General features: G+C 69.5%; 40 protein-coding genes and 1 riboswitch (1 of these 41 cut by a window edge). Of the genes, 22 read left to right on the forward strand and 18 right to left on the reverse strand.

What is annotated here, in order from left to right; translation table 11 throughout:
* A protein-coding gene (serS, locus tag AB0I66_RS25545) for a serine--tRNA ligase (protein WP_363210270.1) crosses the window boundary here: on the forward strand, positions 1–334 show its 3' end. It extends 956 nt beyond the left edge of the window; the window shows 334 of its 1,290 coding nt (coding positions 957–1,290); its start codon lies beyond the left edge, outside the window; its stop codon occupies positions 332–334.
* The gene (locus AB0I66_RS25550) at positions 331–1,158 is read left to right on the forward strand and encodes an HAD family hydrolase (protein WP_363210271.1); all 828 of its coding nucleotides are present in this window, start codon (positions 331–333) and stop codon (positions 1,156–1,158) included. Before serS ends, AB0I66_RS25550 begins: the two co-directional genes overlap by 4 nt.
* Positions 1,159–1,471: 313 nt before the next feature.
* Here the strand turns inward: AB0I66_RS25550 and AB0I66_RS25555 are convergent, their stop codons facing one another.
* Genes AB0I66_RS25555 through AB0I66_RS25570 form a run of 4 tightly spaced genes read right to left on the reverse strand, consistent with a single transcriptional unit; the run spans position 1,472 to position 5,007 of the window.
* The gene (locus tag AB0I66_RS25555) at positions 1,472–2,191 is read right to left on the reverse strand and encodes an ABC transporter permease (protein WP_363210272.1); all 720 of its coding nucleotides are present in this window, start codon (positions 2,189–2,191) and stop codon (positions 1,472–1,474) included.
* Positions 2,192–2,202: 11 nt separating this feature from the next.
* Complete coding sequence (locus AB0I66_RS25560; protein WP_363210273.1) at positions 2,203–3,114, reverse strand: ABC transporter ATP-binding protein; 912 nt, start codon at positions 3,112–3,114, stop codon at positions 2,203–2,205.
* The gene (locus tag AB0I66_RS25565; protein WP_363210274.1) at positions 3,111–4,016 is read right to left on the reverse strand and encodes an ABC transporter permease subunit; all 906 of its coding nucleotides are present in this window, start codon (positions 4,014–4,016) and stop codon (positions 3,111–3,113) included. The genes AB0I66_RS25560 and AB0I66_RS25565 overlap by 4 nt, the downstream gene beginning before the upstream one ends.
* Complete coding sequence (locus AB0I66_RS25570) at positions 4,006–5,007, reverse strand: ABC transporter ATP-binding protein (RefSeq protein WP_363210665.1); 1,002 nt, start codon at positions 5,005–5,007, stop codon at positions 4,006–4,008. The genes AB0I66_RS25565 and AB0I66_RS25570 overlap by 11 nt, the downstream gene beginning before the upstream one ends.
* A gap of 253 nt (positions 5,008–5,260) precedes the next feature.
* Between AB0I66_RS25570 and AB0I66_RS25575 the strand changes: the two genes are divergently transcribed.
* From AB0I66_RS25575 to AB0I66_RS25605, 7 genes are all read left to right on the forward strand, one after another.
* Complete coding sequence (locus AB0I66_RS25575) at positions 5,261–6,112, forward strand: M24 family metallopeptidase (RefSeq protein WP_363210275.1); 852 nt, start codon at positions 5,261–5,263, stop codon at positions 6,110–6,112.
* A complete protein-coding gene (locus tag AB0I66_RS25580; protein ID WP_363210276.1) occupies positions 6,109–7,890 on the forward strand; it encodes an SDR family oxidoreductase in 1,782 nt (593 codons plus the stop codon). The genes AB0I66_RS25575 and AB0I66_RS25580 overlap by 4 nt, the downstream gene beginning before the upstream one ends.
* A complete protein-coding gene (locus tag AB0I66_RS25585) occupies positions 7,887–8,819 on the forward strand; it encodes a metal-dependent hydrolase (RefSeq protein ID WP_363210277.1) in 933 nt (310 codons plus the stop codon). The genes AB0I66_RS25580 and AB0I66_RS25585 overlap by 4 nt, the downstream gene beginning before the upstream one ends.
* A 25-nt stretch (positions 8,820–8,844) precedes the next feature.
* Positions 8,845–9,828, forward strand: coding sequence for a MerR family transcriptional regulator (locus AB0I66_RS25590; RefSeq protein WP_363210278.1), 984 nt, complete (start codon positions 8,845–8,847; stop codon positions 9,826–9,828).
* A 150-nt stretch (positions 9,829–9,978) separates the two neighbouring features.
* Positions 9,979–10,557: an RNA 2'-phosphotransferase gene (locus AB0I66_RS25595; protein ID WP_363210279.1), complete on the forward strand. Its 579-nt coding sequence runs from the start codon at positions 9,979–9,981 to the stop codon at positions 10,555–10,557.
* A gap of 72 nt (positions 10,558–10,629) precedes the next feature.
* Positions 10,630–11,553: an LLM class flavin-dependent oxidoreductase gene (locus AB0I66_RS25600; RefSeq protein WP_363210280.1), complete on the forward strand. Its 924-nt coding sequence runs from the start codon at positions 10,630–10,632 to the stop codon at positions 11,551–11,553.
* 61 nt (positions 11,554–11,614) lie between these two features.
* The gene (locus AB0I66_RS25605; protein ID WP_363210281.1) at positions 11,615–12,502 is read left to right on the forward strand and encodes a Cof-type HAD-IIB family hydrolase; all 888 of its coding nucleotides are present in this window, start codon (positions 11,615–11,617) and stop codon (positions 12,500–12,502) included.
* 36 nt (positions 12,503–12,538) lie between these two features.
* Here AB0I66_RS25605 and AB0I66_RS25610 read toward each other — a convergent pair whose 3' ends face one another.
* The 5 genes from AB0I66_RS25610 to hisC all read right to left on the reverse strand — a co-directional run bounded on the left by AB0I66_RS25610 (position 12,539) and on the right by hisC (position 21,852).
* Positions 12,539–14,275 (reverse strand): GAF domain-containing protein, encoded by a 1,737-nt coding sequence (locus AB0I66_RS25610; protein WP_363210282.1) that lies wholly within the window; start codon positions 14,273–14,275, stop codon positions 12,539–12,541.
* 66 nt (positions 14,276–14,341) lie between these two features.
* Entirely contained in the window at positions 14,342–17,869 is a 3,528-nt protein-coding gene (gene cydD, locus AB0I66_RS25615) for a thiol reductant ABC exporter subunit CydD (protein ID WP_363210283.1), read from the reverse strand.
* Between the two features lie 88 nt (positions 17,870–17,957).
* Complete coding sequence (gene cydB, locus AB0I66_RS25620; protein WP_363210284.1) at positions 17,958–18,962, reverse strand: cytochrome d ubiquinol oxidase subunit II; 1,005 nt, start codon at positions 18,960–18,962, stop codon at positions 17,958–17,960.
* A gap of 14 nt (positions 18,963–18,976) precedes the next feature.
* On the reverse strand, positions 18,977–20,515 hold the full coding sequence (locus AB0I66_RS25625) for a cytochrome ubiquinol oxidase subunit I (RefSeq protein ID WP_363210285.1): 1,539 nt from the start codon (positions 20,513–20,515) through the stop codon (positions 18,977–18,979).
* 257 nt (positions 20,516–20,772) lie between these two features.
* Entirely contained in the window at positions 20,773–21,852 is a 1,080-nt protein-coding gene (gene hisC, locus AB0I66_RS25630; RefSeq protein WP_363210286.1) for a histidinol-phosphate transaminase, read from the reverse strand.
* 377 nt (positions 21,853–22,229) lie between these two features.
* Here hisC and AB0I66_RS25635 point away from each other — a divergent pair, with 377 nt between their 5' ends.
* From AB0I66_RS25635 to AB0I66_RS25645, 3 genes are all read left to right on the forward strand, one after another.
* Complete coding sequence (locus AB0I66_RS25635; RefSeq protein WP_190082941.1) at positions 22,230–23,351, forward strand: LacI family DNA-binding transcriptional regulator; 1,122 nt, start codon at positions 22,230–22,232, stop codon at positions 23,349–23,351.
* 273 nt (positions 23,352–23,624) lie between these two features.
* Entirely contained in the window at positions 23,625–24,710 is a 1,086-nt protein-coding gene (locus AB0I66_RS25640) for a metallophosphoesterase (RefSeq protein WP_363210287.1), read from the forward strand.
* Between the two features lie 181 nt (positions 24,711–24,891).
* Entirely contained in the window at positions 24,892–25,767 is an 876-nt protein-coding gene (locus AB0I66_RS25645; protein ID WP_363210288.1) for a hypothetical protein, read from the forward strand.
* Positions 25,768–25,838: 71 nt separating this feature from the next.
* Here AB0I66_RS25645 and thiC read toward each other — a convergent pair whose 3' ends face one another.
* Entirely contained in the window at positions 25,839–27,620 is a 1,782-nt protein-coding gene (thiC, locus tag AB0I66_RS25650) for a phosphomethylpyrimidine synthase ThiC (protein ID WP_363210289.1), read from the reverse strand.
* A riboswitch (TPP riboswitch) is annotated at positions 27,613–27,766 on the reverse strand. It overlaps the preceding gene by 8 nt.
* Positions 27,767–27,837: 71 nt before the next feature.
* Between thiC and AB0I66_RS25655 the strand changes: the two genes are divergently transcribed.
* Positions 27,838–29,217 (forward strand): YibE/F family protein, encoded by a 1,380-nt coding sequence (locus AB0I66_RS25655; protein ID WP_363210290.1) that lies wholly within the window; start codon positions 27,838–27,840, stop codon positions 29,215–29,217.
* Positions 29,218–29,312: 95 nt separating this feature from the next.
* Here AB0I66_RS25655 and AB0I66_RS25660 read toward each other — a convergent pair whose 3' ends face one another.
* The 4 genes from AB0I66_RS25660 to AB0I66_RS25675 all read right to left on the reverse strand — a co-directional run bounded on the left by AB0I66_RS25660 (position 29,313) and on the right by AB0I66_RS25675 (position 31,599).
* A complete protein-coding gene (locus tag AB0I66_RS25660; RefSeq protein ID WP_363210291.1) occupies positions 29,313–29,750 on the reverse strand; it encodes an SsgA family sporulation/cell division regulator in 438 nt (145 codons plus the stop codon).
* 103 nt (positions 29,751–29,853) lie between these two features.
* Positions 29,854–30,579 carry an IclR family transcriptional regulator C-terminal domain-containing protein gene (locus AB0I66_RS25665; protein WP_363210666.1) on the reverse strand — a complete coding sequence of 242 codons (726 nt, stop codon included), beginning with the start codon at positions 30,577–30,579 and terminating at the stop codon, positions 29,854–29,856.
* A 289-nt stretch (positions 30,580–30,868) separates the two neighbouring features.
* A complete protein-coding gene (locus tag AB0I66_RS25670) occupies positions 30,869–31,090 on the reverse strand; it encodes a DUF5326 family protein (protein WP_363210292.1) in 222 nt (73 codons plus the stop codon).
* A gap of 191 nt (positions 31,091–31,281) precedes the next feature.
* Positions 31,282–31,599, reverse strand: a complete 318-nt coding sequence (locus AB0I66_RS25675) for a cupin domain-containing protein (protein ID WP_363210293.1) — start codon at positions 31,597–31,599, stop codon at positions 31,282–31,284.
* 71 nt (positions 31,600–31,670) lie between these two features.
* On the opposite strand from AB0I66_RS25675, the gene AB0I66_RS25680 reads away from it, so the two are divergent.
* The 5 genes from AB0I66_RS25680 (at position 31,671) to AB0I66_RS25700 (ending at position 35,423) form a co-directional block, all read left to right on the forward strand.
* On the forward strand, positions 31,671–32,051 hold the full coding sequence (locus tag AB0I66_RS25680) for a phage holin family protein (RefSeq protein WP_363210294.1): 381 nt from the start codon (positions 31,671–31,673) through the stop codon (positions 32,049–32,051).
* Positions 32,052–32,060: 9 nt separating this feature from the next.
* Positions 32,061–32,558, forward strand: coding sequence for a low molecular weight protein-tyrosine-phosphatase (locus AB0I66_RS25685; protein ID WP_363210295.1), 498 nt, complete (start codon positions 32,061–32,063; stop codon positions 32,556–32,558).
* Positions 32,555–33,748: a cystathionine gamma-lyase gene (locus AB0I66_RS25690; protein WP_363210296.1), complete on the forward strand. Its 1,194-nt coding sequence runs from the start codon at positions 32,555–32,557 to the stop codon at positions 33,746–33,748. Before AB0I66_RS25685 ends, AB0I66_RS25690 begins: the two co-directional genes overlap by 4 nt.
* Before the next feature lie 227 nt (positions 33,749–33,975).
* Positions 33,976–34,881, forward strand: a complete 906-nt coding sequence (locus tag AB0I66_RS25695) for a LysR family transcriptional regulator (protein ID WP_363210297.1) — start codon at positions 33,976–33,978, stop codon at positions 34,879–34,881.
* 59 nt (positions 34,882–34,940) lie between these two features.
* Positions 34,941–35,423 carry an NUDIX hydrolase gene (locus tag AB0I66_RS25700; RefSeq protein WP_363210298.1) on the forward strand — a complete coding sequence of 161 codons (483 nt, stop codon included), beginning with the start codon at positions 34,941–34,943 and terminating at the stop codon, positions 35,421–35,423.
* Here the strand turns inward: AB0I66_RS25700 and AB0I66_RS25705 are convergent.
* Entirely contained in the window at positions 35,420–36,937 is a 1,518-nt protein-coding gene (locus tag AB0I66_RS25705; protein WP_363210299.1) for a globin domain-containing protein, read from the reverse strand. The two genes, AB0I66_RS25700 and AB0I66_RS25705, sit on opposite strands and share 4 nt — an antisense overlap.
* A gap of 394 nt (positions 36,938–37,331) precedes the next feature.
* Complete coding sequence (locus AB0I66_RS25710) at positions 37,332–37,964, reverse strand: HAD-IB family phosphatase (RefSeq protein WP_363210300.1); 633 nt, start codon at positions 37,962–37,964, stop codon at positions 37,332–37,334.
* Positions 37,965–38,040: 76 nt separating this feature from the next.
* Here AB0I66_RS25710 and AB0I66_RS25715 point away from each other — a divergent pair, with 76 nt between their 5' ends.
* A complete protein-coding gene (locus AB0I66_RS25715; protein WP_363210301.1) occupies positions 38,041–38,592 on the forward strand; it encodes a DUF2269 domain-containing protein in 552 nt (183 codons plus the stop codon).
* A gap of 5 nt (positions 38,593–38,597) precedes the next feature.
* Entirely contained in the window at positions 38,598–39,467 is an 870-nt protein-coding gene (locus AB0I66_RS25720) for a GNAT family N-acetyltransferase (protein WP_363210302.1), read from the forward strand.
* Positions 39,468–39,544: 77 nt separating this feature from the next.
* Here AB0I66_RS25720 and AB0I66_RS25725 read toward each other — a convergent pair whose 3' ends face one another.
* Positions 39,545–39,970 (reverse strand): heme-binding protein, encoded by a 426-nt coding sequence (locus AB0I66_RS25725; RefSeq protein ID WP_363210303.1) that lies wholly within the window; start codon positions 39,968–39,970, stop codon positions 39,545–39,547.
* Positions 39,971–40,014: 44 nt separating this feature from the next.
* Entirely contained in the window at positions 40,015–41,223 is a 1,209-nt protein-coding gene (locus tag AB0I66_RS25730) for an MFS transporter (RefSeq protein ID WP_363210304.1), read from the reverse strand.
* A gap of 140 nt (positions 41,224–41,363) precedes the next feature.
* On the opposite strand from AB0I66_RS25730, the gene AB0I66_RS25735 reads away from it, so the two are divergent.
* Together AB0I66_RS25735 and AB0I66_RS25740 are read left to right on the forward strand one after the other, a co-directional pair.
* Complete coding sequence (locus AB0I66_RS25735) at positions 41,364–41,822, forward strand: MarR family transcriptional regulator (RefSeq protein WP_363210305.1); 459 nt, start codon at positions 41,364–41,366, stop codon at positions 41,820–41,822.
* A 142-nt stretch (positions 41,823–41,964) separates the two neighbouring features.
* Positions 41,965–42,417 carry a GNAT family N-acetyltransferase gene (locus tag AB0I66_RS25740; protein WP_363210306.1) on the forward strand — a complete coding sequence of 151 codons (453 nt, stop codon included), beginning with the start codon at positions 41,965–41,967 and terminating at the stop codon, positions 42,415–42,417.
* Positions 42,418–42,475: the final 58 nt, after the last annotated feature.

Below are 42,475 nucleotides of genomic sequence, written 5' to 3' on the forward strand. Positions count from 1 at the left end.
CGACGTGGCCACGGGTGACCTGGGCGCCTCGGCCTCGCGCAAGTTCGACTGCGAGGCGTGGATCCCGACGCAGGGCAAGTACCGCGAGCTGACCTCCGCGTCGAACTGCGACAGCTTCCAGTCGCGCCGTCTGTCGATCCGGATGCGCGACGAGAGCGACGGCAAGAAGGTGACGCAGCCGCTCGCGACGCTGAACGGCACGCTCTGCGCCGTCCCGCGCACGATCGTCGCCCTTCTGGAGAACCACCAGCAGGCCGACGGCTCCGTGTGGGTGCCCGAGGTGCTGCGTCCGTACCTGGGGGGACGAGAGATCTTGGAGCCCATCAACAAGTGAGCCACCCTGCTCCCGCCACACCGTCCTTCCCGTACAAGCTCGTCGCGACCGATCTCGACGGAACGCTCCTGCGCTCCGACGACACGGTCTCGGCGCGTACGCGCGACGCGCTCACCGCGGCCACCGCGGCGGGCGCCGCGCACATCATCGTCACCGGCCGTGCCGTGCCCTGGACCCGGCACATCCTCGACGACCTGGGCTACGACGGCCTGGCGGTGTGCGGGCAGGGCGCGCAGGTCTATCACGCGGGCGAGCACCGGCTTCTCACGTCGGTCACGCTCGACCGGCAGCTCGCCGGTATCGCCCTCGCAAAGATAGAGGCGGAGATCGGTCCGCTGGCGCTTGCCGCGAGCCGTGACGGCCTCGACGGCGAAGTGATCGTCGGTCCTGGGTACGCGGTGCAGGACGGCCCGCTGCCCGCCGTGCCGTTCACGGATGTCGCCGAGCTGTGGGCCGCTCCGCTGAACAAGGTGTACGTCCAGCACCCGGGGCTGAGCGACGACGAGCTCGCCTCGGTGGCGCGTCAGGTGGCGGGGGGCCTGGTCGGCGTGACGATGGCGGGCGAAGGCATCGTCGAGTTGCTTCCCCTCGGCCTCTCCAAGGCGACGGGCCTGTCCCTCGCGGCACGCCGCCTCGGCGCGAAGGCCGCGGACACGATCGCTTTTGGGGACATGCCCAACGACATACCGATGTTCGGCTGGGCGGCCCATGGCGTGGCGATGGCCAACGCCCATGAGGAGCTCAAGACGGTTGCCGACGAGGTGACGACGTCGAACGAGGACGACGGCATCGCGGCGGTCCTTGAGAAGCTTCTCGTCCAGTAGTTCCGGGCGGTACGCAGCAGACAGTACGCAGTGAGCCGGGCACCGCATGGCGGTGCCCGGCTCACTGCGTGGTCGGGTGGGCGGCCCGCGCAGCGAAGTGCGCGCTCGAAGCGGCCGCCCCGGACAGCTCCCCCGTGGGCGGGGCTCTACGGAGCGAGTGACTACTCCGAAGCCTGCCGCGGGCTGCCCTGCCGGGAACTCGACGGACTGGTGAAGGACACGTCGGCTCCTCTCCCGGTGCGCGGGCGCCAGGGTCCTGGCGCGGTGACACAACTACTGTGCCCGCGCCCCCATTTGTCCGCCACCGAATTAATCACTCCTCCCCGGCCAGGGTCAGCGACCGCAGCTTCTGCCCGGCGTACCAGGTGGCGAGGACCGTGACGCCGACAAGGAGCGCCGTGGCGACCGGCAGTCCGACGTCCGAGGTGACCAGGTCGCCGCCCGCCGTCTTCTGGGCGACGGCGAGCGACCACTGCTGGACGCTGAGCGTGCGCGCGCCAGGGACCAGCGACCCGAAGAGGGTCTCCCACACGAGGGCGTAGACGAGCCCGAAGACGACCGCGTGCCGGGTGATGGTGCCAAGGAGCAGGAAGATCGCCGCGTACGCGATGGAGGCGACCAGGGCGGCGATCGTGTACGCCACGGCGATCTGCTGGCCGTTGCCGTTCAGGATCATGCCCGCGATGAACGTCGGGACCGCGGAGAAGGCCATGGTGACGGCGATGGCGATGGTGAGCTTGGTGGTGATGATCGTGGGCCGCTTGACCGGCTTGGAGAGGAGATAGACGACGGAGCCGTCGTCGATCTCCGGGCCGATGGCTCCGGTGCCCGCGATGACTCCGATGATCGGCACCATCGTGGCGAGGGCGAAGCCGCCGAGGAGGTCGGCGGCGACCTGGTCGTCGGCGCCGTTGAATCCGCGGACCGCGGCGGCGATGACGATCAGCAGGACGGGCAGGGCGAGGAGGATCAGTGCCCGGCGGCGGCCGAGCAGGGCCCGGTAGGTGAGCCGGGCGACAGTGGGGTCGTACACGATGGCTCCCTTCAGGCCGCGACGAGATAGGAGAAGACCGACTCGAGGGACTCGTCCGAGGGCGAGACCGTGAGGAGCCGGATGTCGTGATCGCGGGCGATGCGTGGCAACAGGGCGGTGAAGCGACCGAAGTCGATGGCTTGGATGCGCAGGGCGCCTTCCTTGAGGTCGACTTCGATTCCCGCCGTCGACGGGTCCGCGATCAGGGCGGCGGCCAGGGCACGGTCGTCGCTCGAACGCACGAGGTAGCGGTGGGGGCGGTCGGTCATCAGGCGCCGGATCTTGCGGAAGTCACCGCTCGCCGCGTGCCGGCCGGCCACGATCACCTCGATGTGCGAGGCCAGTTGCTCGACCTCTTCGAGGATGTGTGAGGAGAACAGGACCGTCCGGCCCTCGTCCCCCATGCGCCGCAGCAGGTCCATCAGCTGCATGCGCTGGCGGGGGTCCATGCCGTTGAACGGTTCGTCGAGCAGGAGCACGGAGGGTTCGTGGACGAGGGCGGACGCCATCTTCACGCGCTGGCGCATGCCCTTGCTGTACGTCGAGATCTTGCGGTCCTGCGCGTACTCCATCTCGACCGTGGCGAGGGCCTTGTGCGCGGCCCGCTTGTCCAGGCCGTGCAACTCGGCGTTGGCGACGACGAATTCGCGCCCGGTGAGGAAGTCGTACATCCCCTCGCGCTCGGGGACGATGCCGATGTCCTTGTAGATCTGTTCGTTGCGCCAGATCGGCTTGGCGTCGAGGGTGACGCTGCCGGTGGAGGGGGCGAGGAATCCGCCCATCATGTTGATGAGGGTGGACTTCCCCGCGCCGTTCGGACCGAGGAGGCCGGTGACGCCCGGGCCGACGTTCATCGTGATGTCGTTGACCGCCACCACGTTGCCGAACCAGCGGCTGGTGTGGTCAATGTTGATCGTGCTCACAGCCCGACCTTTCGGTAGCGGCGCAGCAGTGCGCCGTAGCAGCCCGCGATGAGGGCGAGGACGACGATCACGTAGACCGCGCCCGTGCCGGACGAGGGGCCTTCCCCTCCGGGGAAGGCGGAGGTCGCGCCGAGGAAGGCGGACTGTACGCCGTCGATCAGGGTGATCGGGGAGAAGAGGCCGAGCCAGGCGAGGGCGTCGGTGCTGCCCTGTTCGTGGGCGATGGCCTGGACCGTGGACACCGCTCCGTAGCTGATGGTCAGTACGGCGATGACGGCGGCGATCCCGAAGCCGCGGCGGGGTGTGACGGCCGAGACGACGAGGGCGATGCCGGAGAAGAGGAGCGAGAGGAGTGCCACGGAGACGAGCCCCTGGCCGAAGCCCTTGGTCTGGTCGGCGAAGTCGAGCTTGGCGAGCAGCGCCCCCACGTAGAGGACGAGCAGCGGTGCGGCCGTGAGGACGAAGAGGGCCGAGGCCATCGCCGCGAACTTGGCGCGGACGTAGTCGCTGTGCTCGATGGGGCGGGAGAAGTAGAGGGGGACGGTCTTGAAGCGCAGGTCGCGGGAGACCGTCTGGGGGGCCTGGGCGGCGAGGTAGAGACTGATCACGGCCTGCAGCAGGATCGCGTATCGGGTGTATTCGACGGGGAGTTCGTTCGCCTTGGTGGTCACGGCGACCGCCACCATGATCGCGGCGGGGACGCACATCACCGCGAAGAGGATCATGGGCAGAACCTTGGACTTGGCCGAGCGGCCGAGTCCGTACGCCCCGCGCAGGCTCTGCGAGAAGAGCGAGCGGCGGGCGTAGGCGCGGCCCAGGCGCGGGCCGTCGTAGTTGCGATAGCCGATGTTATGGATCTGGGTCTGTTCACCGGCGTGTGCCGGGGGCCGCTCAACCGCCATGGCGGACCGCCTCCTTCCGCGCATCCGTCTGCTCGGGTTGTTCGGGCTGCTCGGGTTGCTCGGTTTGTTCGGACTGGAAGACCTCGGCGATGTGGTGCCTGCGCTGTTCCATCCGGACCAGGCCGAGGCCGAGGTCCGCCACGAGGTCGCGGACCAGGTCGTACGTCTCGTCGCCGGTCGCTTCGAGCAGCACGGTGTGCCCGGCGCCGGGCAGGCCGCTGCCCTCGTGGGTGGCGACCCCCAGGCCCTGCAGCGCGTCGCGGAACACCTTGGTGCCGTCGGGGTGTTCGTCGGTGTCCGTCACCTCGACGGCGAGCGTCGTGGTGGTCTGGGTGAAGTCGGTGGTGGAGCTGGACCGCAGGAGCTTGCCGCCGTCGATGACGACGACGTGGTCGCAGGTGCGCTCCAGCTCGCCGAGCAGGTGCGAGGTGACCAGGACGGAGATGCCGAAGTCCGTGTGGACGCGCCGGATGAGGTCGAGCATCTCGTCGCGGCCCACGGGGTCGAGGCCGTTGGTCGGTTCGTCCAGGAAGACCAGGTCGGGGTCGTGGACGAGGGCCTGCGCGAGCTTCACGCGCTGTTTCATGCCCGTCGAGTAGCCCCCGATGGGGCGGTAGCGCTCCTCGTACAGACCGACGTGCCGCAGCGTGTCCGCGGTGCGCTCGCGGGCCGCCGTGGGCGGCAGCCCGGACATGCGCGCCATGTGGACGACGAACTCGGTGGCCGAGACGTCCGGCGGCAGGCAGTCGTGCTCGGGCATATAGCCGACGCGCTCACGGATCTGGCCGCCACTGGTGGCGACGTCGAGGCCGAGCACGGCGGCGGTGCCCTCCGTGGCGGGGGACAGACCCAGCAGGATCTTGATCAGTGTGGACTTGCCGGCTCCGTTGGCTCCGACGAGTCCGGTCACACCGGGCCCGATATCCATGGAGAGCCGGTCAAGCGCGGTCACCCTCGGGAACCGCTTGCTCAGGCTTTCGGTCGCGATCACAGTCACGATTCGAAGGTAGTGGCGCAGGCCACATCAGGCGTCAGACCAGGGTCTTGTCCTCGCCTCACTCTCCGGTATTACGGGCCCGTAAGGGTCCTCCTGAGGTCGACCCCTGGGGGACAACCCGCAGCCGACCCTGGGTTCGAGCCCGGCTCGTGCACAGCTATTGACGTAGCCGCCGAGCATTGTCACATTCATCAGTGTCAAGTTACGGACGCGTACTGCGATGGACCGGACACGGACGGACGGTGGCATGACCTCAGCAGTGGCAGGTGAACTCTCCGCGGAGCTGCGGGGGTTCAGGGAAGTTCAGACCCTCGCGTATGAATGCGCGGAGGCGGTCGCGGCGCAGCTCCGGCCAGGGGTGACCGAGCGCGAGGCGGCTCGGATGCAGCGTGACTGGCTGCGTGAGCGGGGTGTGCGGGACTGGTTCCACCTGCCCTTCGCCTGGTTCGGGGACCGCACGGCGTTCGTGAACTTCCGGATACCGCTGCAGTTCTTCCCCACCAACCGCCGGCTCGAGCCGGGGATGCCCTTCATCCTCGACATGGCGCCGGTCTACAAGGGATATACGGCGGACATCGGCTACTCGGGCTGCCTCGGTCTCAACCCCGTGCACGACAAGCTGCTCGCCGACCTGGAGGCACACCGCGAGCTGCTCCTGCGCGAGGTGCGTGAGCGCCGCCCGCTGCGCGAGATCTACGAGAACGTGGACCGGCTCATGGTGCGCCAGGGCTATGCCAATCGTCATCGCGCGTATCCCTTCGGCGTCATCGCGCACAAGGTCGACCGGGTCAAGGAGCGCCGGCTGTCGCCGAACGTCTTCGGCTTCGGCACGCAGTCCCTGAAGGGCCTCGCGAGCGATGCGATCCACGGTCACCGGGACGGCTGGTCGCCGCTCTGGTCACCGTACAAATTCTCCGACCACCCTCCCCAGAAGGGGCTATGGGCGGTCGAACCGCACCTCGGATTCAGGGGTACGGGCGCGAAGTTCGAGGAAATCCTGGTCGTCACCGACTCCAGGGACCCCGAGCAGAGCGCGTTCTGGCTGGACGACGATCTGCCGCATGTGCGGCGCTGGGCTGAAGAGAGGGCCGCCGCATGACCACGGGAGGAATCACCAAGGGGATCGAGGGCGCCCGCGAGCGCTGGGTGCGCACGGGCGGGGTGGAGCTGTGCGTCGCCGAGCTCGGCGACCCGACGCAGCCCACGGTGCTGCTCGTGCACGGCTACCCGGACTCCAAGGAGGTCTGGTCGGAGGTGGCCGGGCGTCTCGCCGACCGCTTCCACGTCGTGCTCTACGACGTGCGGGGCCACGGCAGGTCGACGGCCCCGCAGCCGTTGCGCGGCGGCTTCACGCTGGAGAAGCTGACCGACGACTTCGTGGCCGTCGCCGACGCGGTGAGCCCGGACAAGCCGGTGCATCTGGTCGGTCATGACTGGGGTTCGGTGCAGGCCTGGGAGTTCGTCACGGTCAAGCGCACCGAGGGGCGCATCGCGTCCTTCACCTCGATGTCGGGGCCCTCGCTCGACCACTTCGGGCACTGGATCAAGAAGCGGATGACCCGGCCCACCCCCCGCAAGGTCGGCCAGCTCCTCGGCCAGGGCGCCAAGTCCTGGTACGTGTACATGCTGCACACCCCCGTGCTCCCCGAGCTCGCATGGCGCGGGCCGCTCGGCAAGCAGTGGCCGAAGATCCTCCAGCGCATGGAGAAGGTCCCCGCGGGCGACTACCCGACGTCGTCGCTGCCGTCGGACGCCGCCCACGGAGCATGGCTATACCGCGACAACGTCCGCGCCCGGATGCGCAGGCCCCGCGCCGACGCGTACGCGCACGCCCCCGTCCAGCTCATCACGCCGTCCGGCGACATCTTCCTGTCGGAGCGGCTCTACGACGAGCTGGAGTTGTGGGCCCCGGAGTTGGTGCGCCGCAGCATCCCGGCCAAGCACTGGGTGCCCCGCACGCGCCCCGACCAACTGGCGGCCTGGATCACCGACTTCGTGACGTCGAACGAGGACGGCGTGCCCGCGAACGACAGTGTGGCCACGGGAAAGCACGCCGATCGCTTCGGCGGCCAGCTGGTCCTGGTCACCGGGGCGGGCAGCGGCATCGGCCGCGCCACCGCCTTCGCGTTCGCCGAGGCGGGCGCACGCGTCGTGGCCGTCGACCGGGACGCGGAGAGCGCGGCCCGTACGGCGGAGATGTCGCGCCTGATCGGTGCCCCCGAGGCGTGGGGCGAGACGGTCGACGTCGCCGACGAGCAGGCCATGGAGAAGCTCGCCGAGAAGGTCGCCGGGGAGTACGGCATCGTCGACGTCCTGGTGAACAACGCGGGGATCGGGCTCTCCGGCTCGTTCCTCGACACGAGCGCCGAGGACTGGAAGAAGGTCCTCGACGTCAATCTGTGGGGTGTGATCCACGGCTGCCGGCTCTTCGGCAAGCAGATGGCCGAGCGCGGCCAGGGCGGCCACATCGTGAACACCGCTTCCGCGGCGGCGTATCAGCCGTCCAAGGCCCTGCCCGCCTACAGCACCTCCAAGGCCGCGGTCCTGATGCTCAGCGAGTGCCTGCGCGCCGAGTTGGCGGGGCAGGGCATCGGGGTCTCCGCGATATGCCCGGGCTTCGTGAACACGAACATCACGGCGACCACGCACTTCGCCGGCGTCGACGCCGAGGAGGAGAAGCGCCGCCAGAAGAAGACCTCGCGCCTGTACGGCCTGCGGAACTACCCGCCGGAGAAGGTCGCGGACGCGATCCTGCGCGCGGTCGTCAAGAACCAGGCCGTGGTCCCGGTCACCCCGGAGGCCCGTGGCGCCCACCTCATGTCCCGCTTCACGCCCAGGGCCCTGCGTGCGATAGCCCGATTGGAGCCGCCGCTGTGAGCACGGAGAAGAGCACCGGCACGAACACCGAGGAGCACTACACGATCGTTCCGCGCCGGGTCTCGTTCGACTGGGAGCGGACCCCGCTGCACTGGATACCGGACGAACCCACCGCCACCCACGTGATCAACGTGCTGCATCTGCTTCTCCCCGCGGGGGAGCGGTGGTTCGTGAAGGTCTTCAAGGAGGGCCTGCCCCTGGTCACCGACCCGGTGCTGCTGAAGGACGTCAAGGGCTTCATGGGCCAGGAGGCCACGCACAGCGTGCAGCACGCGCACGTGCTCGACCACCTGACGGCGCAGCGCCTCGACACCGCCGCGTTCACCAGGTACGTCGACTTCCTCTTCGAGAAACTCCTCGGCGAGACACCGCCGTTGGGCGCTCCGATAGCGACGCAGGAGTGGCTTCGGTTCCGTCTTGCGGTCGTCGCGGCGATCGAGCAGTTCACGGCGGTCCTGGGGAACTGGGTGCTGCACGCCGAGGGCCTGGACCGCGCGGACGCCGACGAGGTCATGCTCGACCTGTTGCGCTGGCACGGCGCGGAGGAGGTCGAGCACCGCTCGGTCGCCTTCGACATGTACCAGCACTGCGGCGGCGAAGGCCTGCCCCGCTATGCCCGCCGCATCGCGGGCATGACGGTCACGGCGCCCGTGATGCTCTACCTGTGGGTCTGGGGCACCGCCTATCTGATGCGCCGGGACCCCCGGCTCGCGGGGCGCCTCCGCTACTCCCTGGCGGAACACAACAAGGCCGTCAGGAAGGGACTGCTGCCCACTTGGCGGGAGATCGGCACGGCCATACCCCGCTACCTGCGGCGGTCGTACCATCCCTCGCAGGAAGGCTCGCTGCGCAAGGCCGTCGACTATCTGACGGAGTCACCCGCGGCTCGGGCCGCGGCCGCTGCGGTCGGCCGAGCGGCCATCGCCTAGCACGAGGGTTACGGAGGCGGGGAGCGTGGACGAGCAGTCTGACGCCGGGCAGGGACTCGTGGATCACGGCACCGGGCCCAGGCCGGCGGAGTACCGCATCGAGGACCTGGCGCACCACAGCGGCGCCACGGTCCGCACGATCCGCGCCTATCAGGACCGCGGCCTGCTCCCCCGGCCCGAGCGGCGCGGCCGGGCCAACGTGTACGGCGACACTCATCTGGCCCGGTTGAGACAGATAGCCGACCTGCTCGACAGGGGGTACACCCTGGCCTCCATCAAGGAACTGCTGGAGGCCTGGGACGCGGGCCGGGGGCTCGGTGGCGTCCTGGGGCTCGTGGCCGAGGTCGGCGGCCCGTGGACGGACGAGAAGGCCGACCGGATGACCCGGGCGGAGCTGGACGCGGCGTTCGGCGGAGAGCCGGACGAGGCCGCGGTGGCCGACGCGATCGCCCTCGGCGTGCTTGAGCCCGTGCCGGGCCGGGACGATGAATTCCTGGTGCCGAGCCCTCAAGAGCTGGCGGTGGCGGTGGAGTTGCATGCTGCCGGAGTCCCGTTGTCCGCGATCTCGGGCCATTTGCGGGAGTTGAGGGGGCAGGTCGAGCACATAGCCGCCCGTTTCCTGGAGTTCACCACCGAGCACGTTTTCGCGCGCTATCTCGGTCAGCACCCGCCGAGCGAGGCGGATGCGGCGGAAGCGGCCGCTCTCGTCCGGCGTCTGAGGCCGCTGGCCCAGCAATCGGTCGACGCCGAACTGGCGCGGGCCATGCGCCTGTTCGCCACGCGTCACCTCCAGCACCACCTCGCTTCGGGGCACCCGGCCCAACCTACGAATGAGCCGCTTCCGGTGGCACTGCCCGCGGCAACAATGCAGGCCGTGGAGGCGCTGGTTGGGCGGGAGAACGCGGCGGCGTTCGTCACCGCGGCGACTGAACGCGAAGTGCAGGCCAGGACATTGGACGCGCTTGCCACAAGTCAGGCAGATAAGCGCATTGTTGATCAAAGGGCTTAATACAAGCGTGTGTTGTCCACAGGAATGCCAAATCCCCTGTGGATAACCGGACTTGGTTGTGGATCAAACCTGTGGACGAAAAGTGTCGGATGAAAAGTCGGTGGACGAAAATCAAGTGCGGGGAGAACGGTTCGGAGCGAGGCTGAACGGATGAATGGAGAAGCCCCCTCCGCGGACGCGGCGGACGAACGTCGCACCGTGAAGGTGTCGAAATACCTTTCCAGGCACCTGCGCCATCAGCCGGAGAGAATCGGGCTCACGCTCGACGAGAACGGCTGGGTGGAGATCGACGCCCTTGTCGCGGCGGCCGCGGCCCATGGTTTCCGCTTCACCCGCGCCGAGCTCGAACACGTGGTGGCCACGAACGACAAGCAGCGCTTCGCCGTCGAGGGCGGCCGGATCCGCGCCAGCCAGGGCCACTCCGTCGACATCGACCTGGATCTGCCTCCGGCCACCCCGCCCGCGTATCTCTTCCACGGCACGGTGGGCCGCAGCATCGCCGCGATCCGCGTCGAAGGCCTGCGGCCCATGAACCGGCACGCCGTGCACCTGTCGCCCGACCGCGAGACCGCCACCCGCGTCGGCGCCCGGCGCGGACGGCCCGTCGTTCTCTCCGTCGACACGGGCGCGATGCACCGCGACGGGCACGTCTTTCAGGTGAGCGCCAACGGTGTCTGGCTCACCGCCGCCGTGCCCCCTGAATATCTCCGCTTCCCGACCGGACACTGACCTGCCCCCGCACACCGGCCCGCCCGGGGCGAGCTGCGAGGACGCGCCTTCCAGGGGCATACGCTCTGATACATGAGTTTGCGTCTGAGCACCGTGATCCTGCCCGTCCGCCGCTGGCACGAGGGGGGCAAGGAGCGCTGGCAGCGGGCGGAGGAGCTGGGGTTCCACACCGCGTACACCTATGACCACCTGTCCTGGCGGACCTTCCGCGACGGGCCCTGGTTCGGCGCGGTGCCGACCCTGACCGCCGCCGCGGCCGCCACCGACAGGCTGCGCCTCGGCACCCTGGTCACCTCGCCGAACTTCCGGCACCCGGTGACCCTCGCCAAGGACCTGATCACGCTGGACGACGTGTCCGACGGCCGGATCACCCTCGGCATCGGCGCGGGCGGCAACGGCTTCGATGCCACCGCGCTGCTCAAGGCGGGCGAGGAGCCCTGGACCCCGCGCGCACGGGCCGATCACTTCGGCGAGTTCCTGCCGCTGCTCGACCGCCTGCTCACCGAGGACATCGTCTCGTACGAGGGCGAGTACTACTCCGCGTCCGAGGTGCGCAACATCCCGGGCTGCGTCCAGCGCCCCCGGCTGCCGTTCGCGGTCGCCGCCACCGGACCGCGCGGCCTGAAGCTCGCCGCGCGCCACGGGCAGGCGTGGGTGACCACGGGTGACCCGAAACTCTTCGAGAACGGCACCCCGGAGCAATCACTTCAAGCCATCCGCGGACAGGCCGACAAGCTGGCCGCGGCCTGCGACACGATCGGCCGGGACGTGGCCGAGCTCGACAAGATCCTGCTCACCGGGTTCACCCCGGACCGCCCCCTCGACTCCTTCGACGCCTTCGTCGACTTCGCCGGCAACCACGCTGAGCTGGGCTTCAACGAGATCGTGCTGCACTGGCCGCTGCCGGGAACGGATTTCGCGGCCGACGAGAAGATCTTCGAGCGGATCGCCACGGAGGCGCTCGTACAGCTGGGAGGCAGTACAGCAGGGGCATAAAGGCACTCAGATGTGCGCCCCAGCGCACGCCCGTGCAGTTAGGTGCGGGACAATCGATGGCGTGACCTCAGCTACCCCGCGGCCCAAGACCCCGGCCGCCTCCGCCCCCCATCGGCCCAAGGCCCGGCTGATCGCCACGGACCTGGACGGCACCCTCCTACGTGACGACAAGTCCGTGTCCGACCGCACCGTCGCCGCACTCGCCGCCGCCGAGCGGGCCGGGATCGAGGTCTTCTTCGTGACCGGCCGCCCGGCGCGCTGGATGGACGTCGTCAGCTCTCATGTGCACGGCCACGGCCTCGCCATCTGCGGCAACGGCGCAGCCGTGGTCGACCTGCACGACGGGTCGGGCGGCCATCGCTTCGTGAAGGTGCGGGAACTGCGGCGCGAGGACGCGCTCGACGTCGTACGGCTGCTGCGTGCGGCCGCCCCCGGCACGTCCTTCGCGGTCGAGCGGACCGGCGGACTGCACCACGAGCCGACGTACCCGCCCCTGCACCTGGAGCCCGGCGAGAGCGTCGCCCCCGCGGAGAAGCTGCTCGCCGAGGACTCCGAGAACGCGACCCAGCCCATCCTGAAGGTGCTCGCCTTCCACCCCGAGATCGCGCCCGACGACTTCCTGGTCGTGGCCCGCGAGGCCGTGCGCGGCCAGGTGGAGATCACCCGGTCGAGCCCGAGCGCCCTGCTCGAGATCAGCGGCCCGGGAGTGTCCAAGGCCAGCACGCTGGAGCTGTGCTGCGCCGAGCGCGGCATCACGCCCGCGGAGGTCGTCGCCTTCGGGGACATGCCGAACGACATCGAGATGCTCACCTGGGCGGGCACGTCGTTCGCGATGGGCAACGCGCACCCGGACGTGCTCGCCGCCGCTTCGGGCCGCACGGTCGCCAACAACGAGGACGGCGTGGCGGTCGTCATCGAACGAATCCTGAGCGAGCAGCAGGACCTGTAGCGAGAGCGAGACCCACGAGTGCTCCTGGTAGGGCCCCTAGTAAGGCGCCTGCCACACCACGGCCGTGCCCCCGGCATCCTCGCCGATGCCGGGCCCGTACCAACTGTCCCCGCCGAGCGACTCCGCGCGCCTCTTGAGGTTCTTCAGGCCGCTGCGCCGGCCGCCCTCCGCGATGCCGACCCCGTCGTCCGAGACCGTCAGGCGTACGCCCTGCTGTCCGTCGGGCAGGATCACCTTCGCGTCGACGACGACGTCGATGCGATCGGCCCGCGCGTGCCGGAACGCGTTGGACAGCGCCTCGCGCAGGGCCGCGATGAGGTTCTTCCCGGTGAGCTCGCCGACCACGGTGTCGACGGGGCCCACGAAGTGGTGCGAGGGCTTGAAGCCGAGCGGCACCGCGGCCATGTTGATCTCGCGAAGGACCCGCGTACGCAGCCCCGAAGGAGCCTCGGCCGGACCCTGCTGCAAGGCGAAGATCGCCGTGCGGATCTCCTGGATCGTCACGTCCAGCTCGTCGACGGCCTTGCCCACCCCCGTCTGCACCTCGGGCACGACGGACCTGCGCTGCGCGCTCTCCAGCATCATCCCGGTGGCGAACAGGCGCTGGATCACGAGGTCGTGCAGGTCCCGAGCGATCCGGTCGCGGTCCTCGTACACCGCGAGCCGCTCGCGGTCGCGTTGCGCCTCGGCCATCATCAGCGCGAGCGCGGCCTGCGAGGCGAACTGGGTGGCGAGGGTCCGCTCGGTCTCGCTGAACGGCCGGGCGCCACGCGCGCGTGGCGTGACGAGCGTCCCCATGACGCGGCCGTCGCTCTGCAACGGAAGCATCATGACGGGCCCGTAGCCGCGGGCCAGGTCGGTCATGACGCGCGGGTCCGTGGCCGCGTCGTCGAGGAACACGGCGTCCCCTGCGAGCAGATCGGTGATGATGCGGCTCTCCGGGGGGACGACCACGCCGAGCACCCCGGAGGGTTCGTCCGAGGAGACGGCGACGATCTCCATGCCGCCCTCCTCGTCGGGCAGGAGCACGATCCCGGCGGCCGAGTCGGCGAGATGGCGGGCCTGTTCGGCCACGACGGCGAGCGCCTCCTCCGCGTCGCTGCCCGAGAGCAGCGCCGTGGTGACCGCCACGGAACCGTCGATCCAGCGTTCGCGCTGCATGGCCGCTTCGTAGAGGCGTGCGTTGCCGATGGCGATGCCCGCCTCCGTCGCGAGGACGCGGACCATGTGCACGTCGTACTCGTTGAAGTCGGCGCCGTTTCGCTTCTCGGTCAGGTAGAGGTTGCCGAAGATCTCGCCCTGTACGCGGATGGGGACACCGAGGAAGGTGCGCATGGGCGGGTGGTGGGCCGGAAAGCCGCACGAGCGCGGGTCGGCGGAGAGGTCCGCGAGGCGCAGCGTCTCCGGCTGGTGGATGAGGGCGCCGAGCAGCCCTTTGTGCCCGTCGGGCAGCCGCCCGATCCGCTCGGCGGCCTCCTCGCCGATACCGACGTGGACGAAGTCGGAGAGCCCCTTGCCGTCTTCGGAGACGACGCCGATCGCCGCGTAGTGGGCGTCCGCGAGCTCGGCCGCCGTCTCGCAGATGCGGTCGAGCGTGGTGTGCAGTTCGAGCCCTGCCCCGACGGAGCGCATCGCCTCCAGGAGCTGCGGCACGCGCGCGGTGAGCTCGGGGGAGAGCCCCTGCAGGCTGCGGGTCGCCTTCTTCGCGGCCTCTATGGCGTCCGATGAGCCGTCGGGTTGCGGAGAGGCGGCGGAGGCCGAAGGCGCTGACATGCCTTTGAGAGTAGTTAGTCCTATTTGGCGAGGAAAGTCGGGGCCTGCCCCGAGCCGCCCCGACCCCTACCCGGCGGCCGTCATCAGCAGGTCGGCCGCCCGCTCCCGCTCCAGCATGCGCCGCAGCGGCCCGTCCACAAGGACGAGATCCGCGTACGCCCCGCGCTGCACCACCTGACCCGCGTCCAGGACGATCACCTCGTCCACCGCGTCGAGCCCGGCGAGCCGGTGTGTGATGAGCAGTGTCGTACGGCCCTCGGTGGCGGCCAGGAGATCGTCGGTCAGGGCGTCGGCGGTCGGCAGGTCGAGATGTTCGGCCGGCTCGTCGAGGACGAGCACGGGGAAGTCCGCGAGCAGCGCGCGGGCCAGGGCAACGCGCTGGCGCTGGCCCCCGGACAGACGCGCCCCGTGCTCGCCGACCAGGGTGTCGAGCCCCTCCGGAAGCGAGTCGGTCCACTCCCGCAGCCGGGCCCGCGCCAGAGCGCCGTGCAGTTCGTCGTCGGAGGCACCCTTTCGCGCGATGAGCAGGTTCTCGCGCACGGAGCTGTCGAAGATGTGCGCGTCCTGCGCGCACAGCCCGACCATTTCACGCACTGTGTCGCCGTCGAGGGTGGCCGCGTCCGTGCCGCCCAGGCTGTACGTCCCCTCGCTCGCCCCGAGGAAGCGCAGCAGCACCTGGGCGAGCGTCGTCTTGCCGGAACCCGAAGGACCGACCACCGCGATGCGCCGCCCGCGCTCCAGGGTCAGGCCGACGCCCGCGAGCGCGTCCCGGTCCTGCCCCTCGTAGCGGGCGTGCAGACCCTCCACACGGAGCGGGAAGGGCGCCTGCGGGCGCTGTGCGGGCTCGGCGGGCTCGGGTACGGGTTCGGGGGCGTCGAGGACCTCGTAGACGCGCTCGGCGCTCTTCCTGACGCGCTGGCGGTACTGCACGGCGAGCGGCAGCCCCAGGACGGCCTCGAAGGCGGCGAGCGGGGTGAGGACGACCACGGCGAGCGCGACACCGCTGAGCCGGCCGTCGTGCAGCGCCTGTACGCCGACGACAGCGGCGGCGGTCACGGTGAGTCCGGTGGCGAGCGCGCCGAGCCCGTCGCCGAGCGCGGTGGCCGTGGCGGTCCGTGCCGCGATCCGGGTCAGCTCGGCGTCGGCCTCCTTCGCCTTGGCCGTACGCCGGTTCAGGGCGCCCGCGACCGTCAACTCGGCGGTGCCGGTGAGCAGATCGGCCACGCGGGTGGCCAGCGCCCCGCGCGCGGGGGCGAGCTTGCGCTCCGCCCGGCGGGCGACGGCTCCGGAGAGCAGCGGTACGCCCACTCCGGCGAGGAGCAGACCGACGGCGAGGACAGCGCCGGCCTCGGGCAGCAGCCAGGCGGTGAAGCCGACCGCTCCGGCGCCGACCACCGCGGCGGCCGATGCGGGCAGGAGCCAGCGCAGCCAGTAGTCCTGCAGGGCGTCCACGTCGGCGACCAGGCGGGAGAGCAGGTCGCCGCGGCGGGTCTTCCGCAGCCCGGCCGGGGCGAGGCGCTCGAGGCGCCGGTAGACGGCCACGCGGGTGTCGGCCAGCATCCGCAGGACGGCGTCGTGCGAGACGAGGCGCTCCGCGTAGCGGAAGACCGCACGGCCCATGCCGAAGGCGCGGGTCGCCGTCACGGCGATCATCAGGTACATCACGGGCGGCTGCTCCGACGCCCGGCTGATCAGGTACCCGGAGGTGGCCACCAGCCCCACGGAGCTGCCGATCGCCAGGGCGCCCAGGAGCAGGGCGAGCGCGAGCTTGCCCTTGCGTGCCTGCGCGGCCCCCCGCACCCGGGCGAGGACGTCGCCCTTCGGCCGGGGACTCTCGTACGCATCCACCGGCGCGGCCTGCGGCTCCGGGTGCTCCAAGGAGGCCTCCGGATGCCCGAAGGACCCGTCGCCCGCCCCCGCGTCCACCGCCGCCTGCGAAAGCGCCGTTCCAGACGCACGCTGCCGGGCAGCGTCGAGCCGTACGACCCGGTCCGCCACCGCCAGCAACGCCGGCCGGTGCACGACAAGCAGCACGGTCCGCCCCACGGCCAGCCGCCGTACCGCCTCGACGACCCCGGCCTCGGTCTCCCCGTCCAGGGCGGCCGTCGGCTCATCCAGCAGGACCACAGGACGGTCGGCCAGGAACGCCCGCGCCAGGGCCAGCCGCTGCCGCTGCCCGGCGGACAGACCCGCACCGTCCTCCCCGAGCGACGTCTCCACGCCCCCCGGCAGCGCGGACACGAACTCCCAGGCCCCCGCCGACTCCAACGCCTCCCGCACAGAAGCCTCGTCCGCATCCGGCCGCGCGAGGCGTACGTTCTCCGCGATGGACCCGGCGAACAGGTGCGGCCGCTGCGGGACCCAGGCGATCCGCTCCCGCCACCGCTCCGGCGCGACCTCGGCCAGGTCGACGCCCCCGACGCGCACCCGCCCCTCGGCAGGCTCGACGAACCCGAGGATCACGTCGAGCAGCGTCGACTTGCCCACCCCGCTGGGCCCGACCAGAGCCACGGTCTCACCGGGCTCCACCGCGAACGACACCCCGGAGACCGCGTCCGAGGACCGCCCCGGATACCGGACCGTCACCCCCTCCACGCTCAGCGTCCCCGAAGGCGCGGCGGCTTCCCCCGCGACCCGTACGGGAGCCTCCAGAACCTCGAAGATCTCCTCGGCTGCGGAGAGTCCCTCAGCCGCCGCGTGGTACTGCGCCCCGACCTGGCGCAGCGGCAGATAGGCCTCGGGCGCGAGGATCAGGATGACAAGACCCACGTACAGATCCATGTCGCCGTGGACGAGCCGCATCCCGATGGTCACCGCGACCAGCGCCACCGACAGGGTCGCGAGGAGTTCGAGCGCGAAGGACGACAGGAAGGCGATGCGCAGCGTACGCATCGTCGCCTGCCGGTACTCACCCGTGATCTGCCGGATCGACTCGGCCTGCGCCTTCGCGCGCCCGAAGACCTTCAGGGTCGGCAGTCCCGCCACCACGTCCAGGAAATGCCCCGCCAGGCGCGAGAGGAGCCGCCACTGACGGTCCATCCGGTTCTGGGTCGCCATGCCGATCAGGATCATGAAGACCGGGATCAGCGGCAGCGTCACGACGATGATCGCCGCCGACACCCAGTCCTCGGTGACGATCCGCGCGAGCACTGCCACCGGGACCACCACCGCGAGCCCCAACTGCGGCAGATAGCGCGAGAAGTAGTCGTCGAGCGCGTCCACGCCTCGCGTGGCCAGCGACACCAGCGAACCCGTCCGCTGGCTGCTCAGCCAGCCGGGACCCAGTTGCCCCGCACGGTCGAGCAGCCGCCCCCGCAGTTCCGACTTCACCGCGGCGCTCGCCCGGTGAGCGGCGAGCTCGGTCAGCCAGGCGACGAACGCCCGGCCCACCGCGACGACCACGAGCAGGACGATCGGCGTCCGTAGGTCACCGAGGGCGAGCCCCTTCTGGAAGGCCCCGACCACGATCTCGGCGATGAGCATCGCCTGGGCGACGACCAGGCCCGCCCCGGCGACGCCGAGGGCCACCACCGCGGCCAGGAAGAACCGAGTGGCGCGGGCGTACCGGAGCAGACGCGGGTCGATTGGTTTCACGTGAAACACACCCTCCGAGGAATCGGAAGAAGACTGCCAGGAACCGGAAGAAGACTGGCGAAGAACTCAGGGATCACGGAACGAGCACTCAGTGCGCGGCGTCCGCGATGTGCTGCGTACCGATCCGCTTGCGGAACACCCAGTAGGTCCACGACTGGTAGAGCAGCACGATCGGCGTCGCGATGCCGGCGCACCAGGTCATGATCTTCAGGGTGTAGGGGCTCGACGAGGCGTTGGTGACCGTGAGGTTCCACTCCTCGTTCAGCGACGACGGCATGACGTTCGGGAAGAGCGTCATGAAGAGCATCGCCACGGCAGCCGCGATCGTGATGCCCGACAGCGCGAACGACCAGCCCTCGCGCCCCATCTTGATCGCCCCGATGGCACCGATCAGCGCGACCACGGCCACGACCATCGCGACCAGGCTCTTGCCGTCGCCGTTGTCCGCCTGCGTCCAGAGCAGGAATCCGAGCGCCAGGACAGCGGTCACCAGGCCGAGCCCGAGCGCCAGCTTCCGCGCCCGCATCCGGATGTCCCCCACCGTCTTGAGCGAGGCGAAGACCGCGCCGTGGAAGGTGAACAGCGTCAGGGTGACCAGGCCGCCCAAGATGCCGTACGGGTTCAGCAGGTCCCAGAAGTTGCCCACGTACTCCTTGTGGGCGTCGATCTTCACGCCGCGCGTGATGTTGGCGAAGGCCACACCCCACATCACCGCCGGGATCAGCGAGGTCCAGAAGATGGCCTGCTCCCAGTTGCGCTGCCACTTCTCCTCGGGCCGCTTGGCCCGGTACTCGAAGGCGACACCCCGCACGATCAGGCAGAGCAGGATGATCAGGAGCGGCAGATAGAAGCCCGAGAAGAGCGTCGCGTACCACTCGGGGAAGGCGGCGAAGGTCGCGCCGCCCGCCGTGAGCAGCCACACCTCGTTGCCGTCCCAGACGGGGCCGATGGTGTTGATGAGAACCCGCTTCTCGGTCCGGTCACGGGCGAGGAGCTTGGTGAGGATGCCGATCCCGAAGTCGAAGCCCTCCAGGAAGAAGTAGCCGATCCACAGGACTGCGATCAGCACGAACCAGACGTCGTGAAGTTCCATGTCGATCAACTCCCTCAGTACGAGAAGGCCATGGGCCGGTCGGCGTCGGCGTCGTCATCGGAACCCGATCCCGCGCCGGGGCCGCCGATCTTGGTGGGCGGGTTGAGGTCGGCCTCGGTGAGCTCGGGCGGACCCGCCTTGATGTACTTGAGCAGCAGCTTCACCTCGATCACCGCGAGGATCGCGTAGATCCCGGTGAAGACGACCAGCGAGGTGATCACCTCACCCTGCGAGACCCCCGGCGAGACCGCGTCCTGCGTCTTCAGGACGCCGTAGACCACCCAGGGCTGCCGCCCGGTCTCGGTGAAGATCCAGCCCCAGGCCGTGCCGATGAGGGGGAAGATCAGCGTCCACTGCGAGAGCCGCCACCACCAGTTGCCGAGCTTGGGCGCCAGCTCCCTGTTCTTGGTGAGCATCAGCTTCGGCACGTCGTCGGCGCCCGTACGGTGCTCCGGAGCGAGCCAGAACTTCTTCCGCGTGAGCCAGAGGCCTGCGGTGCACAGGGCCATCGAGACCCCGCCGAAGCCGATCATCCAGCGGTAGGACCAGTAGGCGGTGGGGATGTTGGGCCGGTAGTCGCCGGGCCCGTACTTCTCCTGCGCCTCCCTGTTGAGGTCGTTGATGCCGGGGATCTCGGCGCTGAAGTTGTTCTTGGCGAGGAAGGACAGCACCCCGGGGACCTCGATGGCGACCTTGTTGTGGCCCTCGGAGACATCGCCGTAGGCGAAGAGCGAGAACGGCGCCGGCTTCTCCGACTCCCACAGTGCCTCGGCGGCCGACATCTTCATCGGCTGCTGCTCGTACATGACCTTGCCGAGGGTGTCGGCGCTGACCACGGTGAGCAGGGTGCCGACGAACGCGGTGACCAGGCCGAGCCGCATCGACATCCGCATGGTGCGGATGTGCTGCTTCTTACGGAGGTGGAAGATCGCGATGCCGGTCATGAAGGCGCCGCCGACCAGGATGGCCGCCGAGATGACGTGGAAGAAGTTGACCAGCGTCGTCTCCTGGAAGAGCACCTTCGCGAAGTCCGTGAGCTCCGCGCGCTTGGTGCCGTCCCGCTCCACGATCTTGTAGCCGACCGGGTGCTGCATAAAGGCGTTGGCCGCGATGATGAAGTAGGCCGACGCGATGGTTCCGGCGGAGACGATCCAGATCGTGGCGCAGTGCAGCTTCTTCGGGAGCTTGTCCCAGCCGAAGATCCACAGGCCGATGAAGGTCGACTCGAAGAAGAACGCGATCAGGGCCTCGAAGGCGAGCGGCGCCCCGAAGACGTCACCGACGAAGCGCGAGTAGTCGGACCAGTTCATGCCGAACTGGAACTCCTGGACGATGCCGGTGACGACGCCCATCGCGATGTTGATCAGGAACAGCTTTCCCCAGAACTTGGTCGCCCTGAGGTAGTGCTCCTTGCCCGTGCGCACCCAGGCCGTCTCCAGGATCGCCGTGAGGGCGGCCAGAGAGATCGTCAGCGGGACGAACAGGAAGTGGTAGACGGTGGTGATGCCGAACTGCCATCGCGCCAGGGTCTCCGGCGCCAGAGCCAGGTCCACGTCGACTTCTCCTTACGGCCGTGCTCACCTCGGCGGTTTGCCCCTTAAATCCCTCTGATCTTCGGAGGAACCGGGACACGCTTGTGAACGCGTTCACATTCACAAGCAATTATGACCTACTGCTTGTCGGCACGGAAAGGGGGGTCCCCTTACTCGGGGACCCCTGCTGGGGCTTACTCGGCGGCCCTCACTCGGGGGAACGCGAGAAGGCCCCGGGGCACACGCCCCGGGGCCTTCTCGTCCACAGCGCCCGGAGGCTACAGCTCCTTGCGGAACGCCTCTGCGGCCTGCAGGAAAATGTCGTTGGCCTCGGTCTCCCCGATCGTGACCCGCACTCCCTCGCCCGCGAACGGCCGTACGACCACGCCGGCCTTCTCACACGCCGCGGCGAAGTCGAGCGTCCGCTCCCCGAGCCGCAGCCACACGAAGTTCGCCTGCGTCTCGGGCACCGTCCAACCCTGCCCGCGCAGCGTCTCGACCACCCGCGTGCGCTCCGCGACGAGCGACCCGACGCGGCCCATCAGCTCGTCCTCGGCCCGCAGCGAGGCCACCGCCGCGTCCTGCGCGAGCTGGCTCACCCCGAAGGGCACCGCCGTCTTGCGCAGGGCGGCCGCCACCGGCTCATGGGCGATCGCGAAGCCGACCCGCAGCCCCGCGAGCCCGTACGCCTTGGAGAACGTGCGCAGCACGGCGACATTCGGACGCTCGCGGTAGATCTCGACGCCGTCCGGCACCTCGGGGTCGCGGATGAACTCGCGGTAGGCCTCGTCGAGGACGACGAGGACATCGCTGGGCACCCGGTCGAGGAATCGTTCCAGCTCGGCCCCGCGGACCACGGTGCCGGTCGGGTTGTTCGGGTTGCAGACGAAGATCAGCCGCGTCCGGTCGGTGATGGCGGCGGCCATCGCGTCCAGGTCGTGGACGTCTCCCGGCGTCAGCGGCACCTTGACCGACGTGGCACCGCTCACCTGCGTGATGATCGGGTACGCCTCGAAGGACCGCCAGGCGTAGATGACCTCGTCCCCCGGGCCGGACGTGGCCTGGATGAGCTGCTGCGCGACGCCGACGGAACCGGTGCCCGTCGCCACATGGGACACGGGCACCCCGAAGCGCTCGGCGAGCTCGCTCATCAGGCTCGTGCACGCCATGTCGGGGTAGCGGTTGAACGCGCCCGCGGCGGCCAGCGCGCTCTCCATGACGCCCGGCAGGGGCGGGTAAGGGTTCTCGTTCGAGGACAGCTTGTAGGCCACCGGACCATCGGCCGCGGCGGGCTTCCCCGGCTTGTAGGTGGGGATACCCTCCAGCTCGGCACGCAGCCTCGGGCTCGTCTCGCTCACCGCAGTCCTCCTCTTGAACACCTGAACACCCTGACTTCAATACTCCTCACCTTATGAGGATTCAGCTCTGCTGCGAATGGGTCAGCGGTATCCGCTCCGGCGGGCGCGCAACGAGGGGGGAGCGCTCCCTGCTCCAGCGCGCGCCCGTGGCTCACTCCGTGGCGCGCATCACCCGTGAAGGTGAGTTGAGACCTCTTCGAGACATCGCTCATTTGGCAGGCCTGTGCGCGGCGACAAGGGACCGTCCACCCAAAGTGGAGCCAACTCCCATGCAATCCAAGGCTGTTGACCCGTTTCGACCTTGCAGAAACGTGCCTGTCAACGAGTGAATATGCGTCCGCACTACCCACCCTCATGAGCCCTACTATCGGCTCGCCATGACAGCAGCAGGGAACCACCAGGTGAGCCGAGCGGAGACCGCCCGCCGGGGCAACCGGCAGAGCCGAGCGGGCATCAGAGACGTCGCCGCAGCAGCCGGTGTCTCCATCACGACTGTCTCCGACGCTCTCAACGGCAAGGGCCGGCTCCCGGACGCCACCCGACGCCATGTCCGCGAGGTCGCCGAACGGCTGGGCTATCGCCCTTCCGCGGCGGCCCGAACGCTCCGTACCGGCAAGTCGGGCCTCATCGGCCTGACCGTGACGACCTACGGGGATGAACCTTTCACCTTCACCGAATTCGCGTACTTCGCGGAGATGGCCAGAGCCGCGACCTCGGCCGCGCTGGCCCGCGGCTACGCCCTTGTCATCCTTCCCGCCACCTCCCGGCGCAGCCCGGTCGACGTGTGGTCGAACGTCGCGCTCGACGGCACCGTCGTCGTCGATCCGTCCGACCACGATCCCGTCGTCAGCGAACTGGTGCGCCAGGGCCTACCCGTCGTGTCCGACGGACGTCCTGCCGGGTCCCTCCCGGTCACCGCCTGGGTCGACAACGACCACGAAGCGGCGGTCCTTGAGATTCTCGACCACCTCGCGGCGGCCGGAGCCCGCCGGATCGGGTTGCTCACGGGGACCACCACGGACACGTACACCCACCTGTCCACCACCGCCTATCTGCGCTGGTGCGAGCGCGTCGGACAGGACCCGGTCTACGAGTCCTACCCGGCCCACGACCCGTGTGCCGGCGCGGTCGCGGCCGACCGGCTGCTCGCCCGGCCCGACCGCCCCGACGCCGTGTACGGCCTCTTCGACCCGAACGGCACCGATCTCCTCGCGGCCGCCCGCCGGTACGGACTGCGCGTCCCGGACGACCTGCTGCTCGTGTGCTGCAGCGAGTCCACGGTCTACGCCACCACGGAACCGCCCATCACCACGCTCTCGCTCAAACCCCGGCGCATCGGCACGGCCGTCGTCCAGCTCCTCATCGACGCCATCGAAGGTCTGGATTCGGGCCGGCCCGTCGAGCAGGTGATACCGACGGAGCTGATCGTGCGCACCTCGTCCGAGCGCCGTCCACCGCGCACGACGGTCAGCCCACCCCGCTCACCGGGACCCGGTTGAGCGGGCCGCACCGCGGGGAGAACCCCGTCAACCGGCCAATCATCCGGCCGTCAATCAACACTGCCTGGCGCATCCCGGCCGTGGCCTGGGGGGAAACCCCTACCCAATTCGGGAGAAAACCTCGGTGAACTGGGGTTCAGCACTGATTCACCACCCCTGGTGCACCACACAGCGCGAGCCGCATTCCTATGATGGGCGGACGACACCGCGGGCCGCTGCGACCAGGCAGTCCGATCTCGGTGCAGATGCGGCGCAATGGTGGTGGAGGGGTCGATGACTCAGGGGGCCGGTCAGGGACCCGATGTGCGGACGGCGACGTTGCGCGACTTCCGCGTTCCGGCGTACGTCCACGAGACCGGTCCGGTCCAGGGGGACCCGGCGGGCGTGGCGGTTCCGGGCGCCCCCGGGGAGGTGCCCGGATCGCTGGATGACGGGTACACCCCCACCCAGCGCGACCTGCCCGTCATCAACCGCACAGACACCGTGCAAGTGGAGGTGCAGGCCATGCCCGAGCCTCCGCAGGCGCCGGCGTCCGACGAGCACGGCCCGCTGTTCGTGGTGGGCGATGTGCACGGCTATCTGGACGAGCTGCTCGCGGCGCTCCAGGAGCAGGGCCTCATCGACGCCGAGGGCGACTGGGCCGCGGGCAACGCGCGCCTGTGGTTCCTCGGCGACTTCACCGACCGCGGCCCGGACGGCATCGGCGTCATCGACCTCGTGATGCGGCTGTCGGCGCAGGCGGCGGCCGCGGGCGGCTACTGCAAGGCGCTCATGGGCAACCACGAGCTGCTCCTGCTCGGCGCGAAGCGGTTCGGCGACACCCCGGTCAACTCGGGGGCGGGTACGGCCACCTTCCAGGCCGCCTGGCTCCTGAACGGCGGCCAGAAGACCGACATGGAGCGCCTCGAGGACCACCATCTGCAGTGGATGGCCCGCCTCGACGCGATCGAGTCGGAGGACGGGCATCTCCTGATGCACTCCGACACGACCGCCTATCTGGATTACGGCGACTCGATCGAAGCCGTGAACGACACGGTCCGCGAGACCCTCACGCGCAACGACGCCGACGAGTGCTGGGACCTCTTCCGGAAGTTCACCAAGCGCTTCGCCTTCCGCGACGAGTCGGGCCCCTCTGCCGTACGCGAACTCCTCGACATGTACGGCGGTCACCGCATCGTGCATGGCCACAGCCCCATCCCGTATCTGCTCGGCGATGTCGGCTCCGAGGATGACTCGGACGGCGGCGGTCCGGTCATCGAGGGACCACACATCTACGCAGGCGGACTGGCCATCGCCATGGACGGTGGCGTGACCATGGCCGGAAAACTGCTGGTCTGCCAACTGCCCCTGGATAACTGAGCGTTCGCCGGGCAGGCGCAGCACTACAGGATCACGCTGGCCAGGGGGTCTATTTCTGGAAACCCCCTGTCACCGCGTGCCTTCACGGCTCTACCATCGGCTTATCCGTAGCAGGCTCCCCTCCGTTTCTGCCCGACGGCTCGCACCCATGCGAGCCCCAAGCCCTACGGAGCATCGGGGGATGCACATGAACAGCGCTCCACACCTGCTCAATGAGGACCGCCCCGAGTACGAGCGGATCCTCGATGAGGCGCTGCGCACGGCACCAAGTCGTCCTGATCTCGCCGCAGTGGGCGAGCGGCTCAATCCCGAGCAGCTGCGCACCATGGCCCTGAACGCCACTGCGCTGATCACTGCCGCCGCCACGACCGAGTACACGCACTATGTGAAGGTCCGCGAGGAACTGCGCGAAAGCGGATCTGCCGCACCATCCATGCGGGAGCGGAGCACCGAGGGTCCGGCGGAAGCCGGCTCCGGAGGCCTCGGTCTCGCCACCACGATGGGGGAGGTCACCACCCAGGCATCGGGGGCGGGGGCCATCGCCGTCGTCGCGGTGCTCGCACCGGTCCTCGCCGGGGCGGCCGCCGCGATCTTCCTGCTCGTCGGCTACATCCTGAAGATGCTCAACCCCGAGCCCGCCTTCGCGGAAACCCTGCTCACCGCGGGGTGGCTGTTCGGCGCGCTCACCGCAGGGGGCATCCTGATCGCCGCGATCGGCCTGCTCCTGACCGCCCTGCGCAACGGCGCCACGTCGCTCCAGGCCGGTTCGCACGGAGAATGGAACGAGGAGGTGGTTCGCGCCAGGGAAGCCTGGGGCGAGGCACTGATGGAGCGCGGCGTCCTGCCGTTCCTGCGGGAGGCGCTCGCGGACCCGGGGGCGGCGCACGCGGCGCGTACACCGTCGTCGGACCCGGGCAGCCGCATGCCCCAACTCGGCTACAACAGGCCGGGGTTCAGCAGCCCGGAGGGCGGCCCGGCGGCGGGACCGCGCCCGAGCTTCTCGAGTCCGGATTTCTCGAGCCCGGACTTCGGCGGTCCCGACCACAAGCCGGAGTAGTACGCGACGCTGCTTCGGGCGGGCGCGATGCCCGCCCGAAGCGCGGCGCGAACCACTGTTCAGTCGGCTGCTCAGTCGGCGATGGGCAGGTACACGCGGTTTCCCGCTGCCGCGAACTCCTTGGACTTCTGGTCCATGCCCGCCTCGATCTCGTCCTGCGTGCCGCCGTGCTCACGCCGGATGTCGTGCGAGATCTTCATGGAGCAGAACTTCGGCCCGCACATCGAGCAGAAATGCGCCGTCTTCGCGGGCTCCGCCGGCAGCGTCTCGTCGTGGAACTCCCGTGCCGTGACCGGGTCGAGGGCCAGGTTGAACTGGTCCTCCCAGCGGAACTCGAAGCGGGCGTCCGAGAGCGCGTCGTCCCAGTCCTGCGCGCCCGGGTGTCCCTTGGCGAGGTCCGCCGCGTGGGCCGCGATCTTGTACGTGATGACACCGGTCTTCACGTCGTCCCGGTTGGGCAGGCCCAGGTGCTCCTTGGGCGTGACGTAGCAGAGCATCGCCGTGCCCCACCAGCCGATCATCGCGGCGCCGATGCCGGAGGTGATGTGGTCGTACGCGGGTGCGATGTCGGTGGTCAGCGGTCCGAGCGTGTAGAACGGCGCCTCCTCGCAGATCTCCTGCTGAAGGTCGATGTTCTCCTTGATCTTGTGCATCGGGACGTGTCCCGGGCCCTCGATCATGGTCTGTACGTTATGACGCTTGGCGATCGTGTTGAGTTCCCCGAGGGTGCGCAACTCGGCGAACTGCGCCTCGTCGTTGGCGTCCGCGATCGATCCCGGCCGCAGCCCGTCGCCGAGGGAGTACGTCACGTCGTACGAGGCGAGGATCTCGCAGAGCTCCTCGAAGTTCTCGTAGAGGAAGCTCTCCTTGTGGTGCGCGAGACACCAGGCTGCCATGATCGAGCCGCCGCGCGAGACGATGCCGGTCTTCCGGTTGGCGGTCAGCGGGACGTACGGAAGGCGCACGCCCGCGTGCACCGTCATGTAGTCCACGCCCTGTTCGGCCTGCTCGATGACCGTGTCCTTGTAGATCTCCCAGGTCAGCGCCTCGGCCTGGCCGTCGACCTTCTCCAGGGCCTGGTAGAGCGGCACGGTGCCGATGGGCACGGGGGAGTTGCGCAGGACCCACTCGCGGGTGGTGTGGATGTTGCGGCCGGTGGACAGGTCCATGACCGTGTCGGCGCCCCACTTCGTCGCCCAGGTCATCTTGTCCACCTCCTCCTCGATGGAGGAGGTGACCGCGGAGTTGCCGATGTTGGCGTTCACCTTCACCAGGAACTTCTTGCCGATGATCATCGGCTCGATCTCCGGGTGGTTGACGTTGGCGGGGATCACCGCGCGGCCCGCGGCGACCTCCACGCGCACGACCTCGGGGTCGAGGTTCTCGCGGATCCCGATGAACTCCATCTCGGGCGTGATCTCGCCGCGGCGGGCGTACGCGAGCTGCGTCACCGCCTGGCCGCCGCGCCCCCTGCGCGGCTGGCGCGGGCGGCCGGGGAAGACCGCGTCGAGGTTCTTCAGGCCTCCGCGCGGCGAGGTGTGCTTGATGCCGTCGTCCTCGGGGCGGGGCGGGCGGCCCACGTACTCCTCGGTGTCGCCGCGGGCGATGATCCAGTTCTCCCGGAGGGGCGCGAGGCCCCTGCGGACGTCGGTGTCGACGGATTCGTCGGTGTACGGCCCCGAAGTGTCGTACAGGGTCACGGCCTTGCCGTTGGTGAGGTGCACCTGGCGGACCGGCACCCGCAGATCGGGGCGCGAGCCCTCGACATACGCCTTGTGCCAGCCGATGGACTTCCCGGCCTCGTCGCCCTGGTTCTGCGTCGAGGCAGGCGTGCGTGCGTCCGATGTGGTCATGAGACCTACTCCCTACGCCGGCATTACCCGGTAACAGGTTCGGCGGTCGACGCAGCGGATTCCGTACCTCGTGCACTTCTTGTGCCGATTCGTACGGAGGTCAGCGCCCTCTCAGCCCGGTGCTCCGAGCTCCCGCGATTGCAAAGGTGGCTCCACGCTAGCGTCATGTCGGGCGCGCTGAACAGAGGGCCCCGTCCGTTCTTGCGATGATCGGGCAGTGACCACCACACAGCCGCCGTCTCAGCCGCCCGTCCCGAACCGCCCTCCGGACCCGCACGGGCACTCCCACAGCCATGGTCCGGCCGCACCGGTCTCGAAGCATCTGCGCAAGGTCATCGCCGCCGTGCTGATTCCTTTCGCCACGGCGGTGGCGGTGGGCCTCGTGGTGCTGTGGCCCGGTGGCGCGCCGGGCCATGAGCGCACCGGAGTCGGCTTCGACCGGCAGACGCAGTCGGCCGACGTGACCAAGGTGCAGGAGCTGCCCTGCAAGGACGTGAACGCCTCGCAGACCCCGCCCAACGGCGACACCTCCACCGCCGAGGGGCAGTCCGCCGAGTCGCGCGCGAAGGGCGTCTGCAAGAAGGCGACGATCGAGGTGACCAGCGGCAAGGACAAGGGCCGCACCTTCACCGAGATCGTCCAGCCGGACTCACCGCGGCAGTTGCGCCAGGGCCAGCAGGTGGTGGTCGCCTATGAGCCCACGGCCCCCGAGGCGTTGCAGTACTCGGTCACCGACGTGAACCGGAAGTTCCCCATGGCGCTGCTCGCCGGGATCTTCGCGCTCGTCGTCGTGGCGGTGGGACGGCTGCGCGGCGTCATGGCCCTGGTCGCGCTGGCGTTGAGCTTCCTGGTCCTGACGTTCTTCATCCTGCCCGCGATCCTGCAGGGCTCGAACCCGCTGGTCGTGGCGGTGATCGGGGCCAGCGCCATCATGCTGATCGCGCTCTATCTGTGCCACGGCCTGACGGCGCGTACATCGGTCGCGGTTCTCGGCACGCTGATCTCCCTGCTCCTGATCGGACTGCTCGGCTCGCTCTTCATCGGCTGGGCCTCGCTGACCGGCAACACGGACGACAACACCGGCCTGATCCACGGTCTGTACCCGTCCATCGACATGAGCGGCCTGCTGCTCGCGGGCGTCATCATCGGCTCCCTCGGCGTGCTCGACGACGTGACGGTGACGCAGACATCCGCGGTCTGGGAGCTGCATCAGGCCAATCCCACGATGGGCTGGCGCGGTCTGTACGGCGCCGCCATCCGCATCGGCCGCGACCACATCGCCTCGGTCGTCAACACCCTGGTCCTGGCCTACGCGGGCGCCGCGCTGCCCCTGCTGCTGCTCTTCTCCATCGCGCAGAGCAGCGTGGGCACGGTGGCCACCAGCGAGCTGGTCGCCGAGGAGATCGTGCGCACCCTGATCGGCTCGATCGGCCTGGTCGCCTCGGTGCCGGTGACGACGGCGCTCGCGGCCCTGGTGGTCTCCGCGGACCGCACGGCCCCCATGAGCCGGCCGGTGACCACGGCCGGACCCGGGAGCGGCGCCGCCCCCGCCCCCAAGCAGAGCCGCGGCGGAAAGGGCCGCCGGCGCAAGGCCTGAGCGGCGAGGCCTGGTCGGCGATGCCCCGGGTCGCACCGGCCGATGCCACGAAATGCATCAATCTGCCGTACGGCTGCGTCTCTTGGCCTCGGAGGTCAGCCCGCGCTCTGCTCCTCGGCGAGGATCCGGTCCAGTGCCTCGTCCAGGTGTGTCTCGAAGTCGGCGAGCGCCCGCTCCTGCCCCAGCGGAACCAGCTTGTCCGTACGGTCGAGGAAGGCGAGCAGGGGCGGAATCCCCACCCGGAACAGCGCCTGGTCCACGCCGACCTGGAGCCGGATGAGCACCTCGTCGAGCAGCTCGGGATCGGTGGGAACGATGTGCACGTCCCCGTCTCCGCACGCCTCGCCCACCCCGTCGACCAGCAGCTCGCGGCCGAAGGCCCAGGTGACGGGTGCGTCTCCGGGGAGGTGGAAGGTCAACCGGACGGCGTAAGGATCGCCGGTCTCATAACGCAGCTCCACCGGGATGCGGAACGACAGCTCCTCGGAAACTAGGAAGCTCATCATGACCTCTGCCTGGACCGACTCGCGCATCGCCCGCCTACCCCGTCGCTAAAGCTCGACTGGCCAGGAACCAACTCCCTGACACTCATGGCATCTTGCTTAACGTACACATCAGATCACAAGGAGTGAGTTTTCAGATGCTGATAGAGAAAGCAAGTGTCCTTAGCAGCCTTCCGATCTCGCCCTGCAAACGCTCGGCCGCAGGTAGCAGACGGTCCGCCTGATAGGCCGGAACTGAAATCGCCATCGTCGCGGCCGTGTTACCCGCAGTGATCGGAATCGCGGCGCAGACCGTCCCCAACGCGTACTCCTGGCGCTCCACCACGGGCCGCATCCGGTCCATCGCGTCCAGGCGGCGGATGAAAGCGCGGTTGTCGCGGACCGAGTATCGAGTGAGCGACTGCACCGGATAGCGGGAGAGGTGGTCCTGGCGCTGTTCGTCGTCGAGTTGGGCGAGCAGACATTGCCCGATCGCATGGGCGTGTCCGGTCTCGCGGAAGTCGGCCCATTCCTCCACCGCCGGATTCCCCGGCGTGTCCGCGACGGCCACGACCTCGATCTCGCCCTCGCGGTAGACGGCGAAGTACACCGGCACGCCGATGGCGTCCCGCCAGTGCTCCAGGGCCTCACCGATCATGCCGCGACGATTCTGCTGTGCTCCGCTCGCACTCAGCCGCTCGGCCGCCTCGCCGAGCACGAACACGCCCTTCTCGCGGCTCAGATAGCCCTCGTGGGTCAGGGTCCTCAGCAGGTGATACGCCGTGGGGAGGGCGAGCCCGGCCTCGCGCGCCAACTGCTTGGCGGGCGCCCCCTCCTGGTGCGCGGACGCGGCCTCCAGGAGGCGCATCGCCCGCTGCACCGAGCCAATGAGGGTCGGCGCGGCCGTGGTTGAGGCCGGACCGGACGGCGACGCCGCGTACGAGGGGTCGTCGGACGGGATGTCGGCGGGTGTGGCGTCAACCGTGGCCAAGGTTCACTCCCGAAAACGGCTGGGGGTTCCGCCCGTGCCCGGGGCTACACGGGTGGGAGCGCAGTGCGCCCGCACGCGGGGCTCACCCCGCGTCGGTTTTCGGACTCTAACCGCTGGCCGCCGGACCAAGGCGCCGCACCAGGAAACTTCCCCCACCCGAGCGAACTGTTGCGGCAAGTCACCAATCGCTGCGCGAAGAGGTCGAGCCGGATATGAACTTCCGTACGACGTAGATGAGTCCACCCACCAAGGCGACGAAAAGCAGCGCCTTGAACAGCAGGCCGACCACGAAACCCACGATGCTCGCTATCAGGCCGCCGAACACGACCAGGGCGATGACAGGCACCGCGATCCACTTCACCCACCACGGCAATCCCGAGAAGATCTCCTGCGCAGCCATCGTCCTTACCTCTCTCCGCATACGTCCTGCTTCTTGCATTCGATGCTAGGGCGGCGGGGGGCCCGACGGGGGCCTCGCATCCCTTGTCCTCCCCTGATCCGCCCCCTAGGGAACCCCGAGGTCGCAGCCCCGAGAAGTCAGCCCTGCGGCGTACAGGACCAGCCTTCCGCAGGGCTGCCGGCAGGGGAGGATCAGCCCTCCGGCGGCGAGAAGACGACGAGCACCCGCAGGTCCTCGCTGATGTGATGGAACTTGTGGGCCACCCCGGCAGGCACGTAGACCACGCTGCCGCGGGCGACCTGGGTGGTCTCCATGCCGACCGTGATCGACGCCCGGCCGCTGACGATCATGTACACCTCGTCCTGCTGATGAGGCTGCTGCGGGTCCGACTCCCCGGCGTCGAGCGCGTACAGCCCGACCGACATGTTCCGCTCGTGCAGAAACTGCAGATACGCGCCGTCGTTCGCGGCGCGCTCCGTCTCCAGTTCATCCAGCCGGAATGCCTTCATCGTCCTCGTACACCCCTTGCCCCAGCCCGCGAACCGGCCGTTCTGGCCGTCCGTCTGCAACGATCACACACATGAAGAATTTCGTAGTCAAGACGATCGCCAACGCGGCGGCCCTGGCCGTCGCCGTGTGGCTCCTCGACAAGATCACGCTGACCGGCGACAGCACGGGCAAGAAGACGCTCACGCTGATCGTCGTCGCCCTGCTCTTCGGCCTGGTGAACTTCCTGGTCAAGCCGGTCGTGAAGGTGCTCACCTTCCCCCTGTTCATCCTGACCCTCGGCCTGATCACCCTCGTGGTCAACGCGTTGATGCTGCTGCTCACCTCGTGGCTGGCCGACAAGCTCGACGTGGCCTTCCACGTCGACGGGTTCTGGACCGCCGTCCTGGGCGGCCTGATCATTTCGATCGTGTCCTGGGCGATGAACGTCGTCCTGCCCGACGACAAGGACTGAGACCGCCCCATGGCCTTCTCCGTGTGCTTCGTGTGCACCGGCAACATCTGCCGGTCCCCCATGGCCGAGTCCGTCTTCCGCGCCCGGGTCGACGAGGCAGGGCTCGGTGGCCTCGTAGAGGTGGACAGCGCGGGCACCGACGGCTGGCACGAGGGGGACGGCGCCGATCCGCGCACCGTCTCCGTCCTGGAGGCGGCCGGCTATGAGAGCGATCACGTGGCGCGCCGCTTCCAGGTCTCCTGGTTCTCCCGGCTCGACCTCGTGATCGCCCTGGACGCCGGTCACCACCGGGCTCTGCGCCGCCTCGCGCCCACGCCGGCCGACGCGGACAAGGTACGGCTGCTGCGCTCGTACGACCCCGTCGCCGCCGGACTCGGTGAGCTGGACGTGCCTGATCCGTACTACGGGGACATCGACGGGTTCGACACGTGCCTGAGAATGGTCGAGGCGGCGAGCGACGGTCTGCTCGACGCCGTACGTGAAGCAAGGGAAGGGCGGGCGGCATGACGGACTCCGCAGCGATATCCGCAGGTGACGGCGCGGGAACAGGCACCGGGACGGGCGACGGCACGAGAGCGGTGCGGGCCGGCCTCCCCGAGCCGGTGAAGTATGAGCCGACCCTTCCGGGGCCGGTGTTCGCCGCGCACTTCCACCTGCCGGGCGAGCCCACCGGGCCGTACACCTACGGCCGGGACGACAACCCGACCTGGACGCTTCTCGAGCAGGCCATCGGCGAGCTCGAGGCGCCGGACCAGGGCAGCGGCGGGTCCGTGGGCCCGGACGTCGAGACCCTGGTCTTCGCCTCCGGGATGGCCGCCATCTCGGCGGTGCTCTTCTCGCAGCTGCGCGCCGGTGACGTGGTGGTCCTGCCGGACGACGGCTATCAGGCGCTGCCCCTCGTCAGGGAGCAGCTGACCGCGTACGGCATCGAGGTGCGCACCGCCCCGACCGGCGGCGACGCCCAGCTCGACGTCCTGGACGGCGCCAAGCTGCTGTGGATCGAGACGCCGTCGAACCCGGGCCTCGACGTGTGCGACGTACGGCGCCTCGCCGACGCGGCACACGCGCGTGGAGCCCTCGTGGCGGTCGACAACACTCTGGCCACGCCGCTCGGCCAGCGCCCCCTCGAACTCGGCGCGGACTTCTCCGTGGCCAGTGGCACCAAGATGCTCACCGGCCACGGCGACATCCTCCTTGGATACGTCGCCTGCCGCGACGCGGAGCTGACCGCATCCGTGCGGCGCTGGCGCAAGATCGTCGGGGCCATTCCGGGGCCCATGGAGGCCTGGCTGGCGCATCGCTCGCTCGCCACGCTCCAGCTGCGCGCCGATCGCCAGAACGCCAACGCCCTGGCCCTGGCCGAGGCGCTGCGCGCCCGTGACGAGGTGACCGGGCTCCGCTACCCGGGGCTGCCCGACGACCCCTCGTACAAGGTCGCCTCGCAGCAGATGCGGCGCTTCGGGTGCGTGGTCTCGTTCACGCTCCCCTCGCGCGAGCGGGCCGACCGTTTTCTGGACGCGCTGCGTCTGGTCGACGACGCGACGAGCTTCGGTGGCGTGCGTTCCACCGCGGAGCGGCGCGGCCGCTGGGGCGGTGACGCCGTCGCGGAGGGCTTCATCCGCCTCTCCGCCGGTTCCGAGGACGCCGTTGACCTGGTCGCGGACGTGCTGCGCGCGCTGGACGAGTCGGCGGGCTGAGCACCCTGCATGCCCGTCGAGCACTCACTCGCTAGTACCGGGCTACGCACAACGAACGGTCCGAGCCTCCCCCCTCGTGGCTCGGACCGTTCCGGTTCTGCGCGCGAAGAACCGCGCGAACAAGGCTAGTTGACTGTGTGTCAGTGTCCAATCACAGTAGCGGCAGAGACCTATCGACATATTTATAGTTGGCCGCGGCCCGAGGGCCGGGAGGGGAGGGCGCCGCCGTGGATCTGGCCCTGCTGCGCACGTTCGTGACCGTGCACCGGGCAGGTTCCTTCACGCGTGCCGCCGCCCTGCTCGGCCTGTCCCAGCCCGCCGTCACCTCGCAGATACGGACCCTTGAGCGGCAGTTGGGCCGCCCCTTGTTCCTGCGTCAGGCGCGCGGCGTGACCCCCACGACCATCGGGGACGAGCTCGCCCACAAGGCCGCGCCGCATCTCGACGCCCTGGTGGAGATCGCGGAGACAGGGCTCGAAGAGGACTCGTCCGTGCGTACGCTCCACCTTGCGGGGCCTCCCGAGTTCACCGCTGCCCGCGCGTTACCCGCTCTCACCGCGCTGACCGGGCAGGACGGGCAGGGCCTGGCGCTGCGGGCCTCGTTCGGGAACGCGGAGGAGGTCCTGGAAGGGCTCTCCGCCGGGCACCACGACCTGGCGATCACCACAGTCCGGCCGCGCGGCACCCTACTCACCGCGACCCCGCTGTGCGACGAGGAGCACGTCCTGGTCGCGAGCCCGCGCCTGGCGTCCCGCATCGGCCCCGGCAAGCTGCGCCGCAAGGGCGCGGCGGTGCTGGAGGGCCTGCCCGTGGTGGAGGTACACGAGTCACTGCCGCTGGTCGCCCGCTACTGGGCCGCCGTCTTCGACACCCGTCCGGCCGCATCGGGCGCCGTCATTGTGCCGGACCTGAGGGCGGTGCTCGCCTGTGTCTCCACCGGGGCGGGACTCGCCGTGCTGCCGCGCTATCTCTGTGCGCCCGCCTTGGAGAGTGGCGAGGTCGTGGCCCTGCTGGACCCGGCGGTGCCACCCCTGCGCACGTATTTCCTCGTCGTGCGCACCGGCACGCTCGCGATGACGCACATCGCGCGGGCGCACGAGTGGCTGCTGCGCGCTGCCGTCGACTGGGCTTGAGCAGGACTCCGGCTGGTTCACGATGTTTCACGTGGAACAGTCCGGGCCACATTCCTCCCATGACCGTCCGACCCGTGGTCAAGCGCACCGCCCGTGCCGTCCTGCTCGACGGCAACGACCTGATCCTGATCAAGCGGACCAAACCCGGCATGGATCCCTACTGGCTCACCCCTGGTGGCGGCGTGGAGCCGGAGGACGCGACCGTCGTCGACGCGCTCCATCGTGAGGTGCACGAGGAGCTCGGCGCCAAGATCTCCGACGTGGTGCCCTGCTTCGTCGACACCGTCGAGCACATCGGCGAGGACGGCGGCGCGACCGGCGTCAAAGTCCAGCACTTCTTCGTCTGCCGCCTGGAATCCATGGATGTCTCGCTGCGGCACGGCCCGGAGATGGAGGAGCCGTGCGGCGAGTACGAGATCGTCCACGTGCCCTTCACCCGGGTCGGGATCGCCTCGGTCCACCTCGTGCCGCTGTCACTGCGGCACTACCTGGACGGCAACATCGAGGGCGTCCGCGCGATGCACGCCCCTGATCTGGGCTAATCGCCCGCGGCGACCAGTTCCTCGACGGAGTCGTGGCGGATGCGGCCGGCCGGGATGCCGATGTCGCGCAGCGCGTCCACTCCGCTGCGGATCATGCCGGGCGGGCCCGAGAGGTAGGCGTCGTACTCGTTCCAGGGGCCGTACTCACGCACGGCGTCCGGGAAGTGGGCGTGGCCGTCCACGACCGGGCGGACCGAGAGCCAGGGATGGGTCTGCTGGAGTCGCAGCATCGTGTCGATGTCATACAGGTCGTGGTCGCTGCGGGCACCGTAGAAGACCTCCACCGGCCGCCGTTCGCCGTGCTCGGCGACATCCTCGACCAGCGCCTTGATGGGGGCGATGCCGGTGCCCCCGCCCAGACAGAGCAGGCCGCTGTCGGTGGTGTGGTCGACGGTCATCGAACCGGCGGGCGCGCCCAGCCGCAGGACATCGCCGGGACGTGCGTGATGCACCAGGGCGTTGGAGACCCAGCCCGCGGGGACGGCCTTCACATGGAACGAGAGCAGCCCGTCGGAGCGCGGAGCCGACGCGAACGAGTAGTGCCGCCAGATCCGCGGCCACCAAGGCGTCTCCAGGCTCGTGTACTGGCCTGCGAGGAAGGGGTAGGGCTGATCGGGCCGGACGGTGACGACAGCGATGTCAGGCGTCCTCAGGTCGTGTGAGACCACCTCCGCCAACCACCAGGCGGGAGCGCGCAGTTCGTCCGCGGCAGCCGCGTCGATCATGATCTGGGAGATCGTCGTGTACGTGCGGACCCAGGCGGCCTCGGTCTCCTCGTCCCAGACCGCGCTCGCGTACCGGCTGAGCGAGCCGATCAGGCACTCACCGACGGCCGGGTAGTGCTCGGGCCGCGTGCCGTACTTGCGGTGTCCGCGCCCGAGGTTCTTCAGGTACGCGGCGAGTACGTCGTGGTGGTCGATGTGCTCGGCCGCGGTCAGCAGCGCCTTGAGCAGCCGGTCGCGCTGGGTGTCCATCGCGGCGGGGAACAGGGGCCGCAGGTCGGGGTGACGGGTGAAGAGCAGCGCGTAGAAGTACGAGGTCACCTTGTCGGAGACGGGCGCTATCTCGTCCATCGTGCGCTGGACGAGGATCGCGTCAGGGGACCCCGAAGGGGAGGAGGGCTTTCGCGGCTCCGGTATGCGCTCGGAGCGCAACTCGGGCTGGGGCTCCGGGCTCTGAAGTGTGCCGTGCGGCGCGGCCGGTGCGGGCGTCGGTGCTGCCGCGCCCCGGGCTGCCGGTATTCGCTCCTCGGGCGCGTACTCGGGCGCGACCGCGTGCTCAGGCGCGGCCGCAGGTTCGGGTGCGGGCCGGGCTTCGGGGCCGGGCCTGCCCACCGGACGGATGGTGGACACCCGGCGTCCCTCGGTCGCCTCGGGCTCACCGCCCTCGGGCCGTGTCGACTGCTCGCCGCCCTCCGACGGCGCCGGCGCCTTCCGTGGGGTGAACCAACCGCCTCCACCGCCGCTGTCGCCGGAAGTACCGTTGCCCGCCGACGTGGTGGTCGGAGCGTCCATGCTGTGCCTCGCCTCGAACATCTCTCAGTCGGTCCGTGCACTTCCCTGAAGGAAGCCGCTTGCTTTCCCCGCTCCGCCTCGACAGCCAATATGGCCACATTGAACCCCGGACTACCGGACCCTACGGACAAGTAGGCGGCAAATGTGACATTGCCCGCAGCTTCCTCATCGCAGCGTCCCATCCCGCACCGTGACGCCGGTCGCGTAACGGAAAGTTCAGGTCTTCGATCTCTTCGTCCCGTTAGGCTGCGTTGACCTCCGCCCGCGCCCCCCAGAGGTGCACTGAGATGCACCCGGCCCGAACCGGACTCGACCATACCGGCAGCCGTCCGGCGCACAAGTCCCGCCGCCCTTCCCCGGGAATTCAGGGATCGACGCCCTCCAATTGCCCCAATTACCCGGCGCCACGCACCAATTCATACGCCTTACGCAGATCACGCCCGACATAAGAGTGGGTGGCGAGCCCGGCGAGCCGATGATCCGCATTGACAGCGACCGAAACAGGCACCGCTCCGAACAGCTCCAGGTCCGAGAGCGAGTCGCCATAAGCGATGCAATCGGACTGCCCCACCCCGAACTCTTCACACAGCCGGTTCGCGATCTTCACCTTGGCCGCGGCATTGAGAATGCCCGTCGGATTCACCGGCTCGGTGAAAGGCACGGAGGGGAAACGCGACCCGTACGCGGCATGCGCACCCCAGCCGAGCAGCCGCTCCACGAAGAACGAAGGCGAAAGCGAGATCACCGCGCAGTAGTCGCCGCCCTCCCGGATCTCGGCCCAGGTCTCTTGGATACCCGTTAGCCACGGCGCCCCCTCGAAGGCGGCGGTGACCTGCGCGTCCGTGAGGTCGGCCCACAGAGCGTGCACCCGGGCCGCGTACTGGGGCGAGTCGATGCGCTGCGCCACGAAGTCGCGTTCCAGCTCCGCGATCTCCGCGTCGAGGCCGAGCTGACGGGAGATCTCCACGGGGGCCGCCGTGCCGTGCAGCAGCGTTCCGTCCAGGTCGAAGAGGTGAAGGCGTGCCATGTACGCCGAGGCTAGTACCCACGGTTACTCCCGCTGTCAGACGCCTTCGGCCGTCGCTCGCGGCACCGTGTTTCACGTGAAACTAAGCCGCCCCGCTCGCCGGGCCACCCTCGTCGTCCATGTCATCGCCGCCGCAGGCTGGCTCGGGCTCACGCTCGGCCTGCTCGCGCTTGCTTTCGCGGCCATCACCACGGATTCCGCCTCGGTCACCGAGGCCGCCGCCCGCTCCATGAAGCTCTTCGCGGACTGGCTGGTGCTGCCGCTCGCGCTGCTCACGCTGCTGAGCGGCCTGCTGCTGTCCCTTGGTACCCCTTGGGGACTTGCCAGGCACCGCTGGGTCTACACGAAGTTCTGGCTGACCTTGGCCACCACCGCCGCGTCGGCGTTCGCGCTGCGTCCGGGCATCAACGACACCGTCGCCACCGTTTCCGCGGGTGAGCCGGTGACGGATCCGACCGGTCTGATCGCCGGACCCATCGTCTCCTTGAGCGCCTATCTCTTCATGACGGTCATCTCGGTGCTCAAGCCCTGGGGTCTGACCCGCCGCGGCCAGAAGCGACGTGGCCAAATCCACCGTGCCTCTACCCGCAAACCGGTGGACGCCAAGGTCATGCGTCAGACAGCCTGAGCCGAGTGTCGACACCTACCCTTTCCGCTCTGCCCATCCGCCGGCTGACCCTCCGTGATCTCCACGCCTGCGCCGACCTGTCGCAGGATCGAGGCTGGCCACGCGAGGACCACAAATGGGGGCTCCTGCTCTCGGCCGGCACGGGCTACGGCATCGACGACCCCGACGGTGACGGCCTCGCCGCCGCCTGTGTGGTCACCGAGTACGGACCACAGGAGCGCCCCGGCCTCGGAGCGATCGGCATGGTCCTCGTCGCCGAGCGCCACGCCCGCAAGGGCCTCGGCCGTCGCCTGATGCAGTACGTCATCGAGGGCGCGGGGACCACCCTGCTCACCCTCCACGCGACGCCGGTCGGTCAACCCCTCTATGAACAGCTCGGATTCAAGACCACCGGTCGTGTCGAAATGGTCCGCGGCCGGTTCACTCCCGGCGGCCCGCTGCCGGATGTCGCCACCCGTCCGGCGACCGCGGAGGACCTCCCCACGATCGTCCGGCTCGACAACGAGGTCTTCGGACTCGACCGCACGCACGTACTCACCCGGCTTCGCGCCTTCGTCGACCAGCTGCGGGTCGCGGAGGTGGACGGCACGATCACGGGTTACGCGGGCGCCTGGCCGAACATGGAGACCCATGTCATCGGCCCCCTGATCGCTCCGGACACGGAGACCGCGAAGGCTCTGATCGCCTCGCTCGCCGAAGGCTCGGACCGGCCGCTGCGCACCGACATCGACGTACGCCATGAAGAGCTGCTCGCCTGGGTGAAGGAGCGCGGCCTGGAGCCGATCGCCTTCAACGCCGTCATGACGTACGGCATCCCCGAACTGCCCGGCGACTGGACCCGTCGCTTCGCGCCGCTGACGGTCGCTGCGGGCTGACCACACACAGAGGCCCGCCCCCGGACGCCGGATACTCCCGGCGCTCGGGGGCGGGCCTTCGTACTCCCGCTGTCGTACTAAGCGAGGGCCTCCACGGCCGTCGTGGCGAACCCGTGGTCCTGCTCGGGAGCTCCGCCACCGACACCGATGGAGCCGATCCGCCGGCCGTCACGGTGGACCGGGACGCCCCCGGCGATGAAGAGCAGCGGCCGGTCGAGGGCGGTGGGCAGGGTGTGGAAGGGTCCGTCCGGCTTGACCAGGTCGACGAGGTCGGCGGTGGGGGCGTTGAGCTGAAGCGCCGTGTACGCCTTACGGGTGCTGGTCTCGCCGGAGATCAGTACGGCCCTGTCGTCGCGCCGGAAGGCGAGCAGATGGCCGCCCGCGTCGAGAACGGTGACGCTGACCGTCACACCGGCTTCCTCTGCCGCCCGGTTTGCCGCGGTGACGAGTGCCTCGGCGTCCTGCGTGGTGAGCGGGGCGACGGCGGGGGTGGTGGTGCTCATGAGGTTCTCCTTGTGCGGTGGTGCTGGTGAGGGGGAAAGAAGGGTCAGTGGTGGACGGGCGTCGCGTGCTCGACGGGGGTGGCGCCCGCGACGACCAGACTGGGAGCGGCCGAGCGGCGCTCGAGCGTGGCCGAGACGACGGCCAGGAGGAGCGCGGAGCCCGCCAGTACCGCGCCCACCCAGTTGGGGGCGGTGTAACCGAGGCCGGCTGAGATCACGAGACCGCCGAGCCAGGCCGAGAGCGCGTTGCCGAGGTTGAAGGCGCCGATGTTCATGGCCGAGGCGAGCGTGGGGGCGCCGGAGGCCTGGTCGAGCACCCGCTTCTGCAGCGGCGGCACGGTGGCGAAGCCCAGGGCGCCGATGAGCGTGATGGTCACGGCGGCCGCGATCTTGTTGTGCGCGGTGAAGGTGAAGAGGGCGAGCACGACGGCCAGCGAGCTGAGCGAGATGTAGAGCAGCGGCATCAGGGCGCGGTCCGCGAACTTTCCGCCGATCAGGTTGCCCGCGACCATGCCGAGGCCGAAGAGGACGAGAAGCCAGGTCACGGAGGAGTCCGCGTAGCCGGCGACGTCCGTCATCATCGGGGCGAGGTAGGTGACGGCCGCGAAGACTCCGCCGAAGCCGAGAATCGTCATCGCCATGGCGAGCAGCACCTGGACATTGCGGAAGGCGGCCAGCTCGTGGCGCAGCCGTACGCCTTCGGGCTTGGGGAGGTCCGGCACGAGCTTGGCGATGCCTGCCAGGCCGATGACGCCGAGCCCAGCGACGACGGCGAAGGTGGTGCGCCAGCCGAGGGTCTGTCCGACGAGCGTGCCGAGCGGCACACCGACCACGTTGGCCACCGTCAGGCCCGTGAACATCATGGCGATGGCTCCGGCCTTCTTCTGCGGTGCGACCAGTTCCGCCGCGACGACCGAGCCGATGCCGAAGAAGGCTCCGTGGGCGAGCGAGGCGACCACTCGGCCCGCGAGCATGACGCCGAAGACCGGGGCCACGGCGGAGAGCAGGTTGCCCGCGATGAACAGGCCCATGAGCAGCATCAGCATGCGCTTGCGCGAGATGCGGGTGCCGAGGACGGTCATCAGGGGAGCGCCGAGTACGACGCCGAGTGCGTAGCCGGTCACGAGAAGGCCGGCCGTGGGGATGGAGACGCCGAAGTCACCCGCGACCTCAGGGAGCAGTCCCATGATCACGAACTCTGTGGTCCCGATTCCGAAGGCCCCGATCGCGAGGGCCAGTAGCGCGAGAGGCATGGTTCTACCTTCCAAGACGGTTGCAGGTGCGCTTAGCTTGCGTCCACAATAGTTGCACACGCGGGTTACTTGCAACCGCTGGATATTGCGTCGGTGGACTATCCTGGCTTCAGCAGCTCCGGGACGGAGGAACAAGAGCCATGACAGCGACGGACCCCGCACTGACCGCCCTTGCGCAGGGCTGGTGCGCGCTCTCCCTGCTCCACGGGAAGATCGAGACCCACATCGAGCGCGCTCTGCAGGCCAGGCACGACCTGAGCGTGCGCGAGTACTCCCTGCTGGACGTCCTCAGCCGCCAGCACGACGGGGAGGGCGGTCATCTGCAGATGAAGCAGGTCGCCGACGCCGTCGTACTCAGCCAGAGCGCCACCACGCGGCTGGTCACGCGGCTCGAGGACCGCGGGCTGCTGTCCCGCTACCTCTGCCCCACCGACCGCCGCGGCATCTACACGGACGTCAGCGAGGCGGGCGCCTCGCTGCTTGCCGAGGCCCGCCCCACCAATGACACCGCGCTGCGCGAGGCGCTCGACGAGGCGGCACTGAACCCGGAGCTGGCTCCGCTGGTCAGGGCCGTGGAAGCGGTGCGGGTTCCGGCGTAGGGCAGCCGGCTACGCGGTGGCGTTCCTGCCGACCACGCGGTGGCGTTCCTGAGAGGGGCGGTCGCCTCCTGAGAGGGGCGGTCGCTCCCCGGCGTCCGCGGTCGCCTCCCGAAAGACTGGGTGGCTGCATAGGCTGCGCCTCATGGGAGATCTTGAGATACGCCCGGCGGTCGCCGACGACATCCCCGCCATCGTGGAGATGCTCGCCGACGATCCCCTGGGCAGCACGCGCGAGTCGCTGGACGACCTCACCCCGTACCTCGCCGCGTTCGAACGCCTCGCCACGGACCCGAACCAGCATCAGGTCGTCGCCGTACGCGAGGGACGCGTCGTCGGCACGCTGCAGCTCACGATCGTTCCGGGCCTGTCCCGGAAGGGAGCGTTGCGGTCGATCATCGAGGGCGTACGTGTCCATGCGGATGAGCGCGGCGGCGGTCTCGGCACCCGCTTCATCGAGTGGGCCGTCGATGAATCCCGGCGACAGGGCTGCCAGTTGGTGCAGCTGACCTCTGATGCCAGCCGCACCGATGCCCGCCGCTTCTATGAGCGCCTCGGGTTCACGGCATCCCATGTGGGCTTCAAGCTGCAGCTCTGAAGCTGCTGTTGATGGGTCGCAGCGGTGGGGCGTCGTGTTTCACGTGAAACACGACGCC

It is taken from the genome of Streptomyces sp. NPDC050439, assembly GCF_040655335.1.
GTDB lineage: Bacteria > Actinomycetota > Actinomycetes > Streptomycetales > Streptomycetaceae > Streptomyces.

Bases quoted from the DNA above. Each gene is read 5' to 3' on its own strand.
- AB0I66_RS25705 (WP_363210299.1), bottom strand. From the start codon at position 36,937: ATGGACGCTCCGACCACCACGTCGGCGGGCAACGGTACTTCCGGCGAC.
- cydB (WP_363210284.1), bottom strand. From the start codon at position 18,962: ATGGAACTTCACGACGTCTGGTTCGTGCTGATCGCAGTCCTGTGGATC.
- AB0I66_RS25645 (WP_363210288.1), top strand. From the start codon at position 24,892: ATGCACATGAACAGCGCTCCACACCTGCTCAATGAGGACCGCCCCGAG.
- AB0I66_RS25640 (WP_363210287.1), top strand. From the start codon at position 23,625: ATGACTCAGGGGGCCGGTCAGGGACCCGATGTGCGGACGGCGACGTTG.
- AB0I66_RS25730 (WP_363210304.1), bottom strand. From the start codon at position 41,223: ATGCCTCTCGCGCTACTGGCCCTCGCGATCGGGGCCTTCGGAATCGGG.
- AB0I66_RS25700 (WP_363210298.1), top strand. From the start codon at position 34,941: ATGACCGTCCGACCCGTGGTCAAGCGCACCGCCCGTGCCGTCCTGCTC.
- AB0I66_RS25660 (WP_363210291.1), bottom strand. From the start codon at position 29,750: ATGCGCGAGTCGGTCCAGGCAGAGGTCATGATGAGCTTCCTAGTTTCC.
- AB0I66_RS25580 (WP_363210276.1), top strand. From the start codon at position 6,109: ATGACCACGGGAGGAATCACCAAGGGGATCGAGGGCGCCCGCGAGCGC.
- AB0I66_RS25685 (WP_363210295.1), top strand. From the start codon at position 32,061: ATGGCCTTCTCCGTGTGCTTCGTGTGCACCGGCAACATCTGCCGGTCC.
- AB0I66_RS25610 (WP_363210282.1), bottom strand. From the start codon at position 14,275: ATGTCAGCGCCTTCGGCCTCCGCCGCCTCTCCGCAACCCGACGGCTCA.
- AB0I66_RS25600 (WP_363210280.1), top strand. From the start codon at position 10,630: ATGAGTTTGCGTCTGAGCACCGTGATCCTGCCCGTCCGCCGCTGGCAC.
- AB0I66_RS25740 (WP_363210306.1), top strand. From the start codon at position 41,965: ATGGGAGATCTTGAGATACGCCCGGCGGTCGCCGACGACATCCCCGCC.
- AB0I66_RS25710 (WP_363210300.1), bottom strand. From the start codon at position 37,964: ATGGCACGCCTTCACCTCTTCGACCTGGACGGAACGCTGCTGCACGGC.
- AB0I66_RS25680 (WP_363210294.1), top strand. From the start codon at position 31,671: ATGAAGAATTTCGTAGTCAAGACGATCGCCAACGCGGCGGCCCTGGCC.
- AB0I66_RS25575 (WP_363210275.1), top strand. From the start codon at position 5,261: ATGACCTCAGCAGTGGCAGGTGAACTCTCCGCGGAGCTGCGGGGGTTC.
- thiC (WP_363210289.1), bottom strand. From the start codon at position 27,620: ATGACCACATCGGACGCACGCACGCCTGCCTCGACGCAGAACCAGGGC.
- AB0I66_RS25725 (WP_363210303.1), bottom strand. From the start codon at position 39,970: ATGAGCACCACCACCCCCGCCGTCGCCCCGCTCACCACGCAGGACGCC.
- AB0I66_RS25565 (WP_363210274.1), bottom strand. From the start codon at position 4,016: ATGGCGGTTGAGCGGCCCCCGGCACACGCCGGTGAACAGACCCAGATC.
- AB0I66_RS25735 (WP_363210305.1), top strand. From the start codon at position 41,364: ATGACAGCGACGGACCCCGCACTGACCGCCCTTGCGCAGGGCTGGTGC.
- AB0I66_RS25595 (WP_363210279.1), top strand. From the start codon at position 9,979: ATGAATGGAGAAGCCCCCTCCGCGGACGCGGCGGACGAACGTCGCACC.
- AB0I66_RS25670 (WP_363210292.1), bottom strand. From the start codon at position 31,090: ATGGCTGCGCAGGAGATCTTCTCGGGATTGCCGTGGTGGGTGAAGTGG.
- AB0I66_RS25690 (WP_363210296.1), top strand. From the start codon at position 32,555: ATGACGGACTCCGCAGCGATATCCGCAGGTGACGGCGCGGGAACAGGC.
- AB0I66_RS25635 (WP_190082941.1), top strand. From the start codon at position 22,230: ATGACAGCAGCAGGGAACCACCAGGTGAGCCGAGCGGAGACCGCCCGC.
- AB0I66_RS25675 (WP_363210293.1), bottom strand. From the start codon at position 31,599: ATGAAGGCATTCCGGCTGGATGAACTGGAGACGGAGCGCGCCGCGAAC.